The organism is Sphingomonas sp. ID1715 (assembly GCF_013044515.1).
Classification (GTDB): Bacteria; Pseudomonadota; Alphaproteobacteria; order Sphingomonadales; family Sphingomonadaceae; genus Sphingomonas_B.
On sequence record NZ_JABEPR010000001.1, the window covers coordinates 112174 to 166801 of the forward strand.

Below are 54628 nucleotides of genomic sequence, written 5' to 3' on the forward strand. Positions count from 1 at the left end.
CGACCCCGGACCGCGTCGTGCTCGAAGCCAATCTCGAGGAAAAGCCGACCGGATCGCTTTCCTTGTCCGCCGGTTTCTCGAGCCTCGAGCGCTTCATCGTCAACGCGTCGATCGAGCAGAACAATTTCCGCGGACTGGGCCAGACGCTGTCGGCGTCGGTCAACTATTCTTCCTATTCCAAGTCGATCGAGCTGGGCTTTGCCGAGCCTTATCTGTTCGACCGGAACATTGCGTTGGGCGGTAACATCTTCCGTCGCGATTACAGTTCGTTCAACTTCGTCAACGGCAACGACCGGAACACCACCTACAGCCAGGTTTCGACCGGCTTCCAGCTGCGGCTCGGCATTCCGATCACCGAGTTCATGCAGCTGCAGACGCGGTACAGCCTCTCGGTGGACGATGTCGGCCTGGGAGCGCAATATTTCACGAACGGCGTCTGCGATCCGCTGATCGCCGGCCGCTTCCTGTGCGACGCGATCGGCACGCGGACGACGTCTTCGATCGGCTATTCGCTCGTTCACAGCACGCTTGACAACGGCATCCGCCCGACACGCGGCAATCGCCTGGTGCTCAACCAGGATTTCGCCGGCCTGGGCGGCAGCGTGAAGTATCTTCGCACGCGTCTCAATGCCGACAAATACGTCAATCTTGGCCAGGGCTTCGTCGTCAATTTCTCGGCCGAGGGCGGCTATATCCACTCGTTCGAGGGCAAGCGCCTTGATGCCTCCGGCAACGAAGTCGACCCGGTCCGCCTGATCGACCGCTTCTACCTCGGCCAGCCCCAATTCCGCGGCTTCGACATTCGCGGCGTCGGCCCGCGCGTGCAGCGCCAGGCCTATGCGACGGACGCCACAGGCGCCTATATCCCGATCAAGGACGCGAACGGCAACATCACCGGCTATCAGGTGAATACCGAGCGCAAGCAGCTGCTCGCCGACGACGCGATCGGCGGCCGCGCCTATTATCTCGGCCATATCGAGATGCAGATCCCGCTCGGCTCCGGCGCGAGGGAGCTGGGCTTGCGTCCATCGGTGTTCATGGACGTTGGCGCGGTGTTCGGCGTCAAGCGTCCGACGCTGATCAATCTCCCGCCGAACAGCCCTGGCCTGATCCGCGACATTCTGGACACGCAGGGCCGGGCGCAGTGTTTGACGCCGGGGCAGAACGGCGCGGCCGGTACACTGAGCGTCCGCCCCTCCACCGGGTGCCCGACCGGCACGACCAATTATACTCAGACCCTACCGGCATTCCGGGAAGTGTTTCTCGGCGATACGCCGAAGCCGCGCCTGTCGGTCGGGTTCGGCGTGAACTGGAACTCGCCCTTCGGTCCTTTCCGCATCGACGTCGCCAAGGCTCTGATCACCCAGAAGGGTGACGATCCGCAGCTCATCACCTTCAACGTAGGAACGCAATTCTGATGAACATGATCCTGAAGTCGGCCACGGCCGCCCTCGTCGTCCTCGCCCCGGCTGCCGCCAGCGCCCAGCGGCTCAGCCCCGCGGCGATCGCCGTCGTCGACACCGACCGCATTCTGCGCGAATGCACCGCCTGCAAGACGGCGCAGACGCAGCTGCAGACGCAGGTGCAAGCTCTGCAGACCCGCCAACAGCAGCTCGCCGCGCCGCTGCAGACCGAAGCTCAGGCGATCCAGACCGCCGTGACCGCGCTGCAGGGCAAGCAGCCCGACGCCGCGCTGCAGACCCGCATCCAGTCGCTGCAGACCCGCCAGAACACCGCCAACCAGGAACTGGGCCGGCAGGAGCAGACGATCCGTTCCACCCAAGCGCATGTGGTCCAGCAGATCAACCAACGGCTGGGACCGATCATCAACGCCCAGTTGGCGGCGACCGGCGCGTCGATCATCGTCGATCGCGGCGCTGCGCTGGCGGTCGCGCCCAACATCGACATCACCAACACGGTGCTGGCGGCGCTCAACCAGCAGCTGCCGAGCGTCAGCGTGACGCCGCTGCCGCAGCAGGCCCAGCCGGCACAGCCGCAGAGCCGCTAGCATGAGCGCGGGCGAGGGGAGTTCAAAGGGGCCTCTGGACATTACCAGGGTCTTGGCTGCGCTCCCCCACCGCTTCCCGATGCTGCTGGTCGACCGGGTCGAGGAACTCATGCCGGACCAGCGCATCGCGGCCATCAAGGCGGTGACGTTCAACGAAGGCTTTTTTCAGGGGCACTTTCCCGGCCGGCCGATCATGCCGGGCGTGCTGATCGTCGAGGCACTCGCCCAGGCGGCCGGCGTGCTGGCGGTCGAGTCGCTGGGCCTGAGCGGCACCGGCAAGCTCGTCTATTTCATGGCGATCGAAGACGCGAAGTTCCGCAAGCCGGTCGAACCGGGCGTGCTGCTGCGACTGGAGGTCGAGTTCGTCCAGAAGCGCTCGAAGGTGTGCAAATTCGCCGGCCGCGCCACGATCGACGGCCAGGTCGCGGCGGAAGCGAACTTCACGGCGATGATCGCGGACCCGCCCTCCGCCTGAGGTTGTAACAACCGGCGCGGTCTGCTAGCGGCGCGCCTTCCTTTTCAGAGGCCGGTCGGAACCGGCCGCTCCGGAGACGTACGATGAAGAAGGGCGTTCACCCCGATTACCACATGATCACCGTCCAGATGACGGACGGCACGACCTACCAGACCCGCTCGACCTGGGGCAAGGAAGGCGACACGCTGGCGCTCGAGATCGATCCGCTGGCGCATCCGGCCTGGACCGGCGGCACCGGCCGTCTGCTCGATCAGGGTGGTCAGGTCGCCCGCTTCAACAAGCGCTTCGGCGGCCTCACGCTCGGCAAGAAGTAAGGTATTCCCCGGCGCAGGCCGGGGTCCACCGACTTTCTGGGCCCCGGCCTTCGCCGGGGACCGGATCACCGCATGAAATCGGCCGGGTTCGGCGTCGGGCGATTGCAGGCGAACTGATAGCCGCGCTCGCAATCGCGGACCTGCATGCGCCAGACATACATCGCATCGGCATAGGCCCGTTGCTGCCGATCATATTGCGCGGCATTGGCCGCTATGCTGGCGTCGCGGGCGCGCATGGCGCTCAACCAGGACGACATGTCGCTGGCATATTGAGCCTGCAGATCGGCCTGGATGGCGGCGGCGTTCACCGAACTGCCTGACGTGATATTCGCGGTCGAGTTGGCGCGGGCGACATCGTCGCGCGTCTGCGCATTGATCGCTTCGGTGCGCACTTGGGGCTTGTCATAGCCGCGGTCGTTCGGCAGTGGCGCGCGGGGCGTGCCAGGATCATCCTTCGATCCCGGCTGGGTCGGCGGTGTGGTTGCAGCGGCGTTTTGGGCGATCGCGGGCGCGGCGAGCGCGAGCAGGGCCGCGCCGGCAACAAGGCGCTTCAGCATTCCATCTCTCCCTCTTGGACGAACACTGGCCGATTGAACGGCCTTGGTGCCGGAACCGTTCCAATCAGGCGGGATGGAAGGCGCCATCTTCTCCGAGCAGGTGCAGCACGCCGTCGGCGATCGCGAAATAGGCGCCGTGCAGCTTCAGCGTTCCGGCCTGCTCCCGCTCGCGCACGAACGGGAAACTGCGGAGATTGTCGATGCTGACCTTGACAGCCTCCAGCTCCATCGCGCGGCCGACTTCCGGTCCTTCGCCGTGACTATGAACGACACGGTCGCGCGCTGCATCAAGCAGGCTCATCCAGCCGGCGATGAAGCCGCCTTCCCCCGGTGCCGCTTCCTCGAAGCGCCGCGTCAGCGCTGCATTGACGCCGCCGCACGCACCATGGCCCATGACCACGATTTCGGCCACTTCAAGTTGGGTGACGGCGAACTCGAGCGCTGCCGACACGCCGTGCCGGCCGCCACCGGTCTCGAACGGCGGCACCATGGCGGCAACGTTGCGCACGACGAACATCTCGCCCGGCGAGGTGTCGAAGATCTGGCTGGGGTCCACGCGGCTGTCGGAACAGGCGATCACCATCACCTTGGGCGTTTGCCCGTCCTTCAGTTCGGCCCAGCGCTCGCGCTGCTGGCGCCAGCCGGTGTCGCGGAAGCGGTTATAGCCGGCGATGAGTGCGTCCAGGGGCTGCGTCATGGCGTCGGCCGTTAGGGCAAGGAGGGAAGGGGTGGCAAGCCGGGGCCGGGCTCGCTATCTGCGAGCGCATGAGCGAAGCCGATCCGATCCCGAACCTCACCGAGGGAAGACCAGCGCGCATCCGCAAGCCCGACTGGATCCGGGTCAAGGCGCCGACCAGCACCGGTTTCGCCGAGACGCGGCAGCTGATGCGCCGGCTCAATCTTGCGACCGTGTGCGAAGAGGCCGCTTGCCCGAACATCGGCGAGTGCTGGACCAAGAAGCACGCGACGGTGATGATCCTGGGCGACACCTGCACCCGCGCCTGTGCCTTCTGCAACGTCAAGACCGGCATGCCGCGCGCGGTCGACGCAAAGGAGCCGCAGCATGTTGCCGATGCGGCGGCCGAGCTGGGGCTGGAGCATATCGTCGTGACCTCGGTCGACCGCGACGACCTGCCGGATGGCGGCGCGTCGCAATTCGTGAAGGTGATCGAGGCGCTGCGCCGAACCACGCCATCCACCACCATCGAGATCCTCACGCCCGATTTCAGGAACAAGCACGAAACCGCTGTGGAAGCGATCGTTTCCGCGCGGCCCGACGTCTATAACCACAATCTGGAGACGGTGCCGCGCCTCTACCCGACGATCCGGCCAGGCGCGCGCTATTATGCATCGCTGCGGCTGCTGGAGGGCGTGAAGAAGCTCGACCCGTCGATCTTCACTAAATCGGGCATCATGCTCGGCCTAGGCGAGCAGCGGCTCGAAGTGCATCAGGTGATGGACGACATGCGCTCGGCCGACGTCGATTTCCTCACCATGGGTCAATATCTGCAGCCGACGCCGCGTCACGCGAAAGTGGAGGAGTTCGTCACCCCCAAGGCGTTCGACGCCTATGCGGCCATCGCACGTGCCAAGGGCTTCCTGCTCGTCGCTTCCTCGCCGCTAACCCGGTCGAGCTATCACGCCGGCGACGACTTCGCGAAGATGAAGGCGAACCGGGAGGCAAGGCTGGCGCGCTGATGCCTCGCCATTCCGAAACCCGCCAGCTGCCCTACACGCCCGAACAGATGTTCGACCTGGTGGCCGATGTCGCGCGCTATGGCGAGTTTCTGCCCTGGGTGGCGGCGGTGCGGGTGCGTTCGAACAGCGCCACCGAAATGGTTGCCGACCTGATCGTCGGTTTCAAGGCGCTCAGGGAGCGGTTCACCAGCCGGGTGCATAAGGACCGGCCCGGGCACATCCATGTCGACTATCTGGAAGGGCCGCTCAAGCATCTGAGCAATGACTGGAAGTTTCGGCCTGACGGGCAGGGCGGCACGCTCGTCGATTTCTGCGTCGATTTCGCCTTCCGGAACCGCGTGTTCGAGGCGCTGGCCGGCCAGATGTTCGACACCGCGCTTCGCCGGATGATCAATGCGTTCGAGGAGCGGGCGGCCGTGCTCTACGGCGCCCGCGACAGCGCTGCTTCCGGCATCAGCAGTTCCAAAGCGCACAGCGCCGCCTGAAGGCGAACCCCGCCGCGGCCGAGGTCTCCGAACTCGCGCCGCTCGGCCTTGATCTTGTCCGGTGGGGCGTCGCGTTCGGCGCGGGCGAAGACCACCGTGCCGACCGGCTTTTTCTCCGTGCCGCCATCGGGCCCGGCAATGCCGGTGATGGCGACGGCGACATCCACCTCGGCCTTGTGCATCGCGCCTTGGGCCATCGCCCAGGCAGTGGCGATCGACACGGCGCCGAAGGTCTCCAGCACGTCGGTCGACACTCCGAGCATGCGCATCTTCGCATCATTGCCATAAGTGACGAAACTCGCCTCGAACACGTCCGAGGAACCCGAGATTTCCGTGAGCGCGGCGCCAACCAGGCCGCCGGTGCAGCTCTCGGCGACCGCGATGCGCCGTCCGGCCGCACGATTGGCCTCGGTCACCTCGCGCGCCTTCGCGACCAGCTCCGGCGGCAGCAGGGCCTCGGCATGCGGACGATCGTTCATGGAGAGACCTCATACTGGCTGACGGTGGCGACCGCTTGGGCGGAGATGCCCTCGCCGCGTCCGGTGAAACCCAGCCGCTCGGTGGTGGTTGCCTTGACGCTGACGCGGGGCAGGGGAAGCGCCAGCAGTTCGGCAATCCGAGCGCGCATGGCGTCACGCTGAGGGCCGATCTTGGGCGCTTCGCAGACGATCGTCAGGTCGACATGCTCGATGCGCGCGCCCGCTTGGGCGACCAAAGCGGCAGCGTGTTGCAGAAAGCGATCAGAGGATGCGCCGCGCCACCGGGAGTCGCTCGGCGGAAAATGCTGGCCGATGTCGCCGGCGCCGACCGCGCCGAGTAGCGCATCGGTCAGCGCGTGAAGCGCGACATCGGCGTCGGAATGCCCTGCCAGCCCCTTGTCGTGGGGAATAAGCAGACCACCGAGCCACAATTCTTCGCCCTCGGCGAGACGATGGACGTCGAGGCCCATGCCGGTGCGGAAGATGCGCTGGCCGAGCCGTGCTTCGGCGGCGGCGAAATCCTGTGCCTGGGTAATCTTTTCGAGCCGCACGTCGCCTAGGATGGTCGCGACCTCATATCCGACCGCGCGCAGCATCTGGGCGTCGTCGGTCGGCTCCGACTCATTCGTCCAGCTCGCATGGGCGGCACGGATCGCCTCGACGCGAAACGCCTGCGGAGTCTGGACGCGGAGCAGGGCGCTGCGGTTGACGACTTCGCCCAGCATCTCCCCCGATTGCGCGAGCGTGTCAGCCACAGGCAGGACCGGAACGGCGCCTTGATGATCATTCAAGGCGGAAAGGAGGCGGTCGATCACCTCGGCGGGGACGAACGGCCGGGCGGCGTCGTGGATCAGGACGCGCTCGGCATGGCCGATCGCCTCCAGCCCTGTCAGCACCGACAGCCGCCGCGTTGCGCCCCCAGGGGCGGTGGCAAGCAAGGCGCGCCCGGCAAGCGCCTCCTCCAGCATTCCGCGCTGATCTTCCCCCGTGACCACCACCACGCCGGACACATCGGGATGTGCCACGAGGCCGTCATAGGCATGCGCGACCAATGCCTTGCCGGCCAGCCTGCGGAATTGCTTGGGCACGCCGCCGCCCGCGCGCGTGCCTTGGCCGGCGGCGACGATCAGGGCGACGGTCTTGCTCACTTCCGCCCGTTAGCGGGCCGCCGCCTTGTCGAAAAGGGGCGCAGACGCTATGTGCCCGCCCCTCAATGGCACAGTTGACGCCCATCCAGGTCGGCCCGGTGCGGATCGACAGCCCCGTGCTGCTGGCGCCGATGACCGGCGTCACCGATCTGCCATTCCGCCGCATCGTGCGGCGCTTCGGCTCGGGTTTGAACGTCACCGAGATGATCGCCAGCCAGGCAATGATCCGAGAGACGCGCCAATCACTGCAGAAGGCCGCTTGGGATCCGATCGAGGAACCGGTATCGATGCAGCTCGCCGGCTGCAGCCCTACCGAAATGGCCGAAGCCGCCCGGCTCAACGAGGATCGGGGCGCGGCGATCATCGACATCAACATGGGCTGCCCGGTCAAGAAGGTCGTCAATGGCGACGCCGGCTCCGCGTTGATGCGCCAGATCCCGCTCGCGACCGCGATCATCGACGCAACCGTCAAGGCGGTGAAGGTGCCGGTCACCCTCAAGATGCGGATGGGGTGGGACCATCATAGCCTGAACGCCCCCGAGCTCGCGCGGATCGCCGAGGGTCTGGGGGTGAAAATGATCACCGTCCATGGCCGCACGCGCTGCCAGATGTATCGCGGCGAGGCGGATTGGGCGTTCGTCCGGCAGGTCAAGGATGCGGTCGAGCTGCCGGTGATCGTCAATGGCGACATCTGCTCGATCGACGATGCCGAACAGGCGCTCGAGCAATCGGGTGCGGACGGCGTGATGATCGGGCGCGGTGCTTACGGCAAGCCGTGGCTGCTCCGCCAGGTGATGCACTGGTTCGCCACCGGGCACCGGCTGCCCGAGCCGAGCATCGAAGAGCAGTATCACCTGATCGTCGAGCATTATCACGCGATGCTCGATCACTACGGCGAGCTGACCGGCGTCAACATGATGCGCAAGCATATCGGCTGGTACACGCGCGGGCTGCACGGGTCGGCCGAGTTCCGCAACCGCATCAACCAGGAAGCGAGCAGTGCCAGGGCGCTCGCCATGTTGCGCGAATTCTACACTCCCTGGCTGAGCCGCGCCGCGGCCTGAGCGGCTCTCGCGCCAAGTCGCTGTTGCGAAAGCGCAACAGAGGTTTGGCTTGACGGAAAACTGTTGTATCGATGCAACGATGACGGCCGCCCAGGCTATTGATTCACGACGTCCCCGCTGGCGCCGCACCTTGTCGGTGATCCAGCGGCGCTCGCGTTACATGCCGGCGGTGGAGCTGCTGACGCTGGCGGTCGCGATCGCGATCGGCGTGGGCAGCTATTTCCTGCTCGACCGCCAGCCAAGCGATCGGCCGTTGACGCCGCCCTTGGTTGCGCTGCTGCTGGTCGCGAACCTTGTGCCGGCCATTGCCCTGCTCGTGCTGTGGGGCCGGCGCGTGGCGAAGAAGCGCGCTGCCCAGTCGCCAGTTGGAGGGGGAGGGCGGCTGCACGTCCGCCTCGTCGCGCTTTTTTCCGTGATCGCCGCCGTGCCGACGCTGCTGGTCGTGATCTTTGCGTCGCTGCTGTTCCAATATGGCGTCGAGTTCTGGTTCTCGGACCGAGCGCGCGGCATGCTCGAAAATGCCGGCGAGCTGGCGCAGGGCTATTATCAGGAAAAGCGGCAGGACGTTGCCGCTGAGACCGTCACCATGGCCGGCGACCTGCGCGACTATCTCGGTCAGGCGCGATCGGATAGCCCTGAGTTTGTCGAGGGCTATGGCTGGCAGGTGCTGTCTCGCGAGTTCAGCGAGTCGGCGATCGTGTCGATCGGCCCAGACGGTACCGCCCGCACCCTCGCCATGGTGAACCCGGATTCGCGCCCGGTCGAACGACGAGTCTCGCCGGAAATCGTCGGGCGCCTGCTGCGCGGGGAGAGCGTGGTGGTGACGGACAGTCCCGACCGCATCGAAGCCGTCACTCGGCTGCAGCCCAACACCAACACCTTCCTCTACAATTCGCGCATCTCCGATCCGCAAGCACTGGCCCAAACCGCGCGCGCCAAGGCGGTGCTGAAGGATTATGACGCGTTGCTGGAGCGCTCCCGCGTGCTGCAGCTGCGCTTCAATGCCGCGCTATTGCTGATCTCTCTGCTGGTCGTCGGTGCCGCCGTGTGGATCGCGCTGCGGGTCGCCGACCGGCTGGTGCGGCCCGTCGGCGAATTGGTCGATGCCGCGCGGAAGGTAACCGCGGGCGATCTCTCCGCCCGGGTCGCGACGCCGCGGGAGCGGGACGAGATCGGCACGCTCGCCAATGCCTTCAATCGCATGACCCGGCGGCTCGAGGAACAGACGCAGCAGCTCGTCGGCGCCAACGACCTTCTCGACCGACGCCGCGCCTTCACGGAAGCGGTGCTTTCCGGCGTCACGGCCGGGGTCGTGTCGGTAGACCCCGATCGCAGCATCCGCCTGATGAACAGTTCGGCCGCCGCCCTGCTCAAATCAGGCGATCATGCCGTCGGCAGGACGCTCGACGAGATCGCGCCGGAACTCGCGGCCATGCTGGGGAAGGGCGATTGCGAGCAGGTTGTGCAGCTGACCAGCGGCGGCGAGCCGCGCACGCTGGCTGTCAAGATCGTGGTCACCGATCCGGGCTCGGTCCTCACTTTCGACGACATCACCGAGCAGCTGCTGGACCAGCGTCGCGCCGCCTGGTCGGACGTCGCGCGGCGGATCGCGCACGAGATCAAGAATCCGCTCACGCCTATCCAGCTCGCCGCGGAACGGCTCCAGCGCCGCTATGGCAAGGAGATCGAGAGCGACCGCTCAACGTTCGACCGGTTGACCGAGACGATCGTGCGGCAGGTCGGCGACTTGCGGCGGATGGTCGACGAATTCTCGTCCTTCGCGCGGATGCCCAAGCCCTTGTTCCGCGAGGAGCCGGTGGTCGATATCGGTCGCCAGGCGCTGTTCCTGCACGAGGTTGCGCACCCGACGATCCGCTTTTCGTTCGACGCGCCGGAGCCGCCGCCGCTGCTGGTCTGCGACCGCCGCCAGCTCGGCCAGGCGCTCACCAATATCGTCAAGAACGCGGTAGAAGCGATCGAGCGGAAAGAGGAGATCGGCGAGGGCTTTGTGAGCATGCGCATCACGGAGCCCGATGAGCGCCGGCTGATCATCGAGGTCGCGGACAATGGCGCCGGGCTGCCGGCCGACCGCAGCCGCCTCTTCGAACCTTATATGACGACCCGCGCCCGCGGCACGGGCCTCGGCCTCGCCATCGTCAAGAAGATCGTCGAGGAACATTTCGGCACGATCGAGCTGAAGGATCGGGACGGGGGCGGCACTCTGGTCTGCATCTCGCTCGATCGCGAAGCGCTGGCGCCGCTCGCCGACGCCAATGCGGAGATTGAAGAAGAACGCGCGCCGATCGCGCTGACACGGAGCTGAGGAGTGGCGCTGGACGTACTCATCGTCGATGACGAGCAGGATATTCGCGATCTCGTCGCCGGCGTGCTGGAAGACGAAGGCTATACGGCGCGCAGTGCCGCGGACAGCGATGCGGCGCTGGACGCGATCCGGGACCGGCGGCCCTCGCTGGTGCTGCTGGACGTGTGGCTGACCGGGTCGAAGCTCGACGGCCTGGAACTGCTCGACGAGATCAAGCGGCGCGATCCCTCGCTACCGGTGCTCGTGATCTCAGGCCACGGCAATCTCGACACCGCCGTTGCCGCGGTGCGCAAGGGCGCCGCCGACTTCATCGAGAAGCCGTTCGAGGCGGAGCGGCTGCTGCTGCTCGTCTCGCGCGCCACGGAAACCGAACGACTCCGGCGCGAAAACGCCAATCTGAAGGCCCAGGTCGGTGGCGGCGACGAGCTGACGGGCAGTTCCTCGGCGATCAACCAGGTGCGGGCGACGCTTAAGCGTGTGGCCGCGACGGGCAGCCGGGTGCTGATCTCCGGGCCCGCCGGCGTGGGCAAGGAGGTCGCGGCCCGCCTGCTCCACATGTGGAGCCCGCGCGTCGAGGCGCCCTTCGTCGTCGTCAGCGCCGCGCGGATGACGCCCGAGCGGGTGGAGGAGGAATTGTTCGGAGTGGAGGAGGGGGGCGAGCTCGCTCGACCCGGCCTCCTGGAGCAGGCGCATGGCGGAACGCTCTTTCTCGACGAGATCGCCGACATGCCGACCACGACCCAAGCCAAGATCCTGCGGGTGCTGACCGACCAAAGCTTCGCGCGGGTCGGCGGCCAGCGCACGGTCAAGGTCGATGTGCGGGTGGTCTCGGCGACCTCGCGGCACCTGCCGGACGAAATCGGCGCGGGGCGCTTCCGCGAGGATCTCTATTACCGGCTGAACGTGGTGCCGGTGCACCTGCCGCCGCTGGCAGAACGGCGGGAGGACATCCCGGCGCTGGTCGACCATTTCGTCGCCCGCTATGCGTCCGAACGGCGGGTGCCGACGCCCGAGGTGGCGATGGACGCGATGGCAGCTCTCCAGGCCTATGACTGGCCGGGCAATGTCCGCCAGCTGCGCAACATCGTCGAGCGCACGATCATCATGGCGCCCGGCGACCGCATCGGGCGGGTCGATATCGACATGCTGCCCCCGGAGGTGCTCAGCGACCAGCCGCAGCTCGCCTCCAATGCGGCGCAAACCGCGATGATGGGCGCGCCGCTGCGGGAGGCGCGAGAGACGTTCGAGCGCGAATATCTGCGCGTGCAGATCCGCCGCTTTTCCGGGAACATCTCGCGCACGGCGAGCTTCATCGGCATGGAGCGTTCGGCACTTCACCGGAAGCTGAAGCTGCTGGGCCTCGCCGATGTGAAGGACGAAGAGTAGCGACTCGACGCTCCGTGGCTTTGCGGCTATGGAGCGGGCGCTTCCACAGGGGGAGCCGAGAAGCCGCCAACAAGAGCGGAGGCATGACATGGCCGACAGGGTCAATAATCTTCAGGACATCTTCCTGAATTCGTTACGCAAGTCGAAGACGCCGGTGACCATGTTCCTGGTCAAGGGCGTCAAGCTTCAGGGCATCATTACCTGGTTCGACAATTTCTCGGTGCTGCTGCGCCGGGATGGCAATTCGCAGCTTGTCTACAAGCATGCGATATCGACTGTGATGCCGGCTGGTCCCGTCGATCTCGCGCTGATCGAGAAGGCGTTCACCGACGGACAGAAGAAATCGGGCGGCCTGCAGGAAGTGTTCCTCAATGCCGTTCGCCGCAGCGAAGAGCCGGTAACGATGTTCCTCGTGAACGGCGTGATGCTGCAGGGGGAGGTGGCGGCATTCGACCTGTTCTGCCTGCTGCTTCGTCGCGAGAGCCAGACGCAATTGGTCTACAAGCATGCCATCTCGACCGTGCAGCCGGCGCATCCGCTGAATCTGGCTGAAGAGCAGGCGCAGGGCGACTGAAGCACCCGTTTGATCGGGTGGCGATCGTTCCTATCTGTAGGCCATGACCGGCTTCCAGCGTGACTATGACGAATTCGCCCGCGGCGCTCGCGCGGTGATCGCCTATCCCGACCTGCGCAATGCGGACGGGCGGGACACGTCCGCACGCCTGGACGAGGCTGCGGGCCTTGCCGAAGCCATCGGCATCGAAGTGGTCGAGCGGCTGGCTTTTCGCGTGCGCGCGCCCAAGCCCGCCACCCTGTTCGGCAGCGGCCAGGTCGAGGAGATCGCCACCGCGGTCCGCGCGCAGGAAGCGGATTTGGTCATCGTCGACGGCGCGATCACGCCGGTGCAACAGCGTAACCTGGAGGAGGGGACCAAGGCCAAGGTCATCGACCGCACGGGCCTCATTCTGGAAATATTCGGCGAGCGTGCAGCCACTGCCGAGGGCCGGCTGCAGGTCGAACTCGCCCATCTCGACTATCAGGCGGGACGGCTGGTGCGCAGCTGGACCCACCTCGAGCGGCAGCGCGGCGGCTTCGGCTTCCTCGGCGGCCCCGGTGAAACGCAGATCGAGGCCGACCGCCGGCTGATCCGCGACCGCATGGCCAAGCTGCGGCGGGAACTGGAGACGGTCAGCCGCACGCGCACGCTCCACCGCGACCGACGCAAGCGAGCGCCGTGGCCGGTAATCGCGCTGGTCGGTTACACCAATGCCGGCAAGTCGACGCTGTTCAACCGCCTGACCGGAGCGGACGTGATGGCGGAAAATCTGCTGTTCGCGACGCTCGACCCAACCATGCGGCAGATCGCGCTGCCGGGCCTCGATAAGGCGATTCTTTCGGACACGGTCGGCTTCGTGTCCGACCTGCCGACGCAGCTCGTCGCCGCCTTTCGGGCGACGCTCGAGGAGGTCATTTCCGCCGATCTAATCATCCATGTCCGTGACATTGCCCATCCAGACAGCGATTCCCAGCGCGCCGACGTCGAACGTGTGCTGGCGGAGATCGGCGCCGAGGCGCCCAAGATCGAGGCGTGGAACAAGCTCGACAGCCTCGATCCAGAGCAGCGCAGCCTGGTAGAGGCCGATGCCGCGCGCCGGGACGATGTCGTCCTGATCTCCGCGCTTGGCGGGGAAGGGGTGGACCGTCTCACCCGCCTGGTTTCCGATCGGTTAACCACTGCCAATCGCCTGCGACATATCGAGCTGCCGCTGACCGAGGGCGCTGCGGCGGCCTGGCTGCACGAGCATGGCGAAGTGGTCGGCCAGGAGACGATCGATGGCGACCGCATCGCCTATGACGTGCGCCTGTCGGACGCGGAATATAGCCGCTTTCAGGCTCGTTCCTTCGCCTGCTAATCCGCTCGTCCCGAGCGAAGTCGAGGGGCGGAAAGCGCGCCCTCCGACTACGCTTCGCTCCGCTCAGGACGAGCGGAAGATTTTGCTCGCAGCCAAAGTTCTTCCTTTTCTTCCAGGGAGCGTTCGACAAAGCTCTGGTCCATCGCTTCCATCAGGCGGAAGCGGCGTTCGAACTTTTCGTTCGCGCGGCGCAGCGCGGCTTCCGGGTCGATCTTCAGATGCCGTGCGAAGTTGACGACGGCGAAGAGCAAATCGCCGACTTCCTCTTCCACGCTCTCGGGTGGGGCCGAAGCGATTTCGTCCAGTTCTTCGAGGATCTTGGCGCGGGCGCCGCTGGCGTCGGGCCAATCGAAGCCGGTGCGCGCGGCACGCTTCTGCAGCTTTTCGGCGCGCAGCAAGGCGGGCAGCGCCCGCGCGACGCCGGCAAGAGCACTCGAATCGTCCTTGGCGGCACGCTCGGCGGCCTTGACGGCTTCCCAGCCGGGGGATGCGCCGTCGCCGAACACATGCGGATGACGACGCTCCATCTTGTCGGAAATGGCGGTGAGCACGTCCGCAAGGTCGAAGGCGCCAAGTTCCTCGGCCATGCGTGCGTGGAACACGACCTGCAGCGCTAGATCGCCGAGTTCGTCTTTCAGCGCCTCGAGGTCGTCTCGCTCGATCGCGTCGGCGACCTCATAGGCTTCCTCGATCGTATAGGGCGCGATAGTGGCGAAGGTCTGCTGGACATCCCATTCGCAGCCATGCTCAGGGTCGCGCAGACGCGCCATAATGGCGGCGAGCTTTTGCAGTGCGAGGGGGCCAGATTGTTCGTCCATTTCAGAGTCCGATAATATACATTATGTAAAGCACGATCATGTTCCGCTGCTCCGAGCAGGCTGCTTCGGCTCAAGGACAAGGCTTTGTCCCTCCACCCTCCAGCTGCGCAGCGAAGACAGGAAGTTCATGCCGAGGACGTTGGTGTCACCGAATGCCGGCGCCACCACGACCGCCAGATCGGTCGCGACGATGGGCCCGACGCTGAGCCGTTCGACACGCGCGCGGCGTGCTTCGACCGGACCATTGGCCGTGTTGATCAACACCGGAAACCCGCCGCTGTTGACGGCAACACCGGCGTCTCGCGCGGTGTCGCTCGACAATGCCGTGGTTGTCGCGCCGCTGTCGATCAGGAACCGGACGGACGTGCCGTTAACCCGGGCGCGCACCCAGAAATGCCCGTCGGGCGCCATCGGCACGCGCAAGCTGCCGCCGATGGTCTGGCCACGTTCGCCGAGCACATCGCCGCCGACGCGCTGTGCCACCGCGCTCAGTTCCTCACGATAGCTATAGCCGACCAACAGTGCCGCGAAGATCAGCACCCAGCCCGCGGCCATCCGCGCGGCCTGTCCCAATGGCAGCCGCCGCGCGAGCAGGCTCGACCCGACGAGCACCAGCATCAAGGCGGTGCCGATCAGCTGCGCCGCCTGGCCGTCGTTCAAAACTCGATTACCTGATTGTCGAAGCCCGGTTCGACTCCGCTCGGCAGTTCGGCGACCAAGCTCCTGTAATCCATGGAGTTGTCCATGTGAGTCAGCAGCGTTAGCCGGGGCGACAGCGCATCGGCCCAGCCTAGCACTTCGGCCAGATGCGGATGCGTCGGGTGCGGCCGCCGGCGCAGCGCATCAACGATCCAGAGGTCGAGCCCGGCATAATGGGTCAGCATCGCAGCGGTCATCGCGTGGAAGTCGGTCGCGTAGCCCACCGCGTGCTCGTCGGCCTCGAAGCGCAGGCCGGCCGACGTGATCGAGCCATGCGGCTGGTCGACCGTGCGCACGACAATGTCGCCGATCGTCATCTCGTCCCTCAGCTCGGCAAGGCTGCAGGTGGCCGGATAACCGTCTGCGCCTTCGAACACATAGCCGAACCGGCGCATCAGCACCGCGATGGTCGCCGGCCGTGCAAAGCCGGCAATGGGCGCGCCGCCATTATGGTAAAGCTGGCGTAAGTCATCGAGGCCGTGGACATGATCGGCATGATCGTGCGTCCAGATGACTGCATCGATCTGCGCCGTGCCGGCGTCGAGCAGCTGCATGCGCAGGTCTGGCGAGGTATCGACGAGAATGCGCGTGCACGCGGTTTCGACGAGGATGGAGACCCGGCGGCGAGCATTGCGTGGCTCGGCCGGGTCGCACTGCCCCCAGTCATTCCCGATCCGTGGCACGCCGGACGAGGTCCCGCAGCCGAGGATCGTGACCTTCATGCGGTAGCCTTGGTGAACAGCGCGCGGAAGTTGCGCGTCGTCGTCTCCGCCAAGGCTTCGACGCTGGTGCCGCGCAATTCGGCCAGGAACCGCGCCGTATCCGCCAGGAAGGCCGGCTCGCAGGTCCTGCCCCGGTGCGGCACCGGTGCGAGGAACGGCGCGTCGGTTTCGATCAGCAGCCGATCGCCCGGCAAGCGCCGGGCCGTCTCCTGCAGGTCGCGCGCATTCTTGAATGTCACGATACCCGAAAGCGAGATAAAAAGGCCGAGTTGCAGTGCCTTGTCGGCGAATGCTCCGCTGGCGGTAAAGCAGTGAATTACGCCGGTATAGGCGCCCTTCCCCATCTCGTCTGCCAATATGTCAGCGGTGTCTTCCTCGGCATCCCGAGTGTGGACGATCAGGGGCAGCCCTGTTTCGCGTGCGGCGGCGATGTGCGCGCGAAAGCTCGCGCGCTGCCGGTCGCGGTCGCTATGATCGTAATAGTAATCGAGGCCGGTCTCGCCGATCGCGATCACCTTCGGATGCGCTGCCTTGGCGACCAGTTTGGCAGTATCCACGTCCGGATGTGCGTCGGCTTCGTGCGGGTGGATGCCGACCGACGCCCAAATCTGCGGATCCGTCTCGGCCGTGCCGATGATCGCATCCCATTCGTTCTCACGCGTCGAAATGTTCAGCATCGTGCCCACGCCCGCCGTCCGCGCCCGCGCGATCGTACCGGCCTGATCCTCGACCAGGCCCTTATAGTTCAGATGGCAATGGCTGTCGGTGAACATCAGGCCGGCAGCTCGAGCCGGGGAAAGATCGGGCTCGGCGGCTGCAGTTGCGCGGAGTCGATCCAGCTCCGGTCGTCCAGGTCCGCAAAACTCCTGGCATCGACGCCGAGAAGGTCGAGCAGTTTGTCGGCGGAAGCGGGAATGATCGGGCGTATCGCGATGGCGAGGTCGCGGATCGCCAGCAGCAAGGTGCGCAGCACGGCCTCCATCCGCTCCGGGTCGGTCTTGCGCAGCGCCCACGGCGCCTGCGCGTCGACATATTGGTTGCAGGCGAACACGGCCCGCATCCAGGCCTCGCATCCCTGGGCGAGTGCAAGTTGCTGGAAGGCCGCGGGCAGTTCTTCACGGCATGCGCGCGAGACGGCGTCGAGCAGTTCAGCATCGGCAGGATCGCCGCGCCCGGCTGTCGGCACGCGCCCGAGGTTCTTCGCTATGAAGCTGAGCACCCGCTGCGCCAGATTGCCGAAGCTGTTGGCAAGATCGGCATTGGCGCGGGTGACGATCGCCTCGTCCGAATAACTGCCATCCTGGCCGAAATTGACCTCGCGCAGCAGGAAATAGCGCAGTGCATCGACGCCATAACGCTCCGCCAGCTCCATGGGATCGACGACATTGCCGGCCGATTTGGACATCTTCTCGCCACGGTGAAGCAGGAATCCATGCGCGAACACGGCTTTCGGCAGGGGAATGCCCGCGGACATCAGGAAGGCCGGCCAATAGACGGTGTGGAAGCGCGTGATGTCCTTGCCGATGATATGGACATCAGCCGGCCAGAACGGTGCGTCGCCCGGATAGCCGACGCCCGTCAGATAGGACGTCAAGGCGTCGACCCAGACATACATGACGTGCCCGTCCGATCCGGGAACCTTCACGCCCCAATCGAAGCTGGTGCGCGAGACCGATAGATCGGCGAGCCCGCCTTCGACGAAGCGCAGCACTTCATTGCGGCGGCTCTCGGGCCGGACGAAGTCCGGATTGGCCGCATAGTGGTCGAGCAATGGCTGCTGGTATTTGGACAGGCGGAAGAACCAGGTCTCTTCCACCGTCCATTCGACTGGGGTGCCCTGAGGCGAGAGCTTCTGCCCCCCTTCCCCCTCGACCAGTTCCTTCTCGTCGTAAAAGGCCTCGTCACGGACCGAGTACCAGCCTTCGTAGCGGCCGAGATACAGATCGCCATTCGCTTCCATCGCCTGCCAGATGGCGCGGCTCGCTTCGTGATGGGCGGGCTCCGTGGTACGAATGAACCGATCGAAACTGATGTTAAGGATGCGGTCCATCTCCTGGAAATAGCTAGACATTTCGTCGGCAAGCGCCCGCGTCTCGACGCCGCGGTCGCGCGCCGTCTGGGCCATTTTCAGGCCGTGCTCGTCCGTGCCGGTCAGGAAGAAGGTCTCGCGGCCCATCATCCGCTGGAACCGCGCGATCGCGTCAGTGGCGATCGCTTCATAGGCATGGCCGATATGCGGACGGCCATTCGGGTAGGCGATGGCAGTGGTGATGTAGAAGCGGTCGGCCATGGCTCAGCCTTTAGCGGCTGAGCCACCTTGGGCAAGCGCGGCCACATAGGAGCCGAGCTGGAACACGGTCGCCTGCGGGTCGAGCGAAAGGCCGATCGCACCCGAGGCGAGGTCGCGCGCCTTGCTCCAGTTGACGAGCGCCTGCTCCAGCGCCGGCCCCTGCCGGGCCTTGGCCTGCGCGGCGATGAAGGCGGGCGCCCGCTCCAGAAACGCCTCATAGCGTGGCTGCGCCGCCTTTAGAGACAAGGTCTTGGCGAGCGACACCCTGGTGGCGTTGCTCGGATCGCCCGTCCTAGCGAGCTGGTCGAGCGCCGTGTCGAGCGCGCCGATGTCCAGCCCGGCAAAGCGCAGCGCCTGGCCGGGGGCGCCCTCTCCCGCGTTTATGAGCGCGTCGAGCTCCGCCCCGCTCGCCTCCGGCAGATGCGACTGCAGGACGGCGCGCATGTTCTCGTCATCAAGCGGGAGAAAGCGGAGGGTTCGGCAGCGGGATCGGATCGTGGGCAGCAAGCGGCCGGGCATGTGACTCACGAGGAAGAAGACGGTGCCGGCGGGCGGCTCCTCCAGGCTCTTCAGAAGGGCGTTGGCCGCGCCCCGCTCCATGTCGTCCGCAGCGTCGATGACAATGGCGCGGCGGTTCGACAGCGAGGGCGCCACCGAGAGGATGCGGTCGAGCCAGCGGATCTGGATCACCTTGATGTTGCGGCCCAGCGCCTCGTCGCCCTTGCGCTCGTCGAGCGGCAGCACCTCGTCCGGCTTCTTCCAGACCTCGCGCTCGACCAGACGATAGTCCGGGTGGCTGCGCGCGGCGAAGAGCTTGGCGATGCGGTGTTCGGGATCGACGTCGAGGCCCTCACCGTCTACGTTCGGATCGGCAGCCTCGGCGAGCAGACGCAGCGCCGCGGCCTTGGCAAAGCTCGCCTTGCCAACGCCTTTCGGCCCGACGAGCAGCCAGGCATGGTGCAGCCGCTCGCCGCGCATCGTGTTGAGAAAGGCCGCGCTTTGCGCCTCCTGCCCGAGGAGCGGTGTCACGGCAGCAGGTCCGCAAGCTGGCCCAGCAGACGTTCCGTCACCTGCTCGGCGCTCCCTGAAGCATCGACGAGGCGAACCCGGTCAGGATCTTGCCGCGCGAACTCGCGAAATGCCGCGACCACCTCCGCGTGAAAGTCCGGGTCACGGCCCCCGATCCGGTCCGAGGACCCACCGTCCCGCGCATGCGCACGTGCGGCCGCTTCCTCATCGGCCAGGTCCAGCACCAGGGTGCGATCAGGCAGCACGCCGCCGCTACCGATCGCATGCAGGCGCAGCACATTATCGTCGCCCAGACCCCCTGCAATTCCCTGGTATGCACGCGAACTGTCGAGAAAACGGTCGCAGACGACCCATTTGCCGGCTTGCACTGCGGGGCGAATGGTCTTGGCGAGATGATCCGCGCGTGCGGCGGCGAAAAGCAGCGCTTCGGACGGCATCGACCAACGGTCGCCCTCGCCCTCGAGCAGCAGCCCGCGGATGGCCTCGGCGCCATCGCTGCCACCCGGCTCTCGCGTCAGCACCACGTCCAGGCCGCGGGCGCGGAGCGCATCGGCGAGGCGGCGCGCCTGCGTGGACTTGCCGACCCCTTCGCCGCCCTCGAGCGTGATGAATTTGCCGCTCAAGCGAAGAAGGAGGTGAGCGCGGCCCAGATGCGGCCGAAGAACCCAGCTTTGCCGACATCGCTTTCGGCGACCAGCGGCATAGTCTGGGGCGGCGTGTCGGGCGTCGACACGACCAGATCGGCTACGTGCTGCCCCTTCCTGATCGGCGCCTTCAACGGCCCGTTATAGACCACCTTCACCTGCACGTTAGACGCCGCGCCGCCCGGTAACGTCACGGCGAGGTTGCGCGGTGCGATCAGGCCCACCTGGTCCTCGTCGCCCAGTTGCACATCGGCGGTCTCGACCCGCGCGCCCTGCTTGAAGAGCGGCTTGGCCTGCCAGGCGCGGAACCCCCACTCCATGAAGCGGACCGATTCGGCGATGCGCTGGTTGAAGCTGTCGAGCCCTGAAATGACCATCACCAGCCGCCGGCCATTCTGCTCGGCGGAACCGGTAAAACCATAGCCGGCCTCTTCGGTGTGGCCGGTCTTCAGGCCATCGGCGCCCTGCACCCGTCCGAGCAGCGGGTCGCGATTGGCCTGGGTGATCGGGTCGCCGCCGCCCAGTGTCTTGCCCCAGGTGAACTCGGTGCGGCTGTAATATTTCTTATAGAGCTGCGGATGGTCGCTAATCGTCGCCGCCGCGAGCTTGGCGAGATCGCGCGCGGTCACCTGCGTGCAGCCTTCGTCCGGCCAGCCATTGGAGTTGCAGAACCGGCTGCCGCTCATCCCGAGCCGCCGCGCGGCCTGGTTCATGCGTTCGGCGAAGGCCTGTTCGGTGCCGGCAATCCCTTCCGCCAGCACCACCGACGCGTCGTTGCCCGACAGCACCACGATGCCGTTCAGCAGATTCTCCACCGAGACCTGCTCGTTGGGGCTGAGGAACATCGTCGACCCCGCGGCCGGCCCGTGCCATTTCTGCCAGGTTTCCGGGCGAACCTGGAAAGTCTGGCCCTCCTTCAGCTCGCCCTTCTTGATCATGTCGAACGCGACATAGACTGTCATCATCTTCGCCATCGACGCCGGCGGCATACGGCGGTCGGCATCCTTCGCGTAAAGCTCGGCGCCCGAGGACAGGTCGAGCATATAGGCGACCGGCGCGGGCGTCTCGAATGGCGGCGCGGCGGCGACGGTTGGAGTGGCGAGTGCGACGAGGAAGAGCGAACCGGGCAGATAGGGCTTCATTCGGATACTCACGATGCTTGGGCGACTTCGTCCGCCAGCAGCCCTACCGAAAGCGCGTAGAAATTGGAGCAGTTATAATCGAGGATCGCGCGGTAATTGCTCGTGAGCAGATAAGCCGTGGCCCCCGGGCCGTCCGGCTCCAGCAATGTCACCAGTTCGGCATCGCGCAGGCGCGCCCCCCCGGCCTGCACCACCCCCCGCGCGCGCCACTCCGCGACCGTCATCCAGCGGGTGTGGCGTTCGTGCACACGCGGGCACCGCGGTGACGTGACCTTCCCCGCCACCGAGGTCCGGTCAAGATAAGGCGGGACGCTCGCCGCCACACCCCAGGGCCGCCCCGGTCGCCAGCCGGCGCTGACGAAGTAATTGGCGATGGAAGCAAGCGCGTCGGCCTCCGACGTCCAGATGTCGACGCGGCCGTCGGCATCGCCGTCCCGAGCCAGGCGGAGATAGATGCTGGGCAGGAACTGCGGATAGCCGGTCGCGCCCGCCCAGCTGCCCTTCAGCCGATCGCGCGGCACGCCGCGGTCCATCATCTTGAAGGTCGCGATCAGTTCCTTGGTGAACAGCTCGCGGCGTCGGCCTTCATAGGCCAGGCTGGCGAGCGAGCGCGGCAGGTCGAAGTCGCCGGTATAGGAGCCGTAATTGGTCTCATGGCCCCAAATGGCGACCATGATTTCCTCCGGCACGCCGGTCTGCGCCTCGACGCGCGACAGCAGCGGCCGCAGCGCCTGGTATTTGGCCCGGCCACGATCGATGCGCGCGCGGTCGACATGCTTGACGCGATAGGGTGCAAAGGCCGGGATCGAGGCGGAAGGCGGCGCGGCGGGGTTGCCGCCCGGCTGCGCGCGGTCGAGCTCCACCACCCGCGGGTTGAGGCTTAGGGTCGGCAGCACCTGGTCCAGGGTCCGTGCACTCACGCCCTCGCGCAGTGCCTGCTGGCGCACCTGCTCCAGAAAGGCCTGAAACCCCGTTTCGTCCTGAGCCGCGACGGGTGCTCCTACACCGAGCAACATCGCGGCGGCGGCAATCAACTTACGCATGCCGGCACCTCTTCCCGCTTTTGCAAGACTGCCACAAGCCCGCGCCTCGAGAACAGAGTTTTCTTGCGTCCCGTTCCCGAAGCGATAAGCGCTTGGCGGCCGGACAGGTGGCCGAGTGGTTTAAGGCAGCGGTCTTGAAAACCGCCGTGGGTGCAAGTCCACCGTGGGTTCGAATCCCACCCTGTCCGCCATGCTCCCTTGCGAATTGCACGGAACGTGAGTCAGCGCGCGCCCGTTCTGCTCTCCGGCCGTGTAGGGCCGATTTCCAGGAGAGCATCGATGAACAACACCGTCGTGTCCGCTGTGTTCGACAGCTATGACGAGGCCGAACGCGCCCTTTCCGAGTTGCGCCGAGCGGGGGTGCGCGAGAGCGCAGTGTCCGTCATCGCGCAGCGCGACGGCAAGACGACCGAGACCAGCGACGGGCATACGACCGAACATGATGGGCATGGCAGCATCATTCGCGGGCTGATCGGTGGCGGCGCACTTGGCGCCGGCCTCGGCGTCGCGGCGCTTGCGATTCCGGGTGTCGGCCCCTTGGCGGCAGCCGGCGCGATTGCCGCTTCGGCCGTGCCGGAAGCGATCGGCATCGGCGCCGTCATCGGCGCGGCGGCTGGCAGCCTCAACGAAGCGCTCCACAAGCATGGCGTCAGCCATGAAGACGCCAATTACTATGGCGAGCGGATCAAGCAGGGCGGCATCTTCGTCTCGGTCGATCCGAGCGACGCGGGCATCACGCGCGATGCCGCGGAAGATATTCTCTATCGCCATGGCGGGCACAGCTCGACTCGCGCACGCGCCACCACGAGCGCTTACTGATGATGAAAGCGGGGCGCCTCCGGAGAGGCGCCCCGCTTCACCGATCGGCCCAGCTGACGATCTTCACGCGCTGGCCGGGCCGCAGCCGGTCACCTCGAGAGAGCCCGTTCAGCAGCTGGAACAGCTCGCGAGGATGAGCATCGGCCATCCGCCCCGCTAGCGTGTCGATTGTATCACCCATCGCCACGATAACCGTTCGGATCACGCGCGGGCGCAAGCGCGCCACTTCGTCGGAAGAGAGGCGACGGAAGGAACGGAAAAGCTCCGCCACCCGGTCGAGGCTCGGCTCGGTCGGGGGCGAAAGGATCGCGAAATGATAGGCCTGACCATCGCCGCCCTCATAGGCGGCGATGCTGATCGGAACGGTCCCCTGCCGCGATGCTACCGAAAGCTGCACGAAAATGGCGGGAAGTCCGTTCACCAGCGCCTGCGAGACCTGGGCTTGCGCCTCCCCCTGCCCGACAATCTGCCGGACCAGCGCCTCGGCGTAACGGTCGAGCCGCCCATCGGGCATGGCCCCGCCGCCGAACTCCCCGCGCAGGCCGCGCGGGCCGGTAAGCATGATCGCCTGCGGACTGTTGGTCAGCGTGAACCCCGGCGGTGCCGTAAAGGCGATGCGCATGAGCGGATGCACGAAGCTGCGGCCGAGGACGAAGCCCTGCTCCGGGTCATCGGCATAGAGCAGGCCGTCCACTTCCGCGAGATAGGCTGCCTCGTTTTCCGGTAAGGTGTCGGGATTGGGCTCGATCTTGCGGGCCAAGCCCTGCGCGCGCGCGATGCGGTTCTCGGTCAGCGGATGGCTGCTCGCCCATTCGGGAATGGCGCTCGCCTGGTCGCGCCCGCTGGTCGCGGTCAGAAACTGTTCCTGCCGGCCAAGCGCCGCCAGCATGTCCGGCGCGGCGTGGGGATCATAGCCTGCCGCTTCCAGATAGCGGATGCCGAGCGCGTCGGAGTCGTATTCCTGCGCGCGGGAGTAGCGCAGCGTGAAATATTGCGCCGCCTGGCTGGCGAGCCTGGTCAGCTGTTCCGACCCGGTCAGGCTGACCGCGATGACGCCAATGGTCCGCCAGATCGACCGTTGCTCCTGCCGCCGCGAATGGGCCCCGACGATATGGCCGACTTCATGGCCCAATACGGAGGCGAGTTCCGCCTCGCTGGTCACGATCGCGAACAGGCCCCGCGTGACATAGATGTAGCAGCCGGGAACAGCGAATGCATTGACGACGTCGGTGTTGACCAGCGTGAAGGTGCACTGCCCTTGCAGGCCGGCAGCGGTCGCCATCTTCTCGCCCAGAGCCGCCACATAGCGCGCTTCTTCGCCCGCATAGGCACCGCCGAACTCCGCAAGCAGCCGGGGATGCTGCTCGGCGCCATAGACGCGGTCTTCCTCCGACACTCTCGCCACAGGCTCGGGGCCGCCGCCACAGGAGCCGAGCAAGAGCGAGGCAGTGACGAGGCTTGCGAGGGGGCGAAGGATGCGCGGCATGACGGCTCAACCGGATATGCAGGCGAAAGGTCCCGCAGCAAGACCTCAGCTAGTCGCGCGCGCCGCGACGTGAGGCACATTCTCGCCGGCCTTGCGCGCCAACTCGTCCGAATGAGCGAAGGGGTCGGAGTTGCCGTGTGTCCGGGCGTAGAGTTCATCGAGCTGCTCGATCAGGCGCCCGCCTTCCTTGCCGCCGGTGATGCGGATCAGCGCGTCGATTTTGGCTTCCATCCGGTCGTCATTCTCCTTGGATGAGGGCGAGCCGATGTAGAGGAAGTAGGCGAGGCCAACGACCTGCCAGAGCAGCTGCAGGAATTCGGATTGCCAGTTCTCGAACACGTCGCGCGCCCATTCGGTCAGGAATGCCGAATATTCAGGCGTCTGGCCGTGGTCGGTCGCAGTGTCCTGAAAGGCAAGCCAGCCGAAATGCAGGTGCAGGACCATCGACACGGCGAAAAAGGCCAAGGTCAGCCACGCATAGCCGTATCGCTTGAAGAACCCCATGCGCATCTCCGCCTCCATTGTTCCGCATCGGGAACGACGTGACTTGGGTGAGGTTCCGTTTGCGCGGCGGTGGACAGGCTCGCTCCCGGGATCATATGCTGCTCGTCGGAGAGGGAGCGAGCCGATGGGCTATGTCGAGGATAAAAGGCTGCACGACCTGATCGATCTTGTCGGGATGCGCGCGCAGGCGACGTCCGTCGGACTGGTACAGCTGGCGATCGAGCTGAACCGTGCCGGCGTGCTGGACGATGCCGCCGTGGACCGGATCAAGGACGCGATCGCCAAGGAAATCTGCCTGAACCGGCCCAAATCTGTCCCGCAGGAGCATTTCAGCGCCAATCTCCGCGCACGGCTCGATCGGTTGTTCGCGGGCGAGGAGCCGGTCGGCGACGCACGCGTACTTCAGGACTGACGTCGGGTCAGCCGCTGCAGCGCGAGCAGTGAAGCGAAGGCGACCGCCGCTTGCACGGCGAGCCCACCGACCCACCACCCCGCAAGGCCGAAGGGCAGCATCAGCCAAATGAGCAGGTCCGTCTCGGCCAGCCAGAGCGGCCTCGGAGCCGCCTTGCCGACCCAACGCTCATGTTCAAAGGCTGCGCTCACGAGGCCGAGGGTCATGATCGAGAGCGCGATCGATCCCCAGCCATAGTCTCGCAAGTTCCAACCGAGCGCGAGCTGGGCCGCGGCAGCGGCGGCCAGGCGCAGCTGGCCGGCGCGATGCTGGTCCCGACGCAACCGCAGGCTCAACGCCCCTAAATGGCGGCCAAGCGAGTCGAGCGGACCTGAAAACAGTGCGGCTAGAAGCGCCGGCCAGCGCCAGCCTGAGAGCAGCAGCAGCGCGCTTAGCCCCAGCAGCCCCGCCGAACCGGTGCGCAGCCAGGCGGGATCGATCATTGCGTGCATCGCCTTGGGGGCGAGCAGGCGCGCGACCGGCTCGAACAGATAGCGGTCGAGCAGGCCAGTCGGCCGGCGCGCTGCGCCGCGGCTGATCGCCTGTTCGACGAGCTGCGCCGCCGCAGGGTCGTCTACCCGCGCCAGGATCGCGACGCCCTCCACCGGAACCCGCGACGCCCCCGACTGGACGGCGTTGCGTAGCAGAGTCGACTGTAGCTCCCACTCGCCCAGCATGCGCGCGGTTCGGCGCACCAGTTCGCCGTCGGCGAGCAGCAGCCCCGCCCAGCGTGCATTCGCGTCGATCAGTTCCCAGCCGCGGGTGTCGGCGGCATCGGCGAGTACCAGGACAGCGGGCGCGGGCGTGGCGAGGATCCGCTCGATGGCGGCAAGGTCGCTGACCACGCCATCGGCCAGTAGCAGGATCCGCTCGTCGGTCTGTACCCGCTGCGCGACATCGTCGACCTGTCGCACCACCTCGATCGCCAGGCCGTCGGCGCGCAGCCGTGCGACCGCCTGGGCCAGCATGGGGCTCAGCCGCTCGGCGATGACTATGATACGCGCGGCGCCCGCCTCCGCGATCAGCCGCGCCTGATGCTCCATGACGGTCTGGCCGGCCACGGGCAGCTCCGCGCGCAGGCAAGCGCCATCGGCGGCTTCCTCGCCCGCGACGATCAACCCGGTCAGCATGATGGCCCCCGCATGGAGCCTGCGCTTAGGCCCTAATCGGCCGGCGCAAAAGCGGGATCAGAGCGCGACGGCGGCGACGCTGCCCTGCAACTCCACCAGCAGCCGGGAGTTGCGTGCCGAAGCGGCGGCGCGGCCGGCCTGCTCCATGAGGCTGGTTGCGCCAAAGCTTGCCGCAAGTCCCTTCAGCCGCAGCGCCGCGTCGCGCCACTCATCGTCCGACGCCGCTTCGGCCATCGCCCGGCAATGACGCTCGGCGCTTTCGATGAACGCGCCGCGCAGTTCCAGGACAAGGCTCTGATCGTCGCCAAAGGCGGCCGCGAGCGTGGTGTTGAGGGCTTGCTCGAAGGACATGGCGCCTGCTTATCCCCGAAATCCTTAAGGCCCGGTAACCTCCCGCTTGTTCTCAGGCCCTCAAAAGCTGTTATGCTCCGGCCATGACCGGGGGCAATATCGTCGGGCTGAGGCCCGAACCGCAAGACGATCTGATCGAGGAAGATGTGACGGTTCTCGTACCCGAGCCCGTGTTCGAGGAGCCGCCTGCCCGACGTGCCGGCGAGTGGATCGTGCCCGTGCTGCTCGCGCTGGCGGCAGTCGCCTGGATATCCTTCGTCGTCTGGTCGATTGCGGCGCGGCAGGATGCTTTTGCCAATCTCGCGATGATCATCGGTGCGGCGAGCGCGCCCCTTGCCGTGCTGGGCGTGGTGGGCGTGCTGGCGCTCCGCACCAGCAGGCGCGAAGCACAGCGCTTTCTGTCCACCGCGCAGGGCATGCGTAGCGAGTCGGTCAGGCTGGAAGCTCAGGTCGCCCAGCTGACCGCGCGACTCGACGCGAATCGCGAGGCGCTCTCCGATCAGGCGATTCAGCTGACGCAAATCGGCGAAGAAGCGGCGGCACGCCTGGCGGGAATCGCCTCCGGCTTCCGGACCGATGGCGAGGCGCTCGATCGCCACGCCGACACGTTGGTCGAGTCGGCCGGCAAGGCCAGCAAGGAACTGGAACTGCTGCTGAACGCGCTACCCAAGGCGCAGGAACAGACCGGCGGCATCGCCATTGCCCTGGACGCCGCTGGGGGCGCGGCGCTTGCCCAGGCCGGCGCTCTCGAAGCGCAGCTGTCGGCTCTGCTCGCTCGTGGACGCGAGGCCGACGAGGTCGCGAGCGGCGCGGCCCAACGACTGGCTTCGCACCTCGCCCGCATCGAGAGCACGACCGAGTCCGCGCGGGTCCAGCTGGACGCGACGGCCGAGCAGATGAACGAAGCCGTCCAGGCATCGCTCGCCCGAGCGGCGGAGGCGCTGGAAGAGGCGCGTCGCAGCGTGGAAGCCCAAGGCTCGGCGATGCTGGCGCTGGTCGATCAATCGCGCGCAGCTCTGGACACCACCGGCACCGACGTGATGACTGCCCTCGCCGCCCGCATCGAAGCGATCGGCACCGAGATAGATGCGATCGGCCGCTCCATCGCCCGGCACGACACCAGCGGCACTGCGCTGGTCGACAAGCTCTCCTCGGGCGTCGCGGACATCGAACAGCGGCTCGCGCGGCTGGATGAGGACGGCGGCACGCGCACCGAGCGCCTCGCGGGTGCCGTGCAGGCGCTCGGCGATCATGCCGAGCGGCTGGCCGGCGCACTCGCCAATGCCGGTGACGCTGCGGACAGCTTCATTGGGCGGAGCGAAGCGTTGCTCACTGCGCTCGACGCCAGCGCGCGCGAGATCGACGAGACCCTGCCGGCGGCTCTCGCCCGGCTCGACGGCTATGCGGCCGCCAGCCAGGAGCGGCTGCAGGCGATGCGTCCGGCGATGAGCGAGGTCGAGAATGGCGCGACAGCAGCCCTCGACCGTCTCGCCCAGACCGAGAAGCTGCTGCAGCAGCAGCGCGAGGCGGTGGAGCTGTTCGGCCAGGCCGCGGAACGCCAGCTGCAATCCGGCAGGCGCGGCGTCACGGAGTTGTCAGACGCGCTCGATCAGGCCCAGGGCCAGATGGCGGCGGTCGCCGATGGCTCCGGCGCGCAGCTGATCGAAGTCATGCTCCGCGTGCGCGATGCCGCGGCGCAGGCGGCGGAGCGGGCAAGGGAGACGTTCGAGCGGATCGTGCCCCAGGCGGCAGCTTCCATCGGCCATGCCGCCGATCGGGCGCTTGAAGAAGTCGTGGCCGCACGAGTGGAGAAGCAGGTACTGTCGGTCGCGGAAGCCGCCGAGCGCGCCGTCGCCGCAGCCAATGCGGCCGCCGCGATGCTGCACGACCAGATGGCGCAGGTGGAACAGGGCGCAGCGGCGCTGGAAGCGCGAGTCGAGCAGGCGCGCGAGCAGGCCGATGCCGCCAATCGCGAGAGCTTCTCCCGCCGCGCGTCGCTGCTGATGGAGGCGCTCAACTCGACCGCCATCGACGTTGCGAAGATCCTCTCGAACGAAGTCACCGACAGCGCCTGGGCGGCCTATCTGAAGGGCGATCGCGGCGTCTTCACCCGCCGCGCCGTGCGCCTGCTGGAGGCCGGCGAGAGCCGCGCGATCCTGTCGCATTACGACAGCGACCCCGAGTTCCGGGAGCAGGTGAACCGCTACATCCACGATTTCGAGGCGATGCTGCGCAACGTCCTCGCCACACGCGACGGCAGCCAGGTGGCCGTGACCCTGCTCTCCTCCGACATGGGCAAGCTCTACGTCGCGCTCGCCCAGGCCATCGAGCGGCTCCGCGCCTGACGGTCAGTTGGACGGCGAGAACAGGTCGAGATCGGCGGGGCCGATCCAGCCATTGACGTAGTTGGCGTAATAGAGCCCGAACAGGATCGCCGAGACGATCGTCGTGCGCACGGCCACCCGCGCGATGCTGAACTGATGAGGGGCACTGTCGGCCTGTCCGGGCACGCGCTCGGCTCCGGCCTCTTCATGGGTGCGGACGCCGAAAGGCAACACGAAGAAGACCGACAGCGCCCAGAACAGCAGGTAGATGGCAAGGATTGACGTCCAGCGCATGCTACACCCTCAGTAGCAGGACATCGACGATCGGCTTCTTGCCCGTCCATTCGACGGCCTTGCGGCGAACGGCGAGCCGGATCGACTCGCGCATTTTGTCCTCATCCTTGCCGCCGGCGCGTGCCGCCTCGGCTGCCGCGTCGCAGGCATCGGCCAGGAACTCGTCCTTATCCTCTTCGACCGGAATGCCTTGCAGGCGCACCTCGGGCTCACCCTTCAGGCGCCCTGCCGCGTCGAGCGCGACGGCCACCGACATCTGCCCGTAGGCGGCGATGCGGCGCCGCTCGTTGATCGTCGAACCGTCTGCCGGCAGAATCACATCGCCGTCGAGGACCAGCCGCCCTGCCCGCTCCTGCCCGACAACGCGCGGCCCGTCGGGCGAAAGCCGCACCATCGTGCCATTTTCCTGCACGATCGAGCGGGGCACGCCCTGTGCCTCGGCGAACCGCGCCTGTTCGGCCATGTGTCGACGCTCGCCATGGACCGGTACGATGATCTCCGGCCGGATCCACTTGTACATCAGCGCCAGTTCCGGGCGGCCGGGGTGCCCGGAGACGTGCACATGCGCCTGGCGATCCGTGATCATCTGGATGTTCTTCGCGGCCAGCGCATTCTGAATGCGACCAATCGCTATCTCGTTGCCGGGGATCTGCTTCGACGAAAAGACGACCAGATCGCCTTCGCTGAGCTTGATCGGATGCTGGTCGAAGGCGATGCGGCCGAGCGCGGCGCGGGCCTCGCCCTGCCCGCCCGTTGCCACGATCATCACCTCGCGCGGCGGCAGCTTCATCGCGGATTCGAAGTCGATCGGCTCCGGAAAGTCGCGCAGATAGCCGACGCTCTTTGCCACCCGGAGGATGCGATCGAGCGAGCGGCCGGCAACGCAGATGCGCCGGCCGGTGTCCTGCGCCACCTGGCCCAAGGTCGCCAACCGCGCCGCGTTGGACGCGAAGGTGGTGACGAGCACGCGGCCCGTCGCGCCGGCGATCACGCCGTCCAGCCCCTCGCGCACCGCGGCCTCCGAGCCCGATGCTTCGTCGTTGAACACGTTCGTCGAATCGCAGACCAGCGCCAGCACCCCCTTGTCGCCAATCTCCTCCAGCTCAGCGGCGGTCGAGGGTGTGCCGAGCAGCGGCTCCTCGTCCAGCTTCCAGTCGCCGGTATGGAAGACGCGGCCATAGGGCGTCTCGATCAGCAGCGCATTGCCTTCGGGGATGGAGTGGGCAAGCGGCACATATTCGAAACCGAACGGCCCCAGGTGAAACTGGCCGTGTTCGCGATCGATCACGTGCAGCTTCACCTGCTCGCTGATGCCCTCCTCCTCGAGCTTGCCGCGGATGAGGCCAGCGGTGAACGGCGTCGCATAGAGCGGCACGCCGAGGTCGGCGGCCAGATAGGGAAGCGCGCCGATATGATCCTCATGCCCATGGGTCAGCACGATCCCGAGCAGATCGCCCGGCCGCTCCTCGATGAAGCTCAGGTCCGGCAGGATCAGGTCGATGCCCGGATATGCCGGATCCGCGAAGGTGATGCCGCAATCGACCATCACCCATTTTCCCTCGCACCCGTAGAGGTTGACGTTCATGCCGATTTCGCCCGAACCGCCGAGCGCGAGGAAGAGAAGTTCTTTACCGGGAGTCATGTTGTTCCTTGCTTTGCCCCCACTCCGTCATCCCGAACTTGTTTCGGGACAAGCTTTCCAGCTTCGGATCGTTGGAGGCCCTTTGCCGAAACAAGTTCGGCATGACGTTTATGTAGGGACTTGCTTAGCCTTTTACACGCTCCGCAAGCATCGCGAGCCCGCGTAGCGTGAGATCATGCTCGACCGCGTCGAACGCTAGCGTGTGCTTCTCGAACAGGACCGCCAGGCCCCCAGTGGCGATCACTTTGGCAGGCCGCCCGATCTCCGCCTTCATCCGCGCGATCAGACCTTCGATCAGGGCGACATAGCCCCAATAGATGCCGATGTTCATCTGATCGACGGTGTTGCGGCCGACAACCGAGTTGCCGACAGGCGCCTCGATCGCGATGCGCGGCAGCTTGGCGGCGGCATTGACCAACGCATCCAGCGACAGGTTGATGCCCGGCGCGATGATCCCGCCCTTATACGCCCCGCGATAATCGATCCAGTCGATGGTGGTGGCGGTGCCGAAATCGACCACGATCAGGTCGCCCTCGTGCAGCGCATGCGCCGCGATCGCGTTGACGGCCCGGTCGGCACCGAGATTCTGCGGCTCCTCCACATCCAGGTCCATGCCCCATTCGACGGGCGCGCGTCCCGCCACCAATGGCGTCACCCCAAAATATTTGGTCGACAGCACCTCGAGATTGTGGAGCGCGCGCGGCACCACGGTCGAGATGATCACCTTGTCGATCGCCGACCGCTCGAGCCCTTCGAGGCCGAGCAGCTGCGTGATCCACACCGCATATTCGTCGCCCGTCCGCCGCGGATCGGTCGCGATACGCCAGCGCGCGCGAATGCCGCCTGATCCGGGCTCGACGAGCGCGAAGACGACGTTGGTGTTCCCCGCATCGATGGCGAGCAGCATGGCCGTTTCCTTCAGATCGTGAACACATCGCCGGCGTGGATGACTTGGACCTCGCCCGAGGGCAAGCGCAAGCGGAGCGCGCCCTGATCGTCCAGCCCGTCGAACAGCCCCTCGAGCGGAGGCAGGTCCGGCAGCCGCACGGAGAGGGCAGTGCCGAGCGGATGCGCACGGTCGAGCCAGCGCCGGCGCACCTCGTCGAGCGAGCGACGCCATGCCGTCAGCCAGCGGGCGAAGGCATCGGCAAGGTCACGCAGGAACAGCTCGGCGTCCGGCGGCGTTGAACCTTGAGCGGCCAAGCTGGTCGTTTTCCGATCCAGACCGTCCGGATGGTGCGCGAGATTGACGCCGATCCCGACCACCACCGCGTCCCCGGTCCGCTCGAGCAGGATGCCGGTCAGCTTCGCATCGCCGATGAGGAGATCGTTCGGCCATTTGATCGTGGCGTCCGCGCCATAGGCACGCAGCGTCTCTTCCAGCGCCACCGCGGCGACCAGCGCCAGGGTGGCCGCACCGGTATCGCCCGCACGGAGCCGTACGATGGTGCTCGCATAGAGATTACCCGGCGGCGACACCCAGGCGCGGCCAAGCCGTCCCCTGCCCGCCGTCTGCTCAATCGCCCGCAGCCACAGCCCTTCGGCCGCGCCGTTCGCAGCGAGCGCCAGCATGTCGGCATTGGTGGACGCGGTCCGCTGGACCGTGCGGATCTCGATCAGAACAGCGCCCGCGCCGCGTTGATGCTGACGATGCCCAGCGCCGGAATCAGGAAATAGCCGAGCGGCGACATGGCCAGCGCCGACAGCGCGATCAGCCCGCCTTCGACCTTGTTGTCGACCGGCCGATAGGCAGGCGCGGGATCGTCGAAGTACATCGTCTTGACGATCTTCAGATAATAATAGGCGCCGATCACCGAGGCAGCGATGCCGATGGCGGCGAGCGGCCACAGCCCGGCCTTCACAGCCGCGTCGAACACCACGAACTTCGACCAGAAGCCCAGTAGCGGCGGGATGCCCGCCAGCGAGAACATGAAGATGGCAAGCGCCAGCGCAAGACCGGGGCTGGTTCGCGACAGGCCGGACAGGCTGGCGATCGTTTCGACATTGCGCCCTTCGGCATCGCGCATCTGCAGCACCACCAGGAACGAACCGAGCGTCATCACGATATAGATGGCCATATAGGTCATCACCGCCGCGACCCCGTCCACCTGCCCGGGCTGCACGGCGGCAAGGCCGATCAGCGCGAAGCCGACATTATTGATCGACGAATAGGCGAGCAGGCGCTTGATGTTGGTCTGGCCGATCGCCGCGACGGCGCCCAGCACGATCGAGGCCAGCGCCGAGAAGATGACGATCTGGCGCCATGCCTCATAGGCCGGGCCCATCGCCTCGACCGTCACACGCACCATGAGCGCGACCGCCGCGACCTTCTGAACCGAGGCGAACAGCGTCGTCACGGGCGTCGGCGCGCCTTCGTACACGTCGGGCGTCCACATGTGGAACGGCACCGCCGCGATTTTGAACGCGATACCGGCAAGCACGAACACCAGTCCGAACAGCAGGCCGGTCGAGACCTCGCCGCCGAACGCCGCCGCGATCGCATCGAACTGCGTCGTACCGGTGAAACCGTAGAGCAGGCTGATACCGTAAAGCAGGATGCCGGAGGCGAGCGCGCCGAGGACGAAATATTTGAGCCCGGCTTCGGCCGAGCGATTGTCCCGCCGCATGAAGCTGGCGAGGACGTAGGACGACAGGCTCTGCAGTTCGAGGCCGACATAGAGGGTCAGCAGGTCGGACGCCGAGACCATCATGCCCGCGCCCACCGCCGACAGCATGATCAACACCGGATATTCGGCGCGCAAGGGACTGCCATTGCGTTCGAAATAGTCGGGTGCCAGCACCACCGCGACCGCGGCACCGGCATAGATCAGCACCTTGGCGAAAGCGGAGAAGCTGTCCGCGCGGTACAGGCCGCCAAACGCATCGCCCGCCGGGTTCAACGACGCGAACACGGCCACGACGAAGAAGATCACGGCAGCCCAACCGATCCAGCGCGATGCCTTGTCGCCGGCATAGGCCGCGCACATCATCAGCGCGATGGCGCCGAGCGACAGCAGCACCTCGGGCGCGGCGACCAGAAGATTATGTGCGTAGTCCATCAGTGGTGCGCCTCGGCCTTAGCTGGCGCCGCGTGGGCGGCGGAACCGGCAGCGAAGCCCGGATCGAAGCTTGGGCGGGCACGATCGATCCGCGCGACCAACGTGCCGATGTCCTGGCGCATGGGGGCGAGGAAGCTTTCCGGGTAGACGCCCATCCACAGCACCACCGCCGCGATCGCGCCCAGGCTGAGGATCTCGCGCCCGTTCAGATCCGGCAGCGTCGCCGCCTCGGGCGTGCGCGCTACCCCGAACGCGATGCGCCAATAGAGATAAAGCGCATAGCCGGCGCCCAGGATAATCCCGGTGGTGCAGACCGCAGTCGCCCAGGTCGACACTTGCCATGCGCCCATCAGCGAGAGGAACTCGCCGACAAAACCGCTCGTCCCCGGCAGACCGATCGAGGCCATGGTGAAGAGCAGGAACAGCACGGCGTATCGCGGCATGTTGTTCGACAGCCCACCATAGGCCGCGATCTCGCGGGTGTGCAGCCGGTCGTAGATCACGCCGACGCACAGGAAGAGCGCGCCCGAGACGAGGCCGTGCGAGAGCATAACGATCATGGCGCCTTCAAGGCCCTGGCGGTTGAAGGCGAACAGGCCGATCGTCACGATCGCCATGTGGGCGACCGACGAATAGGCGATCAGCTTCTTCATGTCGGCCTGCACCAGCGCGACCAGCGAGGTGTAGACGACGGCAATGCCCGAAAGGACCAGCACCAGCGTCACCAGTTCGCCCGATGCTTCCGGGAACATCGGGATGGAAAAGCGGATAAAGCCATAGCCGCCCAGCTTCAGCAGCACGCCGGCCAGGATTACGGAGCCAGCAGTCGGCGCCTGCACGTGCGCGTCGGGCAGCCAGGTATGGACCGGCCACATCGGCACCTTGACCGCAAAGCTGGCGAAGAAGGCGAGCCAAAGCCAGGTCTGCGCCTGGACCGGGAAATCGGTCGCCATCAGCGTCGGGATGTCGGTCGTCTTCGCATAATTCGACATCCACAGCATCGCGATCAGCATCAGCACCGACCCGAGCAGCGTGTAGAGAAAGAATTTATACGAGGCGTAGATGCGGTTCGCGCCGCCCCAGATGCCGATGATCAGGTACATCGGGATCAGGCCGGCTTCGAAGAAGATGTAGAACAGGAACAGGTCCTGCGCCGCAAAGGTGCCGATCATCAGCACCTCGACGAGCAGGAAGGCCGCCATATATTCCGGCACCTGCTTCTCGATCGACGTCCAGCTGGCGAGGATGCAGATCGGCATCAGGAACACGCTGAGCATGATCAGCATCAGCGCGATGCCGTCGATGCCGAGCGCCCAGGCGAAGCGGTCGCCGAACAACGGCAGATATTCCTGGAACTGCCACTGCGATCCGCCCTGCTGGAACATTGCCCAGAGCAGGATGCCGAGCGCCAGGTCGATCAGCGTCGCCGCCAGCGCCGTCCAGCGGGCGCCATCAGGCTTTAGATAAAGGCAGGCGATCGCCGCGGCGGTCGGCACCGCGAGCATGATCGACAGGATGGGAAAGCCGAGCTGGTTCATGCCGCGATCGCCCAGGTGGCGAGGCCGGCCAGGCCGATCAGCATGACGAACGCATAGGTGTAGACATAACCCGATTGAAGGCGGCCGCTAACCCGACTGGTGCCCGCGACCAGCGCGGCCGCGCCGTTGGGGCCGAAGCGGTCGATCGTGCCCTCGTCACCGCGCTTCCACAGGAAGCGGCCGAAGGCGAACGCCGGACGCACGAAGATGATATTGTACAGTTCGTCCCAATACCATTTGTGCTGCAGGAAATCGTAAAGGCCGCGGAAGGTGGCGGTGAAGCGCGCCGGCACGGACGTGTCACGGATATAGGCCCACCAGGCGATCAGCAGCCCGGTCAGCATCGCGAAGGTGGCCGATAGTTTCACCCACAGCGGCACTTCGTGCATCGCGTGCATCAGGTGCGTGTCGAAGGCGAGGCTGCCGTTCCAGAACTCGGCGCCGTGCTCCGCGTTCAGGAAATAATGTTCGAACGCCCAGCCGGCGAAGACCGCGCCGACCGACAGCAGCACGAGCGGCGTCAGCATCGACCAGGGGCTCTCATGCGGATGATAGCCGCCGGTGCCCTCCGCCACATGGTCATGGCCGGCATGGTGGGCGGCGGGCGTGTGCCCCGCATCCTCCTGCGCCGGGGGATTGTCGTGATCATGGCCATGGCCATGCGAATCATGGATCGCGTGCTGGATATGCTCCGACGCCGCCCAACGGGGCTTGCCGAAGAAGGTCAGGAAGACCAGCCGCCAGCTGTAGAAGCTGGTCAGCAGCGCCGCGAACACGCCGATCGCGAAGGCGACCCGGCCGATGTCAGAGCCATTGCCGTAGGCCGCCTCCAGGATCGCATCCTTCGAATAGAAGCCCGCGAAACCGAAGATGCCCGCGACGCCGACGCCGGTGATCGCCAGCGTGCCGAGCGTCATGGCGACGAAGGTAATCGGAATCGATTTCCGCAGGCCACCATAGAAGCGCATGTCCTGCTCATGGTGCATCGCATGGATGACCGAGCCCGCACCCAGGAACAGCAAAGCCTTGAAGAAGGCGTGCGTGAACAGGTGGAACATCGCCGCGCCATAGGCGCCCACGCCGGCGGCAAAGAACATATAGCCGAGCTGCGAGCAGGTCGAATAGGCGATCACCCGCTTGATATCGGTTTGCGTGGTGCCGACCGTCGCCGCGAAAAGCGCGGTCGCGGCGCCGACGACCGTCACCACCGTCATCGCCGTCGCGCTCGTCTCGAACATCGGCGACATGCGGCAGACCATGAACACGCCGGCGGTGACCATCGTCGCGGCATGGATCAGCGCGGAGACGGGGGTCGGACCTTCCATCGCGTCCGGCAGCCAGGTGTGAAGGCCGAGCTGCGCCGACTTGCCCATCGCGCCGATGAACAGCAGCAGGCAGAGCAAAGTCATCACGTCGAAGCTGCCGCCGAGGAAACCGACCGTCGCTCCAGCCATGGTGGGCGCGCGCTCTAGGATCTCGGGGATCGAGACGGTGCCGAACACCCAGAAGGTACCGAAAATGCCGAGCATGAAGCCGAAGTCGCCAACCCGGTTGACGACGAAGGCCTTGATCGCCGCCGCATTCGCGCTCGGCTTATAATACCAGAAACCGATCAGCAGGTAGGACGCGAGGCCCACCCCTTCCCAGCCGAAGAACATCTGGACCAGGTTGTCTGCCGTCACCAGCATCAGCATCGCGAAGGTGAACAGCGACAGATAGGCGAAGAAGCGTGGCTGGCTATCGTCCTCTGCCATATAGCCCCAGCTATACAGGTGGACGAGCGCCGAGACGGTCGTGATCACGACCAGCATCACCGCCGTCAGGGTATCGACCCGCAGCGCCCAGGCGACCTGGAACGGACCCGAGCTGATCCACTGCAGCACCGGCGCGACATGGGCGTGCTCGGTGTGAGTCAGGAAGCCGATGAAGATCGGCCAGCTGAGAGCGCACGAAATGAACAGCGCGCCGGTCGTCACCGTCTTGGCAGCGGTGTTGCCGATCGCGCGATTGCCGAGCCCGGCAATGATCGCCGCCAGAAGCGGCAGAAAGACGATCGCCTGGATCATCCGTGCATCCTGTTGGCATCGTCCACCGCGATCGTGCCGCGGTTACGGAAATAGATGACGAGAATGGCGAGCCCGATCGCCGCTTCGCCCGCCGCGACGGTCAGCACGAACATCGCGAAGATCTGCCCGACCAGATCGCCCAGATAGGCGCTGAACGCGACCAGGTTGATGTTTACGGCGAGCAGGATCAGCTCGATCGCCATCAGGATTACGATCACGTTCTTCCGGTTGAGGAAGATGCCGAGCACGCCCAGCACGAACAGGATCGCCGAGACGGTCAGGAAGTGGTTGAGGCCGATCATAGTTCGACCCCCACCCCGACCGGCTGGTTGACGTTGCGCGTGGCGTCCTCGGGGCGACGGAGCACCTGCAGACCTGGCTTCTGCGCCTTGTAGTCCTTGCGCTCGCGATGGGTCAGCACGATGGCGCCGATCATCGCGACCAGCAGCACCAGTCCGGCCGCTTCGAAAATGTAGAGGTAGCGCGTGTAGAGCAGCTGGCCGAGCGCCTGGATGTTCGACACGCTCGTGGCAGCCATTGGCCTGCTGGACAGGGCGACCGGGCCGGAACCCCGCACCGTCACTGCAATGATGATCTCCGCCAGCAGCGCGACCGCGACCACGCTGCCGAAGCCCAGATAGCGGGTAAAGCCCGCCCGCAGCTCGGCAAAGTCGATGTCGAGCATCATGACCACGAAGAGGAACAGCACGGCGACCGCGCCGACATAAACGATGACCAGCAGCATCGCGATGAACTCGGCGCCCAGCAGCAGCATCAGCCCGGCGGCGTTGAAAAATGCCAGGATCAGCCACAACACGCTGTGCACCGGATTGCGGGCGGTGATCGTCAGCAGCGCCGACAGGATCATCACACCGGAGAAGAGGTAAAAGGCGAACGCCTGGATCATCACCGGTCCTCCCCTGCCTCGCAGGGGAGGGGGACCGCGATGCGCAGCATCGTGGTGGAGGGGCCCGAACCGAAGCGGAGGGTTGCACCGCCGGCTACGCCGCCGGCCCCTCCACCATGCTTCGCATGGTCCCCCTCCCCTGCAGTGCAGGGGAGGATCTGGATGACAGAATCTCGCATGGCGGCGCGCTTAGCGATAGGGGGCATCGGCGGCAAGATTGCCGGCAATGCTCCGCTCCCACCGGTCGCCGTTCTCGAGCAGCTTCTCCTTGGTGTAGATCAGCTCCTCGCGCGTCTCGGTCGAGAATTCGAGGTTCGGCCCCTCGACAATGGCATCGACCGGGCACGCCTCCTGGCAAAGGCCGCAATAGATGCACTTGGTCATGTCGATGTCGTAGCGCGTCGTGCGGCGGCTGCCGTCCTCGCGCGGCTCGGACTCGATCGTGATGCACATGGCCGGGCAGATCGCTTCGCACAGCTTGCACGCGATGCAGCGTTCCTCGCCATTCGGGTAACGACGCAACGCATGCTCGCCGCGAAAACGCGGGCTCAGCGGGTTGCGTTCATACGGGTAGTTGATCGTCGCCTTGGGCTTGAAGAAGTAGCGCAAAGTCAGCGCATGCGCCTTCAAGAACTCCCACAGCGTGAACGCCTTGATGTGTTGCGCGAGGCTCATGAAACACCTTGGTAGCGGGTCAGCATCAGGACGCCCGAAACGATGAACACCCACAGGATCGACAGCGGCAGGAAGACCTTCCAGCCCAACCGCATGATCTGGTCATAGCGGTAGCGCGGGACGGTCGCCCTCACCCAGCTGAAGATGAAGAAGAAAAAGAAGATCTTGCCGAACAGCCAGAGGATGCCCGGAATGTCGAACCAGGGGATCAGGTCGATATTGAGCGGCGGCAGCCAGCCGCCCCAGAACAGGATGGCGTTCAGCGCGCACATCAGCAGGACGTTCGCATATTCGCCCAGCCAGAACAGCGCGAACGCCATCGACGAATATTCGGTCTGGTAGCCGGCGACGAGCTCCGATTCCGCCTCGGTCACGTCGAACGGCGTGCGCGCCGTCTCCGCCATGGAAGATATCAGGAACACGACCCACATTGGCAGCAGCAGCGGGTTCAGCACGAAACCGTTGAAAATACCGAAGATATGTCCCCGCTGCGCATCGATGATGCCCTGCAGGTTGAACGTGCCCGCCCAGAGCACGACGGTGATCAGTACGAAGCCGATCGACACTTCGTAACTCACCATCTGCGCGGCGGCGCGAAGGGCAGAGTAGAAGGGGTATTTCGAGTTGGACGACCAGCCCGAGATGATCACGCCGTACACGCCCAGCGACGAGACGGCGAGGATGTAGAGCAGGCCGACATTGATGTTGGCCAGTACCATCTCCGGCCCGAACGGAATCACCGCCCAGGAGATCAGCGCGACGGTAAAGGTGATGATCGGCGCGAGCAGGAACAGGCCCTTGTTGGCCGCTGTCGGGATGATGGTTTCCTGCAGGAACACCTTCAGCCCGTCGGCAAAGCTCTGCAGTAGGCCGAAGGGACCGACCACGTTGGGGCCGCGCCGCAGCGCCATCGCCGCCCAGACCTTGCGATCGACATAGATGATCATCGCGACCGCCAGCATCAGCGGCAGCGCTATCAGCAGGATGCCGATCAGGGTCGCGACGAACCAGCCGCCTTCATAGCCGAGGTAAGAGGCGAAGAAGTCGGTCACTCCGCAGCCTCCGCATAGTCCTGGCCATGCGTGATTTCGGCCGAGCAGCGCTGCATCGTCGGGCTGGCGCGGCAGATTGAGTTGGTCATGTAGAAATCGGCCACCGGATAGGCGATCGGTCCCAAAGCATCGACCGGCAGCGCCGGCGGGTTCCAGGCCATCGGCGCGATGGCATTCTCGACGCCCAGCGCCGGCACTTCGGCGACCATGGCCACGCGCAGCTGGTCGAGCGTGTCGAACGAAAGCGGCTTGCCGAGCACATCGGACAGGGCGCGGAAGATCCTCCAGTCCTCGCGCGCCTCGCCCGGCGGAAACACGGCCTTTTCGGCAACCTGCACGCGGCCTTCCAGGTTCACGAAAGTGCCACTCTTTTCGACATAGGAGGCAGCCGGCAGGATCACATCGGCGGCGTGGGCGCCCTTGTCGCCGTGGTGGCCGATATAGACCTTGAAGCTGCCGGCGAACTTAGTGAAGTCCACCTCGTCCGCGCCCAGGAAGAAGGCGAGCTTCGGCGCCGCGGCAACCACGTCCGCGATCCCGCCTTTCCGGGCATAGCCGAGCATCAGCCCGCCCATCCGGCTCGCCGCCAGATGCAACACGTTGAAGCCGTTCCACCCGTCACGAACGAGATTCAGCTGTCCAACCAGTGCCAGCGCCGCACCCAGTGCTCCCGCCTTGAGCGCGCCACCGCCGACGATCACCGCTGGCCGCGATGCCGCCCCGAACACCTCGGCCACCGTCCCCGGCAGCTTGCCGAGCAGCGCAAGGTCGTTGCCCAGCCATTCGACCTTGTAGGTCAGGTCGGTCTCAGGCCCGATCGCGAACACCCTGGCACCGCGGCGGATCGCCTTGCGGATGCGCGTGTTGACCAGGGGCGCTTCAAGGCGGGGATTGGTGCCGATCAGCAGGATCGCGTCCGCTTCCTCAATGCCGGCGATGGTCGTGTTGAAGTTGACGGCGGCGAGGCTGGACGTGTCGTAATCCATGCCGGTCTGTCGCCCTTCGAGCAGCTCCGACCCGAAGGACCGCAGCAGGGCCTTCGCCGCATACATGGTCTCGCAGTCGACCAGATCGCCGGCAATCGCCGCCATCGAACCATCGGCGTGCCGCGCGATCTCGGCGAAAGCTTCTTCCCAGGTCGACGGCTGCAGCTTGCCGGCGCGGCGCACGAACACGCGGTCGAGCCGCCGCCGTACCATGCCGTCGATGGCGTGACGCGACTTGTCCGACAGCCACTCCTCGTTCACATCCTCGTTGATGCGCGGCAGCACCCGCATCACCTGCCGCCCGCGGCTGTCGAGGCGGATGTTCGACCCGACCGCGTCATGCACGTCGATCGACGGGGTCTTCTTCAGCTCCCAGGGCCGCGCCTCGAAGCTCTGCGGCTTTTGCAGCAGCGCGCCGACCGGGCAGAGATCGGCGACATTGCCCGAAAGCTCGCTGGTCAGCGCCTTCTCGAGATAGGTCGTGATCTGCATGTTCTCGCCGCGGCCGATCGCGCCGATTTCCTCGACGCCGGCGACCTGCTCGGCGAAACGCACGCAGCGCGTGCATTGGATGCACCGATTCATCGATGTCTTGATGATCGGGCCCATATACTTGTCGGTGACCGCGCGCTTGTTCTCGTCGAAGCGAGAAAAGCCACGGCCATAGGCCATGGTCTGGTCCTGCAGGTCGCACTCGCCGCCTTGGTCGCAGATCGGGCAATCGAGCGGGTGGTTGATGAGCAGGAACTCCATCACCCCCTCCCGCGCCTTCTTGACCATCAGACTATCGGTGCGGACTTCCTGATTGTCGGCCGCGGGCAGCGCGCAGCTGGCCTGGGGCTTGGGCGGCCCCGGCTTCACCTCAACCAGGCACATGCGGCAATTGCCCGCGATAGCGAGACGCTCGTGATAGCAGAAGCGCGGGATTTCCTTGCCTGCGGCTTCGCAGGCCTGGAGGACGGTCGCGCCCTGGGGGACCTCGACTTCGATCCCGTCGACGGTGAGTTTAGGCATTCAGATACAGGCTCCGGGCCGAGCCTCTAGACGGGGGTTACAGGCGGGGCAAGGGCGGAAGAGAAGCTTGTTCCCCGGCGAAAGCCGGGGCCCAGGAGTCGCCCGGAATGGACCCCGGCCTGCGCCGGGGAACAGGCTGTTACTGCACTCCACCCGGCCGGAACGCAGGCCCGGCATAGGTCATCTGCCCCGCCCAATAGCGGGCCGACACGTGATAGGCTGCCTGCACGATGGCGCTGCGCAGCTCCGCCTTGCCATAGGCCATGCGCGACGCGCCCTGGCAGGCCGACAGCCATTGCCCAAGAGAGTCGAACACCTTGGCTTCCTGCTCGGAACCCGGCTCGCTCTTGATCAGCTTTTCGGTCCCGTTCGGGTTGCTCCGCGCGACGCAGTCGGCGGTGAGGAACAACGTCTTGGTGGGGTCTTCCGCGCCCATCAGGTCCTTTTCGACCGGCAGCGAGAAGTTGGCGAGATCATAGACCGCGCGCTGCGGCTGCACGCCGAACTCCACGAAGTCGCGCTTGAACAGTTCCTGCGCCAGACCGCCGCGCAGCGCCGATACGGTCACCGTTGCATTGGCCGCGTCCTGACATTTGCCTGCGACGCCGAGAGAGACGGCGGACCAATCGACCTGACCGCCCGTCAGCGGCAGCGACTTGAGCAGGCCAACCGCGACGCCTCGATCCGTGCGGACGATGCATTTGCCGAGCTGAACAGCGCTGACGGACGGGCTGCCACTGTCCGCCAGGGCCGGCGTTGCCGCGGCAGATGCCGCCAGCGTGGCGAGAATGAGCAGCTTCCCCATCTGAACCCTCCTTCGCATCGGCGCCGTGCGCCTTCCCTGTGCCTTCATCATGCTCCGGCACCGGGGTTTTGAAAAGAGGCTGTTACTCGGCCGCTTCGGCAAACTCCGCATGGCCGCGTCGCGCAACGATACGGCGTTCGAGTTCGGGGCGGAAGTGGCGGATCAGGCCCTGGATCGGCCAGGCGGCGGCGTCGCCAAGCGCGCAGATGGTGTGGCCTTCGACCTGCTTGGTGACTTCCTCCAGCATGTCGATCTCTTCGATCTCGGCATTGCCTTCGCGCAGCCGCTCCATCACCCGCCACATCCAGCCCGTGCCTTCGCGGCAGGGCGTGCACTGGCCGCAGGACTCGTGCTTGTAGAAATAGCTGAGCCGGCTGATCGCGCGGACCACGTCCGTCGACTTGTCCATGACGATGATCGCGGCGGTGCCGAGTCCGGACTTCAGATCCTTCAGCGCGTCGAAATCCATCGGGCAGTCGATGATCTCGTGCGCCGGGACCAGCGGCACCGACGAACCACCGGGGATCACCGCCAGCAGATTGTCCCAGCCGCCGCGAATGCCGCCGCAATGCTTCTCGATCAGCTCGCGGAAAGGGATGCTCATCGCTTCCTCGACCACGGTCGGCTTGTTCACATGGCCGCTGATCTGGAAGAGCTTGGTGCCCTCGTTCTTCGGTCGCCCGAAGCTCGCGAACCAGGCCGCGCTGCGCCGCAGGATGGTCGGCACCACCGCGATCGACTCGACATTGTTGACGGTGGTCGGGCAGCCATAAAGTCCCGCGCCCGCCGGGAAGGGCGGCTTCAGGCGCGGCTGGCCCTTATGGCCCTCCAGGCTCTCGATCATCGCGGTTTCTTCGCCGCAGATATAGGCGCCAGCGCCGCGATGGACGAACACGTCGAAATCATAGCCTGAGCCGGCGGCGTTCTTGCCGAGGAAGCCGCGGTCATAAGCCTCGGCGACCGCCGCAAACAGCGTCTCGGCCTCCCGGATATATTCGCCGCGAATGTAGATGTACGCCGCTCGCGCGCGCATCGCGAAGCCGGCGATCAGCGCGCCCTCGATCAGCTTGTGCGGATCATGACGGATGATCTCGCGGTCCTTGCAGCTGCCGGGCTCCGACTCGTCGGCGTTGATGACGAGGAAGCTGGGTTTGCCGGGCTTCGGCTCCTTGGGCATGAAGCTCCACTTCATGCCGGTCGGGAACCCCGCCCCGCCCCGCCCGCGCAGCCCCGACGCCTTCACCTCATCGATGATCGCGTCTTGGCCTTTCAGCATCAGGCTCTTGGTATCGTCCCAATCGCCGCGGGCTATGGCCGCGTCGATGCGCCAGTCCTGGAACCCGTACAGGTTGGTGAAGATGCGGTCCTTGTCAGCGAGCATGGCTCAAGCCTCAGATAAAGTGCTGCACCCCAAGAGCGGTTCGGGCTGAGCTTGTCGAAGCCCTCCCTTCTTGCTTGGGTGAACAGAAAGGGAGGCCTTCGACAAGCTCAGGCCAAACCGGGTGGAAGGTGCGAGCGAAAGCACTACGCCGCCCATTCCGAACGATAATCGTGATTTTCCGAGACCATCGCGGTCAGGGTGGTCGGCCCGCCCTCCGGCGCACTCGTCTGCCGGCCGATCTGCGACAGGGTCTTGGGCTGCTCGCCCTTCGCCAGCGCATCGAGCACGGCCAGCGTGTTCTCGAAGGTCAGATCCTCGTAATTGTCGTCGTTGATCTGTACCATCGGCGCGTTGGCGCAGGCGCCCAGGCACTCCACTTCGGACAGCGTGAACAGCCCGTCAGCGGTGGTCGTGCCCTTCTTCAGCCCACGCTCGTGGCAGGCGCGAAACACGTCGTCCGAGCCGCGCAGCATGCAAGGCGTCGTCCCGCACACCTGCACATGATAGCGCCCGACTGGCGCCAGATTGTACATGGTGTAAAAGGTCGCGACTTCGTAGGCGCGGATATAGGGCATATCGAGCTGCGCCGCGACGAACTCGATCACCGGCACCGGCAGCCAGCCTTGCGTATTCAACTCCTCACCCACCTGTCGCTGGGCAAGGTCGAGCAAGGGCATCACCGCCGATTGCTGCCGCCCCGCCGGGTAGCGCGCGATGATCTCGCGCGCCTTCTCCTCATTGGCGACGGTCCACGTAAATGCGCCCCAACGCGCGCGGACTTCCGCCTCGTCCGGGATTTGAACTGCGTCAGCCATCAGCGGTCACATTCACCAAAAACGATATCTATTGCACCCAACACCGCCGTGACGTCGGCCAGCATGTGGCCCTTGCACATGAAGTCCATCGCCTGGAGGTGGCTGAAGGCGGTCGGACGGATCTTGCAGCGCCAGGGTTTGTTGGAACCGTCCGAGACGAGGTACACGCCGAACTCGCCCTTGGGGCTTTCGGTCGCGACATAAACTTCACCCGCGGGCACGTGGAAGCCCTCGGTATAGAGCTTGAAGTGATGGATCAGCGCTTCCATCGAGCGCTTCATTTCGCCGCGCTTGGGCGGCACCACCTTGCGGTCGAGGCTGGCGATCGGCCCTTCCGGCATCTCGTTCAGGCACTGCTTCATGATCCGCGCCGACTGGCGCACCTCTTCCACGCGCACCATGAACCGGTCGTAGCAATCGCCGCGCGTGCCAACCGGGATTTCAAAGTCCATACGGTCATAGACGTCATAGGGCTGCGACTTGCGCAGATCCCACGGGATGCCGGCGCCGCGGATCATCGGGCCCGAAAAGCCCCAGGCGAGCGCGTCTTCCTTGCTGACAGTCGCGATATCGACGTTGCGCTGCTTGAAGATGCGGTTGTCGGCGACGAGGCTGATCGCGTCTTCGAACAGGCGCGGCAGGCGCTTGTCCAGCCAGTCGCCGATATCGGCCAACAGCTTCAGCGGCGCATCCTGGTGCACGCCGCCGGGCCGGAAATAGGCCGCATGCATACGCGCGCCGGACACGCGCTCATAGAAGTTCATGCAGTCTTCGCGCAGCTCGAACAGCCACAGGTTCGGCGTCATCGCGCCGACGTCCATGATGTGGGAGCCGAGGTTCAGCAGATGGTTCTTGATCCGCGTCAGCTCGGCCCAGAACACGCGCAGATATTGGGCTCTGAGCGGCACTTCGAGGTCGAGCAGCTTCTCGATCGCCAGGACGTAGCTATACTCCTGGCTCATCGGCGAGGCGTAATCGAGCCGGTCGAAATAAGGGACCGACTGCAGATACGTCTTGTTCTCGATGAACTTTTCGGTGCCGCGGTGGAGCAGCCCGACGTGCGGATCGACCCGCTCGATGATCTCGCCGTCCAGCTCCAGCACCAGGCGCAGCACGCCGTGGGCGGCCGGGTGCTGCGGGCCGAAGTTGATCGTGTAGTTCTGGATGTCGATATCGCCGGCAGTGTCGGGTTGTGCCGGCTCACGAAGGTCGATCGCTGTGTCAGTCATCGCTCAACCTTGTGCTCCGGCGAAGGCCGGAGCTTTGTTACGCAGGGCTCCGGCCTTCGCCGGAGCAAGGTGGAGGTGAGAATTACCCATTCTTGCCCTCCGGTTGATCGGTGGTGCGCGGGGGGACCGGCTCGGCGGTTTCCGGCTGCGCCTTGTCGGCGGGCGGCTCGGCAGGGGCGCCGTCCTGCTGGACCGGCTTCTCGTGCGGCTGGTTGCCCGGATGCGGCTGGCCGGCCCCGGTTTCCCTGACCGACTCCGTGACCTTGGCTTCCTCGACCGGCGGCTTGGCGGCGGTCGACGTGACGGTGCCAGCCTTGGCGATCTGGTCGGCGGTCAGCGGCGTCGGCGCGCCCTTCGCCTCCGGCACCGCCTTCTCGTCGCCCGGCAGCACATATTCGGCGCCTTCCCAAGGCGAGGTGAAGTCGAACGCGCGGAAGTCCTGCGCCAGCTTCACCGGCTCGTAGATGACGCGCTTATGCTCTTCCGAATAGCGCATCTCGACATAGCCCGTCATCGGGAAGTCCTTGCGCAGCGGATGGCCGCGAAAGCCATAGTCGGTCAGGATGCGCCGCAGGTCCGGATTGCCCTCGAACAGGATGCCGTACATGTCGTAGGCTTCCCGCTCGAGCCAGCCGGCGACCGGCCACAGTCCGGTCACGCTCGGCACCGGGCTGTCCTCGTCGGTCGAGACCTTGACGCGGATACGGTGGTTCTTGGTAACCGACAGCAGGTGATAGACGACTTCGAACCGCTCCGGCCGGGACGGATAATCGACGCCGGCGATCTCCATGAGCTGCTGGTAATGGAACTGGTCGCGCAGCGTGCGCATCACGTCCAACAGAAGGGTGCGCTCGACGGTGAAGGTCACTTCCTCCAGCCGCTCGACCGCTTCGATCAGCGCGCTGCCGATCGCCGGCCGAATGGCCGCGATCACGCCTTCGTTGCTGGCAATTCTCGGTGCGGGGCTCAACATCCGGCCACCTCAACTCCGTTCGCTTCGAGCGAAGTCGAGAAGCGGAGCATAACGTTACGCGCGTCTCTCGACTTCGCTCGAGACGAACGGATGGAAGGTAAGCAGGCCCTCACCGCTCGATCGTCCCTTCGCGCCGAATCTTCCGCTGCAGCTGCATGATGCCGTACAGCAAAGCCTCCGCGGTCGGCGGGCAACCGGGTACGTAGATGTCGACCGGCACGATGCGGTCGCAGCCGCGCACGACCGAATAGCTATAGTGGTAATAGCCGCCGCCGTTCGCGCAGGATCCCATCGAGATCACATATTTCGGCTCCGACATCTGGTCGTAGACCTTGCGGAGCGCCGGCGCCATCTTGTTGCAGAGCGTGCCGGCGACGATCATCACGTCCGACTGGCGCGGAGAGGCGCGCGGCGCGGCGCCAAACCGCTCCAGGTCATAGCGCGGCATGTTGACGTGGATCATCTCGACCGCGCAGCAGGCAAGACCGAAGGTCATCCACCAGAGCGACCCGGTCCGCGCCCATTGGAACAGGTCTTCGGTCGAGGTGACGAGGAAACCCTTGTCCGACAGCTCGGAGTTGAGATCGTTGAAATAATTCTGGTCCGGCAGCGTCCCCTCGGGCGGGAACTTGTTTTCGGCCGGCGAGAGCATCACTCCCATTCGAGCGCTCCCTTCTTCCATGCGTAGATATAGCCGAGCACCAGTTCGCCCAGAAAGATCATCATCGCCCACCAGGCCGCCCAGCCGGTGCCCATCAGCGACACCGCCCAAGGGAAGAGAAATGCCGCTTCCAGATCGAAGATGATGAACAGGATCGCGACCAAATAGAAGCGCACGTCGAACTGACTGCGGCTGTCCTCGAACGCCGGAAAGCCGCATTCATATTCGCTGAGCTTTTCCGGGTTGGGCTTGTGCGAGCCAGTGAATCGCGCCGCGACCATCGGCAGGAAGACGAAGGCGCTCGACAGCAGCAGCGCCACGCCCAGGAACAACAGGATCGGCAGATAGCCGGCGGCGACCGACGCCATTGGGAGAACTCCGACAGAGACTTGGGCGGGCATCTAGGCCGCTGCCCGCTGCAGCGCAACCGTTTCAGGAGTTAGCGCAGCGCACCCGCCACGAGCTTGTGCAGGCGGGTGTGGAGGCCGTCGTTCGCGGCGAGAAACTCGCTGCGTTCCATCACGCGTTCGCCGCCGCGGAAATCGGTGACGAAGCCCCCGGCTTCACGCACCAGCAGCACGCCCGCAGCCGCATCCCAAGGCTGCAATCCGGACTCCCAGAAGCCGTCATACCGCCCGGCAGCGACCCAGGCGAGATCGAGGGCGGCCGAGCCGAAGCGGCGAATGCCCGCGACTTCCGGCGCCACCGCGCCGAAGATGCGGCTCCATTGCGCGAGATCGCCATGGCCCTTGAACGGAATGCCGGTCGCGATCAGCGCGTCCGCCAGGTCGCGGCGCGACGAAACGCGCAGCCGCTGGTCCTGCAGCCAGGCGCCACGGCCCTTTTCGGCCCAGAAGCTCTCGTCAGTCAGGGGCTGATAGACGATCCCGCTGGTCACTTCGCCCGACGGCTCCTGCACCGCGATCGAGATAGCGAAGTGCGGGATGCCGTGGAGGAAGTTGGAGGTGCCATCGAGCGGATCGACGATCCAGCGGGGCTTGGACGGGTCGCCCTCGATCTCGCCGGCCTCTTCCATCAGGAAGCCCCAGTCGGGCCGCGCCTTCTTCAGCTCCTCATAGAGCGTGCGTTCGGCGCGCTGGTCGGCCTGGCTGACGAAATCGGCGGGACCTTTGCGCGACACCTGCAAATGCTGGACTTCATTGAAGTCGCGCCGCAGGCGCGGTGCCGCCTTGCGCGCGGCCCGCTCCATGACGGTCAAAAGGCCTGAATGACTGGGCAATACCAAACTCCGTTCGTCTCGAGCGAAGTCGAGAGACAATGGGTGCGGACTACGGCGTATCTCGACTTCGCTCGATACGAACGGACCTTGTTACGCCGCCAGCAGACTCAATCCGCCCGCTTAACATATTCCTTGTTGTAAACGTCCACGACGATGCGGGTTCCGCTGGCGATGTGCGGCGGCACCATCACGCGCACGCCATTATCGAGCACGGCCGGCTTGTAGCTGGACGAGGCGGTCTGCCCCTTCACCACCGCGTCCGCCTCGACGATCGTCGCTTCGATCTGGTCCGGCAGCTGGACGGAGATCGGCTTCTCCTCGTGCAGTTCCAGCACCACGTCCATGCCGTCCTGCAGGAACGCTTCCTCGTCGCCCAACATGTCGGACGAGAGTGAGATCTGGTCGTAATTGTCCTTGTCCATGAAAACGAGCATGTCGCCGTCGCGATAAAGGAACTGAAAGTCCTTCGTGTCGAGCCGCACCCGCTCCACCCGCTCGTCGGAACGGAAGCGGTTGTTGGTCTTGCGGCCGTCGATCAGGTTCTTCATCTCGACCTGCATATAGGCGCCGCCCTTGCCGGGCTGGGTGTGCTGGATCTTGACTGCGCGCCACAGGCCGCCCTCGAATTCGATGATGTTGCCGGGACGAATGTCCACGCCGCTGATCTTCATGTGACCGACCTTGAGAAAGACTGGAAAGTGGCGCGCCTCTAGCGGGCGGTGGGCTTTCCGGCAAGCAGCGGGTAGGGATTGACGTTGCGCCCCTGCCACCAGCCTTCGCCGCTGGCCATCCGCTTCACCTCGAAATGGAGATGCGGTCCCTCAGGGCTGGCATTGCCGCTGGACCCCACCGTGCCGATCAGGTCGCCCGGCCGCACCCGCTGCCCTTCGCCCAGACCCTCACGATAGGCGTCGAGATGGGCATAATAATAGACCGTCCTGCCGTCCGCGCTCCGCACATAGAGGGTGTGTCCGCCGGGCTTGCTTTCGAAGATCTTCTCGATCCTGCCCGGCGCCGCCGCGACCACCGGCGTACCGCGCGGCGCCATGATGTCGATGGCGTGATGCTCGCGTGCACCGCCTTCCCGCGCCTGGCCCCAGGTGTCTGTCAGCTGCGCGGGCTGCACACCGGCCACCGGCAGGACCAGGTCTCCGCCCGGCGCCTCGGCGGTCGCGGGAGCAGGTTCGGGTACCTGTTCAGCTCTGCCGCCGAAGCGCAGCATCAGCCCGACCACCCCGGCGGCGGCGACGAACAGCAGCAGCAACAACCAGCCGAGACGTGTCACGGCTCACTCCTGAAATACGGCCGGCGTACCCGGCTTCACCATCAGCGACAAGCGCGCGACGTCCCAGTTGGTCATGCGGATACAGCCATGGCTTTCCGACCGCCCGATCGTCTGCGGCTCCGGCGTGCCGTGGATGCCATAATGTTCCTTGGTCAGGTCCATCCAGATCACGCCGACCGGACCGTTCGGGCCGGCGGGGAGCATCTGGTCGGTCTGGCCCGCCTTCGCATCCCAGAACAGGTCGGGGTTGAAGTGGAATTTCGGGTTGTAGGAATGGGCGGTGATCTTCCACTTGCCGATCGGCAGCGGATCATGTTCCGATCCCATCGTCACCGGGAACTGGCCGACCAGCCGCTCGCCGGCGAACACGCGCAAGACGCCGTCCGATTTGTCGACGACGATCCGGTCGCCCGTTGGCTGGCGCGGGTCCACGTTCAGGCTCGACAAGGTGCGCTGCCAGCCGGCGTCCTTCACCCCGCCATAGTCGCGGGACGACGGCATGATGTTCGGCACAACGATCGGCTGCCCGACCCTGAGCGGTGTTTCGGGGCTGTTCAGCGCCACCAGTGTGGTCGGACTGGTGTGGAAGCGTTCGGCGATCTTTTCGAGTGCCGTGCGGTAGCAGAGGCATGGGAGCTTCGCTTGCTGGGCGGGTTCCTTCGGCATGGGGTTGAGGAAGGGACCCGACACGTCCTCGCGCGCGACGGCCACGGTGATGGTCGGCCGATTGGCGCGATAGGGATAGAGCGTGCGCAGCGTCGGCTGGTCGATCTTGCCGCTCGGCTTCAGCCCGTGCCGCTCCTGGAAGCCGCGCAGGGCGAGCCGCAGCGACTCCCCTTCCCGGCCGTCGATCACGCCCGGCGAAAAGCCGAGCCGGTCGAGGATCACCTGCACATGCATGATCGTCCGGTCCGGGCCTGCCGAGGCGGCGCGTGGCGATTGAGTTTCCTTTGGCGCCTGCGCCCCAAGCGAGGCTGCGACGCTCCCGGCGACCACTATCATCAAGACCTTACGCACGCACTGCACCTCCACGATTGATCCAGGTCAAACGCGAGGTGCGGCCAATCTTTCCCGGGTGCAGCTTTGTCGCCGGTCACAGCTGGTTCGTCGCTTCTGTGCAATACGACTCGGCAGGATCGGCGTATCGGCCCCGCCACAGGAGTTGATCACGTGCGTAGCGTTGCCAATGATGACAAGACGATCGCGCCAGCCGCAGGCCGGTTCGGCATCGCGCGTGCCGACGTCATGGAGTTGCGCATCTATCGCCCGGCCGGCTGCCCGAGCGCCGAACAGTTCGCCGCCCGCTTCCACGTCGCCAACGATCCCGGTCGGCGGCCGAGCGTCGCCTAACCGAGCAGCGCGGCGAACCGCCTGACCGCCTCGGCTTCGCCCTCGGCGGCGTTCCACACTCCGCCGCACACCGCCAGGAAGTCAGCGCCGGCATCGATCAGCGGCTGCGCATTGTCCGGCGTGATGCCGCCGATGGCGACGCAGGGGATCTCGAAGATCGTCGTCCACCAACCCAGGATCGCCGGTTCGGGATGGTGCCGTACCTCTTTGGTGCTGGTCGGATAGAAGCTGCCAAAGGCGACATAATCGGCGCCCGCTTCCCCGGCCTCCATCGCGAGATGCTTGCTGTCATGGCACGTCACGCCGATCTGCGCCGCCGGCCCGAGCACCCGCCGAGCCTCGCGCGGGTCGCCATCCTCCTGTCCAAGATGCACGCCGTCCGCGCCGATCCGCTTGGCCAGGCTGATCGAGTCATTGACGATGAAGGCGACATCCCGCTCGCGGCAGATCGCCAGCAGCGGCTCGGCGAGCGCCGCCGCCTGGTGCTGGTCCACGCCCTTCACCCTGAATTGGAAGGCCGCCACCGGCCCGGCGTCCAACGCGCGCTTCAGCCGCTCGGGAAAGTCGCCGGTCACGTCCGTTGGGGAGATCAGATAGAGTTGGCACGGCCCCCGCTCCTCGTCGCGAGAGAACAGTTCGGCGAATGACTCGTTGGGCATCGATGATCCGTATCGGCTGCTCCGGCTGGAACTACCGGCATTGGCGCGGGGCATTCTATCCCGAGGGTCTGCCCGTCAAGCGCTGGTTCGATCACTATGCAGCGCATTTCGACACGGTTGAGGTGAATGCGAGCTTCTATCGACTGCCTGAAGCCGCCACCTTCGCCAAATGGCGCGACCAGGCGCCGCCTGGCTTCCGCTATGCAGTGAAGGCGCCGCGCTTCATCACCCACATGCGCAAGCTCAAGGACTGCGATGACAGCATGGCCGAGTTTCTCGGCCGTGCCCGACACCTCGGCGAAACTCTCGGGCCCATTCTCTACCAGCTCCCGCCGCGGTGGCGCTTCGATCGCGAGCGGCTGGAGCGCTTCCTCCATCTGCTGCCGACGGACCTCACCCATGTCTTCGAGTTTCGCGAACCGAGCTGGCTGGAACCGGAGGTGCTGGCTCTGCTCGACAGCCACGACGCCGGCTTCTGCGCTCACGACATGCAAGGCCTCTCGACCGAGCGAGCGGCCACGGGCGCTGTGGCCTATGTCCGCTTCCACGGCGCCGGCGGCAAATATTGGGGCCGCTACGAACAGGAGACCCTGACCGGCTGGGCCGACTGGCTCCGGGATCAGCAGGCCAAAGGCCGCTCCGCCTGGGCCTATTTCAACAACGACATCCACGCCGACGCGGTCGCCGACGCCAAGGCGCTGCAGTCCTTGCTAGGGACTTCAACTCCCTCACTTCGCTGTTGATTGGCTTTGTGCAGCAAGCGCGGCGCGAAACGCGGCCGGATCGTCCAGCCGGTGCGCAACGGCAGTCACGAGTCCTTTTCGGCCAGTCACCGGTTCCATGAGGTCGATCCAGACGTTCGGATAGGCGATCAGCGCGAGGTTCGCGACATCGCGCTGCTTTAGCTGATCCCGCGTCCACGCGTCACGCAGCCGGGCGATCACCTCGATGGGGATGCGGAGCTCCCGAAGCGTGCCGACCCGCATGACCAGCATGGCACCTTCGATCATGACCGGCAGGCGGCGAAAGGAGAGGATCAGCCGCACCATCCATGCCATGCCAGCCAGGGTGAGTAGCGAGACGATCGCCGCCACCCACGGCTTCCAGAGCGCCAGCAGGAAATGCAGCACCAGCAGCTCGAGGCTGGATAGCGCGACCAGCACCCACATCATCGGAGCGACGCTGCGGTGATAGTCGAACCGCAGCGCCTCCCCCGCCATGGTCAGGCGTCGACCAAAGTCTTCCGCGTCGAGGCCCGGTGGATCTCGTCGATCGCTCCGCCGAGCGATGCGCCGAACTCATCGTCGCTCATCTGGTGGCGCAGGTCTTCGAGCAGGGCGCGGCTGAAGCTGGCGATCATGCCCCGATTCTTCGCCAGCTCGGCGCAGGCTTCCGGCCGGGCATAGCCACCCGAGAGGGCGACGACCCGCAGCACTCGCGGATGATCGACGAGCGCGTCGAACAGACCGGCCTCGGCCGGGATCGACAGCTTCAGCATCACCTTGTCGCTGCCCGGCATCGCGTCGAGCGCCTTCAGCAGCTCGTCGCGCAGGATGCGGTCGGCGTCGGCCCGTTCCGGGCTCTTGATGTTCACTTCCGGCTCGATGATCGGCACCAGCCCGTGCGCCAGCACCTGCGCGCCGACTTCGAACTGTTGCTGGACGATTGCCGCGATGCCCTGCGCATCGGCAAGGT

At 65.8% G+C, this 54628-nt stretch carries 60 protein-coding genes and 1 tRNA gene (2 of these 61 running past the window's edge); 17 read left to right on the plus strand and 44 right to left on the minus strand.

Going from position 1 to position 54628, the window contains the following annotated elements:
- From bamA to rpmE, 4 genes are all read left to right on the plus strand, one after another.
- A protein-coding gene (gene bamA / locus HJG53_RS00535; protein ID WP_171127298.1) for an outer membrane protein assembly factor BamA crosses the window boundary here: on the plus strand, positions 1-1418 show its 3' portion. It extends 1282 nt beyond the left edge of the window; only the last 1418 of its 2700 coding nucleotides appear in the window; the start codon falls outside the window, past its left edge; the stop codon is at positions 1416-1418.
- The gene (locus HJG53_RS00540; protein WP_171127299.1) at positions 1418-2008 is read left to right on the plus strand and encodes an OmpH family outer membrane protein; all 591 of its coding nucleotides are present in this window, start codon (positions 1418-1420) and stop codon (positions 2006-2008) included. Before bamA ends, HJG53_RS00540 begins: the two co-directional genes overlap by 1 nt.
- A gap of 1 nt (position 2009) precedes the next feature.
- Entirely contained in the window at positions 2010-2483 is a 474-nt protein-coding gene (fabZ, locus tag HJG53_RS00545; protein WP_171127300.1) for a 3-hydroxyacyl-ACP dehydratase FabZ, read from the plus strand.
- An 83-nt stretch (positions 2484-2566) separates the two neighbouring features.
- Positions 2567-2797 (plus strand): 50S ribosomal protein L31, encoded by a 231-nt coding sequence (gene rpmE, locus HJG53_RS00550; RefSeq protein ID WP_171127301.1) that lies wholly within the window; start codon positions 2567-2569, stop codon positions 2795-2797.
- A 65-nt stretch (positions 2798-2862) separates the two neighbouring features.
- Here rpmE and HJG53_RS00555 read toward each other — a convergent pair whose 3' ends face one another.
- Both HJG53_RS00555 and HJG53_RS00560 read right to left on the minus strand, forming a co-directional pair.
- Positions 2863-3354 carry a hypothetical protein gene (locus HJG53_RS00555; protein ID WP_171127302.1) on the minus strand — a complete coding sequence of 164 codons (492 nt, stop codon included), beginning with the start codon at positions 3352-3354 and terminating at the stop codon, positions 2863-2865.
- Positions 3355-3418: 64 nt separating this feature from the next.
- Positions 3419-4051 (minus strand): carbonic anhydrase, encoded by a 633-nt coding sequence (locus HJG53_RS00560; protein ID WP_171127303.1) that lies wholly within the window; start codon positions 4049-4051, stop codon positions 3419-3421.
- Between the two features lie 68 nt (positions 4052-4119).
- Between HJG53_RS00560 and lipA the strand changes: the two genes are divergently transcribed.
- Complete coding sequence (gene lipA / locus HJG53_RS00565; protein ID WP_171127304.1) at positions 4120-5052, plus strand: lipoyl synthase; 933 nt, start codon at positions 4120-4122, stop codon at positions 5050-5052.
- Complete coding sequence (locus HJG53_RS00570) at positions 5052-5537, plus strand: type II toxin-antitoxin system RatA family toxin (protein ID WP_171127305.1); 486 nt, start codon at positions 5052-5054, stop codon at positions 5535-5537. The genes lipA and HJG53_RS00570 overlap by 1 nt, the downstream gene beginning before the upstream one ends.
- Here HJG53_RS00570 and HJG53_RS00575 read toward each other — a convergent pair.
- Both HJG53_RS00575 and HJG53_RS00580 read right to left on the minus strand, forming a co-directional pair.
- Complete coding sequence (locus HJG53_RS00575) at positions 5474-6016, minus strand: CinA family protein (RefSeq protein ID WP_171127306.1); 543 nt, start codon at positions 6014-6016, stop codon at positions 5474-5476. The two genes, HJG53_RS00570 and HJG53_RS00575, sit on opposite strands and share 64 nt — an antisense overlap.
- Complete coding sequence (locus tag HJG53_RS00580) at positions 6013-7164, minus strand: bifunctional 2-C-methyl-D-erythritol 4-phosphate cytidylyltransferase/2-C-methyl-D-erythritol 2,4-cyclodiphosphate synthase (RefSeq protein WP_171127307.1); 1152 nt, start codon at positions 7162-7164, stop codon at positions 6013-6015. The genes HJG53_RS00575 and HJG53_RS00580 overlap by 4 nt, the downstream gene beginning before the upstream one ends.
- Positions 7165-7229: 65 nt before the next feature.
- Between HJG53_RS00580 and dusB the strand changes: the two genes are divergently transcribed.
- The 5 genes from dusB (at position 7230) to hflX (ending at position 13850) form a co-directional block, all read left to right on the plus strand.
- Positions 7230-8228, plus strand: a complete 999-nt coding sequence (dusB, locus tag HJG53_RS00585; RefSeq protein WP_171127308.1) for a tRNA dihydrouridine synthase DusB — start codon at positions 7230-7232, stop codon at positions 8226-8228.
- A 160-nt stretch (positions 8229-8388) separates the two neighbouring features.
- On the plus strand, positions 8389-10551 hold the full coding sequence (locus HJG53_RS00590; protein WP_171128068.1) for an ATP-binding protein: 2163 nt from the start codon (positions 8389-8391) through the stop codon (positions 10549-10551).
- Positions 10552-10554: 3 nt separating this feature from the next.
- Complete coding sequence (locus HJG53_RS00595) at positions 10555-11937, plus strand: sigma-54 dependent transcriptional regulator (protein WP_171127309.1); 1383 nt, start codon at positions 10555-10557, stop codon at positions 11935-11937.
- Between the two features lie 28 nt (positions 11938-11965).
- The gene (gene hfq / locus HJG53_RS00600) at positions 11966-12511 is read left to right on the plus strand and encodes an RNA chaperone Hfq (protein ID WP_171127310.1); all 546 of its coding nucleotides are present in this window, start codon (positions 11966-11968) and stop codon (positions 12509-12511) included.
- 43 nt (positions 12512-12554) lie between these two features.
- Positions 12555-13850 (plus strand): GTPase HflX, encoded by a 1296-nt coding sequence (gene hflX, locus HJG53_RS00605; protein WP_171127311.1) that lies wholly within the window; start codon positions 12555-12557, stop codon positions 13848-13850.
- Positions 13851-13897: 47 nt separating this feature from the next.
- Here the strand turns inward: hflX and mazG are convergent, their stop codons facing one another.
- The 9 genes from mazG to HJG53_RS00650 are packed head-to-tail and all read right to left on the minus strand — an operon-like array spanning position 13898 to position 22237.
- A complete protein-coding gene (mazG, locus tag HJG53_RS00610) occupies positions 13898-14668 on the minus strand; it encodes a nucleoside triphosphate pyrophosphohydrolase (protein ID WP_171127312.1) in 771 nt (256 codons plus the stop codon).
- Positions 14669-14704: 36 nt separating this feature from the next.
- On the minus strand, positions 14705-15328 hold the full coding sequence (locus HJG53_RS00615) for a TIGR02281 family clan AA aspartic protease (RefSeq protein ID WP_171127313.1): 624 nt from the start codon (positions 15326-15328) through the stop codon (positions 14705-14707).
- Positions 15325-16089 carry an MBL fold metallo-hydrolase gene (locus HJG53_RS00620; RefSeq protein ID WP_171127314.1) on the minus strand — a complete coding sequence of 255 codons (765 nt, stop codon included), beginning with the start codon at positions 16087-16089 and terminating at the stop codon, positions 15325-15327. Before HJG53_RS00620 ends, HJG53_RS00615 begins: the two co-directional genes overlap by 4 nt.
- On the minus strand, positions 16086-16862 hold the full coding sequence (locus HJG53_RS00625) for a TatD family hydrolase (RefSeq protein ID WP_171127315.1): 777 nt from the start codon (positions 16860-16862) through the stop codon (positions 16086-16088). Before HJG53_RS00625 ends, HJG53_RS00620 begins: the two co-directional genes overlap by 4 nt.
- Positions 16862-18379, minus strand: coding sequence for a methionine--tRNA ligase (metG, locus tag HJG53_RS00630; RefSeq protein ID WP_171127316.1), 1518 nt, complete (start codon positions 18377-18379; stop codon positions 16862-16864). Before metG ends, HJG53_RS00625 begins: the two co-directional genes overlap by 1 nt.
- A gap of 3 nt (positions 18380-18382) precedes the next feature.
- The gene (locus tag HJG53_RS00635; RefSeq protein WP_171127317.1) at positions 18383-19408 is read right to left on the minus strand and encodes a DNA polymerase III subunit delta'; all 1026 of its coding nucleotides are present in this window, start codon (positions 19406-19408) and stop codon (positions 18383-18385) included.
- Positions 19405-20031: a dTMP kinase gene (gene tmk / locus HJG53_RS00640; RefSeq protein WP_171127318.1), complete on the minus strand. Its 627-nt coding sequence runs from the start codon at positions 20029-20031 to the stop codon at positions 19405-19407. Before tmk ends, HJG53_RS00635 begins: the two co-directional genes overlap by 4 nt.
- Positions 20028-21194: a D-alanyl-D-alanine carboxypeptidase family protein gene (locus tag HJG53_RS00645; protein WP_171127319.1), complete on the minus strand. Its 1167-nt coding sequence runs from the start codon at positions 21192-21194 to the stop codon at positions 20028-20030. Before HJG53_RS00645 ends, tmk begins: the two co-directional genes overlap by 4 nt.
- An 8-nt stretch (positions 21195-21202) precedes the next feature.
- The gene (locus HJG53_RS00650) at positions 21203-22237 is read right to left on the minus strand and encodes a lytic transglycosylase domain-containing protein (protein WP_171127320.1); all 1035 of its coding nucleotides are present in this window, start codon (positions 22235-22237) and stop codon (positions 21203-21205) included.
- Positions 22238-22338: 101 nt separating this feature from the next.
- Here HJG53_RS00650 and HJG53_RS00655 point away from each other — a divergent pair.
- Positions 22339-22428 (plus strand) — tRNA-Ser (locus HJG53_RS00655).
- Between the two features lie 88 nt (positions 22429-22516).
- Positions 22517-23056 (plus strand): hypothetical protein, encoded by a 540-nt coding sequence (locus HJG53_RS00660; RefSeq protein ID WP_171127321.1) that lies wholly within the window; start codon positions 22517-22519, stop codon positions 23054-23056.
- Positions 23057-23093: 37 nt separating this feature from the next.
- On the opposite strand, the gene HJG53_RS00665 is transcribed toward HJG53_RS00660, so the two are convergent.
- Both HJG53_RS00665 and HJG53_RS00670 read right to left on the minus strand, forming a co-directional pair.
- Positions 23094-24542, minus strand: coding sequence for a M48 family metalloprotease (locus HJG53_RS00665; protein WP_171127322.1), 1449 nt, complete (start codon positions 24540-24542; stop codon positions 23094-23096).
- A gap of 45 nt (positions 24543-24587) precedes the next feature.
- Positions 24588-25046, minus strand: a complete 459-nt coding sequence (locus tag HJG53_RS00670; protein WP_171128070.1) for a DUF6766 family protein — start codon at positions 25044-25046, stop codon at positions 24588-24590.
- 124 nt (positions 25047-25170) lie between these two features.
- Between HJG53_RS00670 and HJG53_RS00675 the strand changes: the two genes are divergently transcribed.
- Positions 25171-25458 (plus strand): hypothetical protein, encoded by a 288-nt coding sequence (locus tag HJG53_RS00675; protein ID WP_171127323.1) that lies wholly within the window; start codon positions 25171-25173, stop codon positions 25456-25458.
- Here the strand turns inward: HJG53_RS00675 and HJG53_RS00680 are convergent.
- Both HJG53_RS00680 and HJG53_RS00685 read right to left on the minus strand, forming a co-directional pair.
- Positions 25449-26627, minus strand: coding sequence for a hypothetical protein (locus HJG53_RS00680; protein ID WP_171127324.1), 1179 nt, complete (start codon positions 26625-26627; stop codon positions 25449-25451). The two genes, HJG53_RS00675 and HJG53_RS00680, sit on opposite strands and share 10 nt — an antisense overlap.
- A gap of 57 nt (positions 26628-26684) precedes the next feature.
- Positions 26685-26978: an Hpt domain-containing protein gene (locus tag HJG53_RS00685; protein ID WP_171127325.1), complete on the minus strand. Its 294-nt coding sequence runs from the start codon at positions 26976-26978 to the stop codon at positions 26685-26687.
- Positions 26979-27061: 83 nt separating this feature from the next.
- Here HJG53_RS00685 and HJG53_RS00690 point away from each other — a divergent pair, with 83 nt between their 5' ends.
- Positions 27062-29323, plus strand: coding sequence for a hypothetical protein (locus HJG53_RS00690; RefSeq protein WP_171127326.1), 2262 nt, complete (start codon positions 27062-27064; stop codon positions 29321-29323).
- Between the two features lie 3 nt (positions 29324-29326).
- Here HJG53_RS00690 and HJG53_RS00695 read toward each other — a convergent pair whose 3' ends face one another.
- The 24 genes from HJG53_RS00695 to HJG53_RS00805 all read right to left on the minus strand — a co-directional run bounded on the left by HJG53_RS00695 (position 29327) and on the right by HJG53_RS00805 (position 51941).
- A complete protein-coding gene (locus HJG53_RS00695; protein WP_171127327.1) occupies positions 29327-29596 on the minus strand; it encodes a DUF1467 family protein in 270 nt (89 codons plus the stop codon).
- Between the two features lies 1 nt (position 29597).
- Positions 29598-31238 (minus strand): ribonuclease J, encoded by a 1641-nt coding sequence (locus HJG53_RS00700; protein ID WP_171127328.1) that lies wholly within the window; start codon positions 31236-31238, stop codon positions 29598-29600.
- A gap of 124 nt (positions 31239-31362) precedes the next feature.
- Positions 31363-32145 carry a type III pantothenate kinase gene (locus HJG53_RS00705; RefSeq protein ID WP_171127329.1) on the minus strand — a complete coding sequence of 261 codons (783 nt, stop codon included), beginning with the start codon at positions 32143-32145 and terminating at the stop codon, positions 31363-31365.
- Positions 32146-32156: 11 nt separating this feature from the next.
- Positions 32157-32855, minus strand: a complete 699-nt coding sequence (locus tag HJG53_RS00710) for a biotin--[acetyl-CoA-carboxylase] ligase (protein ID WP_171128072.1) — start codon at positions 32853-32855, stop codon at positions 32157-32159.
- Entirely contained in the window at positions 32855-34297 is a 1443-nt protein-coding gene (gene nuoN, locus HJG53_RS00715; protein WP_171127330.1) for an NADH-quinone oxidoreductase subunit NuoN, read from the minus strand. Before nuoN ends, HJG53_RS00710 begins: the two co-directional genes overlap by 1 nt.
- Positions 34297-35835, minus strand: a complete 1539-nt coding sequence (locus HJG53_RS00720) for an NADH-quinone oxidoreductase subunit M (protein WP_171127331.1) — start codon at positions 35833-35835, stop codon at positions 34297-34299. The genes nuoN and HJG53_RS00720 overlap by 1 nt, the downstream gene beginning before the upstream one ends.
- Positions 35832-37901: an NADH-quinone oxidoreductase subunit L gene (nuoL, locus tag HJG53_RS00725; RefSeq protein WP_171127332.1), complete on the minus strand. Its 2070-nt coding sequence runs from the start codon at positions 37899-37901 to the stop codon at positions 35832-35834. Before nuoL ends, HJG53_RS00720 begins: the two co-directional genes overlap by 4 nt.
- Complete coding sequence (gene nuoK / locus HJG53_RS00730; RefSeq protein ID WP_171127333.1) at positions 37898-38203, minus strand: NADH-quinone oxidoreductase subunit NuoK; 306 nt, start codon at positions 38201-38203, stop codon at positions 37898-37900. The genes nuoL and nuoK overlap by 4 nt, the downstream gene beginning before the upstream one ends.
- Complete coding sequence (locus tag HJG53_RS00735) at positions 38200-38808, minus strand: NADH-quinone oxidoreductase subunit J (RefSeq protein ID WP_171127334.1); 609 nt, start codon at positions 38806-38808, stop codon at positions 38200-38202. Before HJG53_RS00735 ends, nuoK begins: the two co-directional genes overlap by 4 nt.
- A complete protein-coding gene (locus tag HJG53_RS18295) occupies positions 38808-38987 on the minus strand; it encodes a hypothetical protein (protein WP_217352554.1) in 180 nt (59 codons plus the stop codon). The genes HJG53_RS00735 and HJG53_RS18295 overlap by 1 nt, the downstream gene beginning before the upstream one ends.
- A gap of 10 nt (positions 38988-38997) precedes the next feature.
- Complete coding sequence (nuoI, locus tag HJG53_RS00740; RefSeq protein ID WP_171127335.1) at positions 38998-39483, minus strand: NADH-quinone oxidoreductase subunit NuoI; 486 nt, start codon at positions 39481-39483, stop codon at positions 38998-39000.
- Entirely contained in the window at positions 39480-40535 is a 1056-nt protein-coding gene (gene nuoH, locus HJG53_RS00745) for an NADH-quinone oxidoreductase subunit NuoH (protein WP_171127336.1), read from the minus strand. The genes nuoI and nuoH overlap by 4 nt, the downstream gene beginning before the upstream one ends.
- Positions 40532-42535, minus strand: a complete 2004-nt coding sequence (gene nuoG, locus HJG53_RS00750) for an NADH-quinone oxidoreductase subunit NuoG (RefSeq protein WP_171127337.1) — start codon at positions 42533-42535, stop codon at positions 40532-40534. The genes nuoH and nuoG overlap by 4 nt, the downstream gene beginning before the upstream one ends.
- A gap of 139 nt (positions 42536-42674) precedes the next feature.
- Positions 42675-43340 carry a hypothetical protein gene (locus tag HJG53_RS00755; RefSeq protein WP_171127338.1) on the minus strand — a complete coding sequence of 222 codons (666 nt, stop codon included), beginning with the start codon at positions 43338-43340 and terminating at the stop codon, positions 42675-42677.
- 82 nt (positions 43341-43422) lie between these two features.
- Entirely contained in the window at positions 43423-44721 is a 1299-nt protein-coding gene (gene nuoF / locus HJG53_RS00760; protein ID WP_171127339.1) for an NADH-quinone oxidoreductase subunit NuoF, read from the minus strand.
- Between the two features lie 143 nt (positions 44722-44864).
- Complete coding sequence (locus HJG53_RS00765) at positions 44865-45536, minus strand: NAD(P)H-dependent oxidoreductase subunit E (protein WP_171127340.1); 672 nt, start codon at positions 45534-45536, stop codon at positions 44865-44867.
- Positions 45536-46765, minus strand: a complete 1230-nt coding sequence (locus HJG53_RS00770) for an NADH-quinone oxidoreductase subunit D (protein WP_171127341.1) — start codon at positions 46763-46765, stop codon at positions 45536-45538. Before HJG53_RS00770 ends, HJG53_RS00765 begins: the two co-directional genes overlap by 1 nt.
- An 82-nt stretch (positions 46766-46847) precedes the next feature.
- Positions 46848-47738 carry an NADH-quinone oxidoreductase subunit C gene (locus HJG53_RS00775; RefSeq protein WP_171127342.1) on the minus strand — a complete coding sequence of 297 codons (891 nt, stop codon included), beginning with the start codon at positions 47736-47738 and terminating at the stop codon, positions 46848-46850.
- 109 nt (positions 47739-47847) lie between these two features.
- Complete coding sequence (locus HJG53_RS00780; RefSeq protein WP_254447507.1) at positions 47848-48390, minus strand: NADH-quinone oxidoreductase subunit B family protein; 543 nt, start codon at positions 48388-48390, stop codon at positions 47848-47850.
- The gene (gene ndhC, locus HJG53_RS00785) at positions 48390-48767 is read right to left on the minus strand and encodes an NADH-quinone oxidoreductase subunit A (RefSeq protein ID WP_171127344.1); all 378 of its coding nucleotides are present in this window, start codon (positions 48765-48767) and stop codon (positions 48390-48392) included. The genes HJG53_RS00780 and ndhC overlap by 1 nt, the downstream gene beginning before the upstream one ends.
- Positions 48768-48838: 71 nt before the next feature.
- Positions 48839-49639, minus strand: a complete 801-nt coding sequence (locus tag HJG53_RS00790) for an inositol monophosphatase family protein (protein WP_171127345.1) — start codon at positions 49637-49639, stop codon at positions 48839-48841.
- Positions 49640-49746: 107 nt separating this feature from the next.
- Positions 49747-50310, minus strand: coding sequence for an elongation factor P (gene efp / locus HJG53_RS00795; protein WP_171127346.1), 564 nt, complete (start codon positions 50308-50310; stop codon positions 49747-49749).
- Between the two features lie 38 nt (positions 50311-50348).
- Positions 50349-50924, minus strand: a complete 576-nt coding sequence (locus tag HJG53_RS00800) for a M23 family metallopeptidase (RefSeq protein WP_368039473.1) — start codon at positions 50922-50924, stop codon at positions 50349-50351.
- 3 nt (positions 50925-50927) lie between these two features.
- Entirely contained in the window at positions 50928-51941 is a 1014-nt protein-coding gene (locus HJG53_RS00805; protein ID WP_368039474.1) for a L,D-transpeptidase family protein, read from the minus strand.
- A 153-nt stretch (positions 51942-52094) separates the two neighbouring features.
- Here HJG53_RS00805 and HJG53_RS00810 point away from each other — a divergent pair, with 153 nt between their 5' ends.
- The gene (locus HJG53_RS00810) at positions 52095-52274 is read left to right on the plus strand and encodes a hypothetical protein (protein ID WP_171127347.1); all 180 of its coding nucleotides are present in this window, start codon (positions 52095-52097) and stop codon (positions 52272-52274) included.
- On the opposite strand, the gene thiE is transcribed toward HJG53_RS00810, so the two are convergent.
- A complete protein-coding gene (gene thiE / locus HJG53_RS00815; protein WP_171127348.1) occupies positions 52271-52933 on the minus strand; it encodes a thiamine phosphate synthase in 663 nt (220 codons plus the stop codon). The genes HJG53_RS00810 and thiE overlap by 4 nt on opposite strands.
- Between thiE and HJG53_RS00820 the strand changes: the two genes are divergently transcribed.
- Positions 52918-53676: a DUF72 domain-containing protein gene (locus tag HJG53_RS00820; RefSeq protein WP_254447458.1), complete on the plus strand. Its 759-nt coding sequence runs from the start codon at positions 52918-52920 to the stop codon at positions 53674-53676. The two genes, thiE and HJG53_RS00820, sit on opposite strands and share 16 nt — an antisense overlap.
- On the opposite strand, the gene HJG53_RS00825 is transcribed toward HJG53_RS00820, so the two are convergent.
- Positions 53662-54153, minus strand: coding sequence for a hypothetical protein (locus tag HJG53_RS00825; RefSeq protein ID WP_171127349.1), 492 nt, complete (start codon positions 54151-54153; stop codon positions 53662-53664). The two genes, HJG53_RS00820 and HJG53_RS00825, sit on opposite strands and share 15 nt — an antisense overlap.
- A 2-nt stretch (positions 54154-54155) precedes the next feature.
- Positions 54156-54628: the 3' portion of a fructose bisphosphate aldolase gene (locus HJG53_RS00830; protein ID WP_171127350.1), read on the minus strand. It continues 433 nt past the right edge of the window; 473 of the gene's 906 nt are visible here — the last part of the coding sequence; the start codon falls outside the window, past its right edge — the gene reads right to left on this strand; it ends in the stop codon at positions 54156-54158.

Coding starts and splice junctions, on each gene's coding strand:
- HJG53_RS00680 (WP_171127324.1), bottom strand. CDS start 26,627: ATGCTGACCGGGTTGATCGTCGCGGGCGAGGAAGCCGCCGATGGCGCT.
- HJG53_RS00570 (WP_171127305.1), top strand. CDS start 5,052: ATGCCTCGCCATTCCGAAACCCGCCAGCTGCCCTACACGCCCGAACAG.
- nuoL (WP_171127332.1), bottom strand. CDS start 37,901: ATGATCCAGGCGATCGTCTTTCTGCCGCTTCTGGCGGCGATCATTGCC.
- ndhC (WP_171127344.1), bottom strand. CDS start 48,767: ATGGCGTCGGTCGCCGCCGGCTATCTGCCGATCCTGTTGTTCCTGGGC.
- lipA (WP_171127304.1), top strand. CDS start 4,120: ATGAGCGAAGCCGATCCGATCCCGAACCTCACCGAGGGAAGACCAGCG.
- HJG53_RS00685 (WP_171127325.1), bottom strand. CDS start 26,978: ATGTCCTTCGAGCAAGCCCTCAACACCACGCTCGCGGCCGCCTTTGGC.
- HJG53_RS00540 (WP_171127299.1), top strand. CDS start 1,418: ATGAACATGATCCTGAAGTCGGCCACGGCCGCCCTCGTCGTCCTCGCC.
- HJG53_RS00590 (WP_171128068.1), top strand. CDS start 8,389: ATGCCGGCGGTGGAGCTGCTGACGCTGGCGGTCGCGATCGCGATCGGC.
- hfq (WP_171127310.1), top strand. CDS start 11,966: ATGGAGCGGGCGCTTCCACAGGGGGAGCCGAGAAGCCGCCAACAAGAG.
- HJG53_RS00665 (WP_171127322.1), bottom strand. CDS start 24,542: ATGCCGCGCATCCTTCGCCCCCTCGCAAGCCTCGTCACTGCCTCGCTC.
- HJG53_RS00765 (WP_171127340.1), bottom strand. CDS start 45,536: ATGGCTGACGCAGTTCAAATCCCGGACGAGGCGGAAGTCCGCGCGCGT.
- HJG53_RS00700 (WP_171127328.1), bottom strand. CDS start 31,238: ATGACTCCCGGTAAAGAACTTCTCTTCCTCGCGCTCGGCGGTTCGGGC.
- HJG53_RS00755 (WP_171127338.1), bottom strand. CDS start 43,340: ATGGGGAAGCTGCTCATTCTCGCCACGCTGGCGGCATCTGCCGCGGCA.
- thiE (WP_171127348.1), bottom strand. CDS start 52,933: ATGCCCAACGAGTCATTCGCCGAACTGTTCTCTCGCGACGAGGAGCGG.
- HJG53_RS18295 (WP_217352554.1), bottom strand. CDS start 38,987: ATGCGAGATTCTGTCATCCAGATCCTCCCCTGCACTGCAGGGGAGGGG.
- metG (WP_171127316.1), bottom strand. CDS start 18,379: ATGGCCGACCGCTTCTACATCACCACTGCCATCGCCTACCCGAATGGC.
- HJG53_RS00720 (WP_171127331.1), bottom strand. CDS start 35,835: ATGAACCAGCTCGGCTTTCCCATCCTGTCGATCATGCTCGCGGTGCCG.
- HJG53_RS00675 (WP_171127323.1), top strand. CDS start 25,171: ATGGGCTATGTCGAGGATAAAAGGCTGCACGACCTGATCGATCTTGTC.
- HJG53_RS00825 (WP_171127349.1), bottom strand. CDS start 54,153: ATGGCGGGGGAGGCGCTGCGGTTCGACTATCACCGCAGCGTCGCTCCG.
- HJG53_RS00645 (WP_171127319.1), bottom strand. CDS start 21,194: ATGAAGCCCTATCTGCCCGGTTCGCTCTTCCTCGTCGCACTCGCCACT.
- HJG53_RS00625 (WP_171127315.1), bottom strand. CDS start 16,862: ATGTTCACCGACAGCCATTGCCATCTGAACTATAAGGGCCTGGTCGAG.
- efp (WP_171127346.1), bottom strand. CDS start 50,310: ATGAAGATCAGCGGCGTGGACATTCGTCCCGGCAACATCATCGAATTC.
- HJG53_RS00735 (WP_171127334.1), bottom strand. CDS start 38,808: ATGATCCAGGCGTTCGCCTTTTACCTCTTCTCCGGTGTGATGATCCTG.
- mazG (WP_171127312.1), bottom strand. CDS start 14,668: ATGGACGAACAATCTGGCCCCCTCGCACTGCAAAAGCTCGCCGCCATT.
- HJG53_RS00780 (WP_254447507.1), bottom strand. CDS start 48,390: ATGCTCTCGCCGGCCGAAAACAAGTTCCCGCCCGAGGGGACGCTGCCG.
- HJG53_RS00660 (WP_171127321.1), top strand. CDS start 22,517: ATGAACAACACCGTCGTGTCCGCTGTGTTCGACAGCTATGACGAGGCC.
- HJG53_RS00670 (WP_171128070.1), bottom strand. CDS start 25,046: ATGGGGTTCTTCAAGCGATACGGCTATGCGTGGCTGACCTTGGCCTTT.
- HJG53_RS00650 (WP_171127320.1), bottom strand. CDS start 22,237: ATGCGTAAGTTGATTGCCGCCGCCGCGATGTTGCTCGGTGTAGGAGCA.
- HJG53_RS00560 (WP_171127303.1), bottom strand. CDS start 4,051: ATGACGCAGCCCCTGGACGCACTCATCGCCGGCTATAACCGCTTCCGC.
- HJG53_RS00620 (WP_171127314.1), bottom strand. CDS start 16,089: ATGAAGGTCACGATCCTCGGCTGCGGGACCTCGTCCGGCGTGCCACGG.
- HJG53_RS00690 (WP_171127326.1), top strand. CDS start 27,062: ATGACCGGGGGCAATATCGTCGGGCTGAGGCCCGAACCGCAAGACGAT.
- nuoG (WP_171127337.1), bottom strand. CDS start 42,535: ATGCCTAAACTCACCGTCGACGGGATCGAAGTCGAGGTCCCCCAGGGC.
- dusB (WP_171127308.1), top strand. CDS start 7,230: ATGGCACAGTTGACGCCCATCCAGGTCGGCCCGGTGCGGATCGACAGC.
- nuoN (WP_171127330.1), bottom strand. CDS start 34,297: ATGGACTACGCACATAATCTTCTGGTCGCCGCGCCCGAGGTGCTGCTG.
- HJG53_RS00775 (WP_171127342.1), bottom strand. CDS start 47,738: ATGTTGAGCCCCGCACCGAGAATTGCCAGCAACGAAGGCGTGATCGCG.
- fabZ (WP_171127300.1), top strand. CDS start 2,010: ATGAGCGCGGGCGAGGGGAGTTCAAAGGGGCCTCTGGACATTACCAGG.
- HJG53_RS00575 (WP_171127306.1), bottom strand. CDS start 6,016: ATGAACGATCGTCCGCATGCCGAGGCCCTGCTGCCGCCGGAGCTGGTC.
- HJG53_RS00820 (WP_254447458.1), top strand. CDS start 52,918: ATGACTCGTTGGGCATCGATGATCCGTATCGGCTGCTCCGGCTGGAAC.
- hflX (WP_171127311.1), top strand. CDS start 12,555: ATGACCGGCTTCCAGCGTGACTATGACGAATTCGCCCGCGGCGCTCGC.
- HJG53_RS00770 (WP_171127341.1), bottom strand. CDS start 46,765: ATGACTGACACAGCGATCGACCTTCGTGAGCCGGCACAACCCGACACT.
- nuoK (WP_171127333.1), bottom strand. CDS start 38,203: ATGATCGGCCTCAACCACTTCCTGACCGTCTCGGCGATCCTGTTCGTG.
- HJG53_RS00705 (WP_171127329.1), bottom strand. CDS start 32,145: ATGCTGCTCGCCATCGATGCGGGGAACACCAACGTCGTCTTCGCGCTC.
- nuoF (WP_171127339.1), bottom strand. CDS start 44,721: ATGCTCGCTGACAAGGACCGCATCTTCACCAACCTGTACGGGTTCCAG.
- nuoI (WP_171127335.1), bottom strand. CDS start 39,483: ATGAGCCTCGCGCAACACATCAAGGCGTTCACGCTGTGGGAGTTCTTG.
- HJG53_RS00695 (WP_171127327.1), bottom strand. CDS start 29,596: ATGCGCTGGACGTCAATCCTTGCCATCTACCTGCTGTTCTGGGCGCTG.
- rpmE (WP_171127301.1), top strand. CDS start 2,567: ATGAAGAAGGGCGTTCACCCCGATTACCACATGATCACCGTCCAGATG.
- HJG53_RS00555 (WP_171127302.1), bottom strand. CDS start 3,354: ATGCTGAAGCGCCTTGTTGCCGGCGCGGCCCTGCTCGCGCTCGCCGCG.